Annotated in this window: 50 protein-coding genes and 8 tRNA genes (1 of these 58 cut by a window edge); 43 read left to right on the top strand and 15 right to left on the bottom strand. The window is 57.7% G+C overall.

What is annotated here, in order from left to right:
- From ACESYO_RS09075 to ACESYO_RS09060, 4 genes are all read left to right on the top strand, one after another.
- Positions 1-869, top strand: the 3' portion of a protein-coding gene (locus tag ACESYO_RS09075; RefSeq protein ID WP_373209832.1) for an FGGY-family carbohydrate kinase. It extends 673 nt beyond the left edge of the window; the window shows 869 of its 1,542 coding nt (coding positions 674-1,542); its start codon lies off the left edge, out of view; its stop codon occupies positions 867-869.
- A gap of 299 nt (positions 870-1,168) precedes the next feature.
- Positions 1,169-1,456: a helix-turn-helix domain-containing protein gene (locus tag ACESYO_RS09070; protein ID WP_077138582.1), complete on the top strand. Its 288-nt coding sequence runs from the start codon at positions 1,169-1,171 to the stop codon at positions 1,454-1,456.
- The gene (locus ACESYO_RS09065) at positions 1,416-2,042 is read left to right on the top strand and encodes a LexA family protein (RefSeq protein ID WP_242868429.1); all 627 of its coding nucleotides are present in this window, start codon (positions 1,416-1,418) and stop codon (positions 2,040-2,042) included. Before ACESYO_RS09070 ends, ACESYO_RS09065 begins: the two co-directional genes overlap by 41 nt.
- A 267-nt stretch (positions 2,043-2,309) precedes the next feature.
- Positions 2,310-2,951, top strand: coding sequence for an HAD family hydrolase (locus ACESYO_RS09060; RefSeq protein WP_373209831.1), 642 nt, complete (start codon positions 2,310-2,312; stop codon positions 2,949-2,951).
- An 84-nt stretch (positions 2,952-3,035) separates the two neighbouring features.
- Here ACESYO_RS09060 and ACESYO_RS09055 read toward each other — a convergent pair whose 3' ends face one another.
- From ACESYO_RS09055 to ACESYO_RS09045, 3 genes are all read right to left on the bottom strand, one after another.
- Positions 3,036-3,977 (bottom strand): diguanylate cyclase, encoded by a 942-nt coding sequence (locus ACESYO_RS09055; protein WP_058965555.1) that lies wholly within the window; start codon positions 3,975-3,977, stop codon positions 3,036-3,038.
- Between the two features lie 162 nt (positions 3,978-4,139).
- Entirely contained in the window at positions 4,140-5,249 is a 1,110-nt protein-coding gene (locus ACESYO_RS09050; protein WP_373209830.1) for an adenosylcobinamide amidohydrolase, read from the bottom strand.
- A 64-nt stretch (positions 5,250-5,313) separates the two neighbouring features.
- Positions 5,314-7,188: a DUF4914 family protein gene (locus tag ACESYO_RS09045; RefSeq protein WP_373209829.1), complete on the bottom strand. Its 1,875-nt coding sequence runs from the start codon at positions 7,186-7,188 to the stop codon at positions 5,314-5,316.
- 502 nt (positions 7,189-7,690) lie between these two features.
- Here ACESYO_RS09045 and ACESYO_RS09040 point away from each other — a divergent pair.
- Together ACESYO_RS09040 and ACESYO_RS09035 are read left to right on the top strand one after the other, a co-directional pair.
- Entirely contained in the window at positions 7,691-8,788 is a 1,098-nt protein-coding gene (locus tag ACESYO_RS09040) for a glycerol dehydrogenase (RefSeq protein WP_058965560.1), read from the top strand.
- A gap of 177 nt (positions 8,789-8,965) precedes the next feature.
- A complete protein-coding gene (locus ACESYO_RS09035) occupies positions 8,966-9,760 on the top strand; it encodes a ZIP family metal transporter (RefSeq protein WP_276871378.1) in 795 nt (264 codons plus the stop codon).
- A 36-nt stretch (positions 9,761-9,796) separates the two neighbouring features.
- Here ACESYO_RS09035 and ACESYO_RS09030 read toward each other — a convergent pair whose 3' ends face one another.
- The 5 genes from ACESYO_RS09030 to ACESYO_RS09010 form a co-directional block, all read right to left on the bottom strand.
- Positions 9,797-10,828, bottom strand: a complete 1,032-nt coding sequence (locus ACESYO_RS09030; RefSeq protein WP_373209828.1) for a D-alanyl-D-alanine carboxypeptidase family protein — start codon at positions 10,826-10,828, stop codon at positions 9,797-9,799.
- A 264-nt stretch (positions 10,829-11,092) separates the two neighbouring features.
- Entirely contained in the window at positions 11,093-12,472 is a 1,380-nt protein-coding gene (gene scfB / locus ACESYO_RS09025) for a thioether cross-link-forming SCIFF peptide maturase (RefSeq protein ID WP_373209827.1), read from the bottom strand.
- Positions 12,473-12,616: 144 nt separating this feature from the next.
- Complete coding sequence (gene scfA, locus ACESYO_RS09020) at positions 12,617-12,769, bottom strand: six-cysteine ranthipeptide SCIFF (protein WP_087182329.1); 153 nt, start codon at positions 12,767-12,769, stop codon at positions 12,617-12,619.
- An 87-nt stretch (positions 12,770-12,856) separates the two neighbouring features.
- Positions 12,857-14,638 carry a DUF6020 family protein gene (locus ACESYO_RS09015; protein WP_373209826.1) on the bottom strand — a complete coding sequence of 594 codons (1,782 nt, stop codon included), beginning with the start codon at positions 14,636-14,638 and terminating at the stop codon, positions 12,857-12,859.
- Between the two features lie 4 nt (positions 14,639-14,642).
- A complete protein-coding gene (locus ACESYO_RS09010) occupies positions 14,643-16,112 on the bottom strand; it encodes an aminotransferase class I/II-fold pyridoxal phosphate-dependent enzyme (protein WP_373209825.1) in 1,470 nt (489 codons plus the stop codon).
- Between the two features lie 217 nt (positions 16,113-16,329).
- Here ACESYO_RS09010 and ACESYO_RS09005 point away from each other — a divergent pair, with 217 nt between their 5' ends.
- The 6 genes from ACESYO_RS09005 to ACESYO_RS08980 all read left to right on the top strand — a co-directional run bounded on the left by ACESYO_RS09005 (position 16,330) and on the right by ACESYO_RS08980 (position 21,168).
- Positions 16,330-16,974, top strand: coding sequence for an HdeD family acid-resistance protein (locus ACESYO_RS09005; protein WP_373209824.1), 645 nt, complete (start codon positions 16,330-16,332; stop codon positions 16,972-16,974).
- A gap of 6 nt (positions 16,975-16,980) precedes the next feature.
- Complete coding sequence (locus ACESYO_RS09000; RefSeq protein WP_373209823.1) at positions 16,981-17,838, top strand: CPBP family intramembrane glutamic endopeptidase; 858 nt, start codon at positions 16,981-16,983, stop codon at positions 17,836-17,838.
- 22 nt (positions 17,839-17,860) lie between these two features.
- Entirely contained in the window at positions 17,861-18,331 is a 471-nt protein-coding gene (locus ACESYO_RS08995; RefSeq protein WP_373209822.1) for a nucleoside deaminase, read from the top strand.
- A complete protein-coding gene (ymfI, locus tag ACESYO_RS08990) occupies positions 18,328-19,056 on the top strand; it encodes an elongation factor P 5-aminopentanone reductase (protein WP_276871360.1) in 729 nt (242 codons plus the stop codon). The genes ACESYO_RS08995 and ymfI overlap by 4 nt, the downstream gene beginning before the upstream one ends.
- Positions 19,057-19,103: 47 nt before the next feature.
- A complete protein-coding gene (locus tag ACESYO_RS08985; protein ID WP_276871359.1) occupies positions 19,104-19,835 on the top strand; it encodes a glycoside hydrolase family 25 protein in 732 nt (243 codons plus the stop codon).
- A 127-nt stretch (positions 19,836-19,962) separates the two neighbouring features.
- On the top strand, positions 19,963-21,168 hold the full coding sequence (locus ACESYO_RS08980) for an AI-2E family transporter (RefSeq protein ID WP_283129010.1): 1,206 nt from the start codon (positions 19,963-19,965) through the stop codon (positions 21,166-21,168).
- A 101-nt stretch (positions 21,169-21,269) separates the two neighbouring features.
- On the opposite strand, the gene trxA is transcribed toward ACESYO_RS08980, so the two are convergent.
- From trxA to ACESYO_RS08965, 3 genes are all read right to left on the bottom strand, one after another.
- Entirely contained in the window at positions 21,270-21,581 is a 312-nt protein-coding gene (trxA, locus tag ACESYO_RS08975) for a thioredoxin (protein WP_276871354.1), read from the bottom strand.
- 135 nt (positions 21,582-21,716) lie between these two features.
- Entirely contained in the window at positions 21,717-22,385 is a 669-nt protein-coding gene (locus ACESYO_RS08970) for a Crp/Fnr family transcriptional regulator (RefSeq protein ID WP_058965587.1), read from the bottom strand.
- A 98-nt stretch (positions 22,386-22,483) separates the two neighbouring features.
- On the bottom strand, positions 22,484-23,047 hold the full coding sequence (locus ACESYO_RS08965) for a manganese efflux pump MntP (protein ID WP_058965589.1): 564 nt from the start codon (positions 23,045-23,047) through the stop codon (positions 22,484-22,486).
- 242 nt (positions 23,048-23,289) lie between these two features.
- On the opposite strand from ACESYO_RS08965, the gene ACESYO_RS08960 reads away from it, so the two are divergent.
- The 8 genes from ACESYO_RS08960 (at position 23,290) to ACESYO_RS08925 (ending at position 33,598) form a co-directional block, all read left to right on the top strand.
- Positions 23,290-23,364: transfer RNA gene (locus tag ACESYO_RS08960), tRNA-Gly, on the top strand.
- A gap of 53 nt (positions 23,365-23,417) precedes the next feature.
- Positions 23,418-23,504, top strand: a tRNA-Leu gene (locus tag ACESYO_RS08955).
- 568 nt (positions 23,505-24,072) lie between these two features.
- Complete coding sequence (locus tag ACESYO_RS08950) at positions 24,073-30,882, top strand: exo-alpha-sialidase (protein ID WP_373211252.1); 6,810 nt, start codon at positions 24,073-24,075, stop codon at positions 30,880-30,882.
- Between the two features lie 178 nt (positions 30,883-31,060).
- On the top strand, positions 31,061-31,720 hold the full coding sequence (locus ACESYO_RS08945) for a pentapeptide repeat-containing protein (protein WP_373209820.1): 660 nt from the start codon (positions 31,061-31,063) through the stop codon (positions 31,718-31,720).
- Positions 31,721-31,752: 32 nt separating this feature from the next.
- Positions 31,753-33,120, top strand: coding sequence for an MATE family efflux transporter (locus ACESYO_RS08940; protein WP_276871346.1), 1,368 nt, complete (start codon positions 31,753-31,755; stop codon positions 33,118-33,120).
- Positions 33,121-33,293: 173 nt separating this feature from the next.
- Positions 33,294-33,370, top strand: a tRNA-Arg gene (locus ACESYO_RS08935).
- 8 nt (positions 33,371-33,378) lie between these two features.
- Positions 33,379-33,455 (top strand) — tRNA-His (locus ACESYO_RS08930).
- Positions 33,456-33,523: 68 nt separating this feature from the next.
- Positions 33,524-33,598, top strand: a tRNA-Gln gene (locus ACESYO_RS08925).
- A 43-nt stretch (positions 33,599-33,641) separates the two neighbouring features.
- Here the strand turns inward: ACESYO_RS08925 and ACESYO_RS08920 are convergent.
- On the bottom strand, positions 33,642-33,875 hold the full coding sequence (locus tag ACESYO_RS08920) for a hypothetical protein (protein WP_373209819.1): 234 nt from the start codon (positions 33,873-33,875) through the stop codon (positions 33,642-33,644).
- 32 nt (positions 33,876-33,907) lie between these two features.
- Between ACESYO_RS08920 and ACESYO_RS08915 the strand changes: the two genes are divergently transcribed.
- From ACESYO_RS08915 to ACESYO_RS08905, 3 genes are all read left to right on the top strand, one after another.
- Positions 33,908-33,983 (top strand) — tRNA-Gly (locus tag ACESYO_RS08915).
- A 5-nt stretch (positions 33,984-33,988) separates the two neighbouring features.
- Positions 33,989-34,063: transfer RNA gene (locus ACESYO_RS08910), tRNA-Cys, on the top strand.
- A 3-nt stretch (positions 34,064-34,066) separates the two neighbouring features.
- A tRNA-Ser gene (locus tag ACESYO_RS08905) sits at positions 34,067-34,158 on the top strand.
- 318 nt (positions 34,159-34,476) lie between these two features.
- Here ACESYO_RS08905 and ACESYO_RS08900 read toward each other — a convergent pair.
- Positions 34,477-34,740 (bottom strand): helix-turn-helix domain-containing protein, encoded by a 264-nt coding sequence (locus ACESYO_RS08900; RefSeq protein WP_283129101.1) that lies wholly within the window; start codon positions 34,738-34,740, stop codon positions 34,477-34,479.
- Between the two features lie 476 nt (positions 34,741-35,216).
- Here ACESYO_RS08900 and ACESYO_RS08895 point away from each other — a divergent pair, with 476 nt between their 5' ends.
- The 15 genes from ACESYO_RS08895 to ACESYO_RS08825 all read left to right on the top strand — a co-directional run bounded on the left by ACESYO_RS08895 (position 35,217) and on the right by ACESYO_RS08825 (position 49,841).
- Positions 35,217-36,353 carry a BTAD domain-containing putative transcriptional regulator gene (locus ACESYO_RS08895; protein WP_373209818.1) on the top strand — a complete coding sequence of 379 codons (1,137 nt, stop codon included), beginning with the start codon at positions 35,217-35,219 and terminating at the stop codon, positions 36,351-36,353.
- A 246-nt stretch (positions 36,354-36,599) separates the two neighbouring features.
- Positions 36,600-37,091 carry a hypothetical protein gene (locus ACESYO_RS08890; RefSeq protein ID WP_283129099.1) on the top strand — a complete coding sequence of 164 codons (492 nt, stop codon included), beginning with the start codon at positions 36,600-36,602 and terminating at the stop codon, positions 37,089-37,091.
- Positions 37,092-37,117: 26 nt separating this feature from the next.
- On the top strand, positions 37,118-40,705 hold the full coding sequence (locus tag ACESYO_RS08885) for a DUF7604 domain-containing protein (RefSeq protein WP_373209817.1): 3,588 nt from the start codon (positions 37,118-37,120) through the stop codon (positions 40,703-40,705).
- 15 nt (positions 40,706-40,720) lie between these two features.
- On the top strand, positions 40,721-41,314 hold the full coding sequence (locus tag ACESYO_RS08880; RefSeq protein ID WP_373209816.1) for a hypothetical protein: 594 nt from the start codon (positions 40,721-40,723) through the stop codon (positions 41,312-41,314).
- A 27-nt stretch (positions 41,315-41,341) separates the two neighbouring features.
- On the top strand, positions 41,342-41,884 hold the full coding sequence (locus ACESYO_RS08875) for a signal peptidase I (RefSeq protein WP_058965696.1): 543 nt from the start codon (positions 41,342-41,344) through the stop codon (positions 41,882-41,884).
- 27 nt (positions 41,885-41,911) lie between these two features.
- The gene (locus ACESYO_RS08870) at positions 41,912-42,649 is read left to right on the top strand and encodes a SipW-dependent-type signal peptide-containing protein (protein WP_373209815.1); all 738 of its coding nucleotides are present in this window, start codon (positions 41,912-41,914) and stop codon (positions 42,647-42,649) included.
- A 95-nt stretch (positions 42,650-42,744) separates the two neighbouring features.
- Entirely contained in the window at positions 42,745-43,533 is a 789-nt protein-coding gene (locus tag ACESYO_RS08865) for a hypothetical protein (protein WP_373209814.1), read from the top strand.
- A gap of 34 nt (positions 43,534-43,567) precedes the next feature.
- Positions 43,568-44,242, top strand: coding sequence for a SipW-dependent-type signal peptide-containing protein (locus ACESYO_RS08860; protein WP_058965701.1), 675 nt, complete (start codon positions 43,568-43,570; stop codon positions 44,240-44,242).
- Positions 44,243-44,319: 77 nt separating this feature from the next.
- Entirely contained in the window at positions 44,320-44,817 is a 498-nt protein-coding gene (locus tag ACESYO_RS08855) for a signal peptidase I (protein WP_373209813.1), read from the top strand.
- Complete coding sequence (locus ACESYO_RS08850) at positions 44,814-45,467, top strand: hypothetical protein (RefSeq protein WP_373209812.1); 654 nt, start codon at positions 44,814-44,816, stop codon at positions 45,465-45,467. The genes ACESYO_RS08855 and ACESYO_RS08850 overlap by 4 nt, the downstream gene beginning before the upstream one ends.
- A gap of 19 nt (positions 45,468-45,486) precedes the next feature.
- On the top strand, positions 45,487-46,242 hold the full coding sequence (locus ACESYO_RS08845) for a hypothetical protein (RefSeq protein ID WP_373209811.1): 756 nt from the start codon (positions 45,487-45,489) through the stop codon (positions 46,240-46,242).
- Positions 46,226-47,227: a hypothetical protein gene (locus ACESYO_RS08840; protein ID WP_373209810.1), complete on the top strand. Its 1,002-nt coding sequence runs from the start codon at positions 46,226-46,228 to the stop codon at positions 47,225-47,227. Before ACESYO_RS08845 ends, ACESYO_RS08840 begins: the two co-directional genes overlap by 17 nt.
- A 131-nt stretch (positions 47,228-47,358) precedes the next feature.
- Entirely contained in the window at positions 47,359-48,090 is a 732-nt protein-coding gene (gene srtB / locus ACESYO_RS08835) for a class B sortase (protein WP_283129084.1), read from the top strand.
- Positions 48,091-48,127: 37 nt separating this feature from the next.
- Positions 48,128-49,399, top strand: a complete 1,272-nt coding sequence (locus ACESYO_RS08830; protein ID WP_058965712.1) for an aconitase X — start codon at positions 48,128-48,130, stop codon at positions 49,397-49,399.
- 1 nt (position 49,400) lies between these two features.
- Positions 49,401-49,841: an aconitase X swivel domain-containing protein gene (locus tag ACESYO_RS08825; RefSeq protein ID WP_058965714.1), complete on the top strand. Its 441-nt coding sequence runs from the start codon at positions 49,401-49,403 to the stop codon at positions 49,839-49,841.
- A gap of 171 nt (positions 49,842-50,012) precedes the next feature.
- On the opposite strand, the gene ACESYO_RS08820 is transcribed toward ACESYO_RS08825, so the two are convergent.
- Both ACESYO_RS08820 and ACESYO_RS08815 read right to left on the bottom strand, forming a co-directional pair.
- The gene (locus ACESYO_RS08820) at positions 50,013-50,435 is read right to left on the bottom strand and encodes a flavodoxin (RefSeq protein ID WP_058965984.1); all 423 of its coding nucleotides are present in this window, start codon (positions 50,433-50,435) and stop codon (positions 50,013-50,015) included.
- 36 nt (positions 50,436-50,471) lie between these two features.
- On the bottom strand, positions 50,472-51,026 hold the full coding sequence (locus ACESYO_RS08815; protein WP_058965716.1) for a DUF3793 family protein: 555 nt from the start codon (positions 51,024-51,026) through the stop codon (positions 50,472-50,474).
- Between the two features lie 233 nt (positions 51,027-51,259).
- Between ACESYO_RS08815 and ACESYO_RS08810 the strand changes: the two genes are divergently transcribed.
- From ACESYO_RS08810 to ACESYO_RS08790, 5 genes are all read left to right on the top strand, one after another.
- Positions 51,260-51,925 carry a helix-turn-helix domain-containing protein gene (locus ACESYO_RS08810; protein ID WP_058965718.1) on the top strand — a complete coding sequence of 222 codons (666 nt, stop codon included), beginning with the start codon at positions 51,260-51,262 and terminating at the stop codon, positions 51,923-51,925.
- A 4-nt stretch (positions 51,926-51,929) separates the two neighbouring features.
- Positions 51,930-52,247, top strand: coding sequence for a nitrous oxide-stimulated promoter family protein (locus ACESYO_RS08805; RefSeq protein ID WP_058965719.1), 318 nt, complete (start codon positions 51,930-51,932; stop codon positions 52,245-52,247).
- Positions 52,248-52,444: 197 nt separating this feature from the next.
- The gene (locus ACESYO_RS08800) at positions 52,445-52,930 is read left to right on the top strand and encodes a MarR family winged helix-turn-helix transcriptional regulator (protein WP_346672069.1); all 486 of its coding nucleotides are present in this window, start codon (positions 52,445-52,447) and stop codon (positions 52,928-52,930) included.
- An 82-nt stretch (positions 52,931-53,012) separates the two neighbouring features.
- The gene (locus ACESYO_RS08795) at positions 53,013-55,226 is read left to right on the top strand and encodes an ABC transporter ATP-binding protein (protein ID WP_276872239.1); all 2,214 of its coding nucleotides are present in this window, start codon (positions 53,013-53,015) and stop codon (positions 55,224-55,226) included.
- A complete protein-coding gene (locus tag ACESYO_RS08790) occupies positions 55,226-57,049 on the top strand; it encodes an ABC transporter ATP-binding protein (RefSeq protein ID WP_373209809.1) in 1,824 nt (607 codons plus the stop codon). Before ACESYO_RS08795 ends, ACESYO_RS08790 begins: the two co-directional genes overlap by 1 nt.
- Positions 57,050-57,160: the final 111 nt, after the last annotated feature.

The following is a 57,160-nucleotide window of genomic DNA, read 5'->3' as shown; positions in this document are numbered from 1 at the left end:
AGGCTGCGGCCAAAGAGACAGGCCTGTCCCCGGGAACACCAGTGATCACGGGGACAGATGATTCCGGTGCTGAAGCTATCAGCGCCGGCGTGGTGGAGCCGGGCAAAATGATGATTCAGTTTGGTTCCTCCATCTATATGATTCTGGGTACCAGACACCTGGTGGACGACGAGCGGTTGTGGCGTGAGCAATTCATTGTGCCCGGACTGTGCGATATCTCCGCGGGTACGAACACTGGTGGCAGTTTGACCAAATGGTATAGAGATGAACTGTTCAGTGATGCATTGGAACAGGAGAAAAAGACGGGAATTGATGCCTATCAACTGATGCTGGAGGGAGTGGATCAGGTACCGCCAGGTTCGGACGGATTGATCACGCTACCCTATTTTGCGGGAGAACGCACACCGGTCAATGATCCGCTGGCATGTGGTATCTTGTTTGGACTCACGATCTCCCATACGCGTCGGCATTTATATCGCAGCGCGCTGGAAGGGGTAGCGTATTCCATTCAGCAGCAGCTACGCCTGATGGAAAGTCATGAGGATGTGTCCATCGATCAAATCTTTGCTGTGGGCGGCGGGGTGAACAATGCGCTGTGGATGCAGATTGTGGCGGATGTAACGGGCAGAGAGATCAACACGCCGGACGTCACAGTGGGAGCGAGTTACGGCGATGCCATGATGGCCGCAGTAGGAGTGAGACATCCGGGATTTGAGAATTTTTCTTGCTTGGCTCAGCATATCAAAACGGGAACAGTATATAAGCCTGATTTCAAAAAATATAAAATCTACCAGAAGTATCAGGCAATATATGATAAGCTCTATGACTCCACTTGCGAATTGATGCATATGATGACCCAAGAGCAATAATGAAGCGCTCTTTCTATGGTAATATCAACGCCTTTTTCGAAGGATATCTTGTCTGATGGACACAGAATACACTAACTAGCTTATCTGGGAGGCCAAGTAAATTGAAACATTCGGCGTATACATGCAAGCACTTCAGACCTGAAGCAGCAAGTGTTCCGCTAGTTACGTTTTGGAAGAAAGCTAAAGGCGTAGAGCGTCAAATTTAAAATGCGCACGTTGCTTTATCATCGGCGGATGCGGGGCAATTGATCAAAATTTTGTGCACCTGTGTTCCATTATCGGCGGAAGGAGTGAAAACCATGAGAGTCATGAGCGAAAAAATAATGGGATATATTATGTTATACGTTGATCAATATTTCTGCGATATGCATAGATTTCCCTCAATTGGGGAAATTGCTCAGGGAGTCGGCATTCCGCGAACGACTGCCTATCGCTATCTGGTAGAGATGGATAGACGCGAAATGATTGAATACGATGGAAAGTCTCGTAGGGTTATCGAAACAATACGTATTAATATCGCAGAAAGGAAGCGGAGCCATGCGAGTTATGAGCGAGGAAACGATGGCCGATATCATTTCATTTGTTAACCAATACTTCTGCGACAAACATACCATTCCTTCCGTTGGGAAAATTGCGCAGGGCGTTGGTATTCCTAGATCGACTGCCTACCGCTATCTGGTCGAAATGAACAATCGTGGAATGATTGAATACGATGGAAAAGCGCGAATGATACGTACGCCAATCATCAGGAAATTTGCTCCTGAGTCAGCGCCCTGTCCGTTTGTAGGGGCTATCCCGTGTGGATCTGCACAGATAAAGGAGGAAAATGTCAGAGAATATATTAGACTGCCAGTTTCTCTTTTCGGGAAAGGAAAGTTTTATATTCTGGAGGTTTCCGGTGATTCCATGGTTGATGCGGGCATTGATCCTGGCGATTTGGTTGTGGTCCGAACGGATTGTACCGCTGAGATTGGGGACATTGTTGTTGCTCTTACCGAGGACAATGAAAGTACTCTGAAGGTGTTTGGCGGTGTTGATGAGGAGACTAAGAATGCGATTCTTGAATACCGGAATCAGGCAAAGTATCCGAATCAGAAGATTTTCGCGAGCCAGCGGATTGTTCGGGGCATAGTAAAACATGTGATTAAGGCACTGGAGCAGGAATTGGAATGAGAAACAAAATAGAGCGCGGTTCGCAAAAACAAAAAACGGGATGTTCTCTGTTTTTTCAAAGGCCTGTGGGCTGCGCTCAGAGCAGCACGGGGCTTTGTGCTGCACGGTCCATCTGTCCGGCAGAATTCAGAAAACACATTTTGAGAATTGGTCGTAAACTAGAATTGCGTTTCTGCTGCAGAGATGCCCGGAAACGCCGGTTGCCAATCTGTGGGAAATGGGGTAGAATAAAGGCTGCAAAACAAACACAAGGAAGGAACTTCTTTTATGATAAAAGCAGTCATTTTTGATATGGATGGCCTGATGTTCGACACCGAGCGACTGTGGGATACCCTGTGGGAGCCGGCCTGCCAGGCGCTGAACCTGGCCATGCCGGCAAATCTTGAGGAATTCCTGGCCGGTGGCCGGGGCCTTGCGGGCACCAAGCTGAACGAACATATTCAAAAATATTTCCCCCAGATCGATCCGCAGGTGATTGTGGAGAAGGTGTGGGAGCTGGCGGAGGAACGGTTTGGACAGGGCGTGCCCTGCAAGCCGGGCCTTGAGGAGCTGCTTAAGACACTGGAAGAGAAAAAAATTCCCCGGATTGTGGCCAGCTCCAGCCCCCGGGCGTTGATTCTGAAAAACCTGGAAACCACCGGGATGAGCCGCTATTTCGAGCAGGTAGTCTGCGCTGCGGATGTGCGGTTCAGCAAGCCCGCTCCGGACATTTTTCTGGAAGCGGCCCGCCGCCTGGGCGTGGACATCCACAAATGCCTGGTTCTGGAGGACAGCTTCAACGGTGTGCGTGCCGGTCATGCAGCCGGAGCAGTGACGGTGATGGTGCCGGACATTGCCCAGCCGGATGAGGAGATCCGCGCACTGTACAACCGCTGCTGCCGGGATCTGCACGAGGTGCGCCAGCTGTAAAAAACAAAAAACACCGCCTGATCGGAACAAGCCGGTCGGGCGGTGTTTTTTGCTGTGTTTCAAAAAAATCGGGGAAGCTGCTTTTTAGAGAATGCAGCCCTGATTTTTGCCGGCGGCCTTGGCCTGATAAAGGGCCTGATCCGCCCGCTTGAAGGCAGTTTCCAGGCAGTCGCCGCTGTGGATGGGGCTGGCGCCAATGGAAATTCCGGTCCATGCGGGCTCCTCGCCGGCAACTTCGGCAGCGCGGGCAAGAAGGCGGCGCATCAGATCCTGCGCGTTCTGCTCCGTGCCCAGCCCGCAGCAGAGCAGTACAAATTCATCGCCGCCCATGCGGCAGACCAGATCCTGCGCACGCATGGTGCTGGTGAGAAGGCTGGCCACGCGCTTGAGCACATGGTTGCCCGCCAGATGACCGTGGGTGTCGTTGATGGCTTTGAAATCGTCCATATCCACCACGAAAATCCAGGCGCCGTGCTTGTCCAGATCGGTGTAGAAACTCTGCAGAGTGTTGAAATTGATCAGGCCGGTCAGGCTGTCCCGCTGAGCCAGCCGGGTCAGATACTCAATGGTTTCCCGGGAACGCTCAATCTGCTGGGTGAGCGTGCGGGGATAATATTCGCCGTCCAGCTGCTCCGGGTTAGGCACCGACTGATGCAGATGAATGACCTGCCATTCCTGCCCCACCTTTTTATACAGGAGGGAAAACCGGCTGTCCATATTGATGTGGATTCCGCTGCTTTCGCAGTCGGCGCCAATGTAAAGACCGCCGTACACCAGGCTGCATTGCTCATCCACCACCTGTTCGGTGCACCAGAAATCCCGAAAATGGAACTGCAGATCATTCTGATCTTGCAGATCTCTGCGCATGGCCTGAGAGAACTGCTCCAGATCCCGATAAATTTCGTGTTTGCCGGTGCCGATGATGGAGCAATCCGGGGCAATGCCGGTCAGCTCGTCAAAGGAGCCCGCGTTGCAGTCGGCCAGATAGGCCGCCCAGAGTTCTTTTGTGCGCTGGCAAAGATCCATGAGGTCCTCCTTGTTGATTTTTCAGGCAAATGCAGCTTTTTCGCAAATGGAAAGCGCGGGGAAATCTGACTGATTGCCCAAAAGGATACCATATAAAAAAGCAATGTCAATAAAACCGATAGGGAAAAGTAAGGAAAAAGAAACGCGGCGGAAATTACCGTCTCAGCCTGCGGGATAAAGGCGGTTCTGCTCCTGAAGATGAGCCGCAATCGCCCCGGCCAGGAACGCTTCCAGCCAGCTTTCCGGCGGCTGCTCCGGATCAGGCTGCGGGGTGGGGCAATGAAAGTGTATGGCCAGCTGCTCCAGAAGATGCAGGGCCCAGTCCTCCGCCTGCGGCCGGGTGAGCATTCCGGCGTGCAGCTGATCCACCAGATGAAGATACAGGGCGGTGGCAGCCACTGCAAAGGAATCCCGATCCAGCTTTGCCAGCGCCCGGTTGAAGGCGGTTTCATCTCCGGGCAGTTTGTCCGGGCAGCGGGCGCGCAGGCTTCGGGCGGTAATGCCGAACCGCTGCAGCCGGCGCAGCAGGCTGTGCTGAAATTCCGGGCACAGGCCGGTCTGCCGGAACAGCGCCTCGGCGGTTGCCTGGCTTACTGCCTGCGCCGCCAGCTCCCCAAGCTTGAAATGCTTGCCGCCATTCAGCAGGCAGGAGGTGTCGTCTGAGCCGTCGCAAACAATCACCACGCCGTCGGTGCCGGTGCCGGTGGCCAGCCGGGAGGAAACGCTGCTGCCCTGCATCAGATCCCGCAGCAAAGCGGTTTTCGCTTCGGTGGCGGTGAGTACCAGCTCCACCATGGCCCCGGGGGAAAGCGCCTGCCCGGTGATGAGAAAGATGTTGATGGTTCCCGCCGGCACCGGGCAGGGTTTGCCAGCCGCTTCGGTGAGTGTGGCAGGGTCTCCGGCACACAGGGCGTTCACGTCCGCTCCGGCGGAAACTGCCGCCGTGACCCAGAGCTCCTGCCACCGGCGGGTGACCAGCACCATGTTGTCCAGATTGACTGCGGTATCCAGCCCGGCAGTGTGCTCCGGGTTTAGCCCAAGGCGCAGGGCCACCGCCTTCTGATGCTCCTGCAGGGTGTTTCCCTCCATGGGCTGGCACACCCCGGCGGGGCCGCAGTCGCAGTAGTTGAACACGGACTCCAGATCCCGGCGCAGGCCGCCGCCGTTGGCCGCAGTGGAAAGCACCGCACGGGGGCCGGAAAAGGTGAGGATCGCGGCCTGCTCGGTGCATACAAGCCGGTCACCGTTCAAAAGGGAAAAACAGCGTTTCATGGGTTCCTCCGTGATGGGGTGAAAAAGGCCCCCCGGCTTGACCGGGGGGCCGATGGGAAAACGATTATTTCAGGCCAAGAGGAGTGATGGCGCAGTAATCCTCGATGGTGCCGCGCTTTTTGAAGCACTCCAGAATCTGCTTGCCCACCGGGTGCAGCTCCTCCACGTCGAAGGCCTCCAGTTCCTTGGCAAAGAAGTCGTACAGGATCTGGGCGCCCTTCTCGTAGCCATCCATGCCCATCTGCTCCTGGGTTTCGGGATGCAGGAAGGCGGAACGGATGTCCTGGCCGTCCACCTTCATCTCCTTCATGCAGTAACCCAGCAGGGCGCAGGGAGCGGGAGACAGGCGTTCCATCTTCATGTTCACGCCGCCGCGACGGGCCAGATACTCACGGCTGATCCACTCGGCCGCGAAGCCGATACGGTATACGCCAATGTGCTGGTTGGGGATCAGAACGTACTTGGTGTTGGGGCAGGCCAGAATCTGCTCCAGCAGCAGGTTTGCCTGACGCACCCGCAGACCGGTGGCAAAGGGCCAGTAGGAGCCCACGCCTTCGCTGGCCAGCGGGGCGTTGCCGCTGATGCTGGGGTTCTTGAAGCCGCGGGGGGCCACCAGACGCCACAGCCAGGCCAGAGCGGGCGGGATGATGTGCATCAGGCCCATGATGCCGTAGTCCGGGTGAGCGGCGCTGGAGGGCGGCATGCGCACGCCGAAGCTGCGCACATCCACCTCAACCGGCTTATCCACAATGTTGTCCACCATTTTGCGGGGCACAATCACGCGGGGGTTGGGGCAGGGCTTGCCGGTGGAGTCCATGGTGTGTTCCCACACAAGGCAGGTGGAACCGGGAACGCCCTCGATGTTGAAGAATACCAGCGGTTTTTTGCTGTGGATGGTGATGCGCTCGTACATGGGATCGGAGCCGTATTCGGTGATGCCGTCCACACGCAGGAACCAGCCGTCCTCACCGTCGTACAGGGCCAGCTTGCCGCTGCCGGTCTGGAAGGAGGGATGGCAGATGGCCATATCATCGGTAACCGGATAGATGGTACAGGTATCGCTCATGTGCAGGTAGTCCCGGTCGCCGGTTTCCAGATTGGTGCCCAGCAGCACGCGGCCGTCCGGCACACGGTGCACATCCTGCAGCAGCTCGCTCTTGCCGCCGCCGGAAGCGCCCTCGTGCATCATGACCATCTCATTTTCGTATGGTGTCACGATCTTGGCGGCGGAGGCGTGGGCGGTAACCCAGCCCTCCTGCTCGCCGATGTCCAGCAGAACGCTGTAAATACCCTTCTTGGCGGAGGGGCCGGGATACAGGTTGTAGGCAAAGACCTCGTGGCGGTCGTCCAGCCGGTTGTGTACGCACACCTGCTTGCCGTCGAAGTGAGTGTGACGGAAGGGAGGAGCCACATACACGATGGCACGGGGCTTGAAGTTGTGAATGTCCTTGGCGCAGACGAAGGCCTGCAGCTGAGACAGCGCAAACGCAAAGAAAGCCGCGTTACGGGGGCAGACCAGCAGGGCCTGATAGCCGTATTCATAGCCGCCGGCCATGAAGGGCACCAGGATCAGCTCCTGACGGGCCAGCCACTTGTAAGTATCCACCTTCAGGGTGTTGAAGTCGTAGCCGTAAACGTCCTTGAAGCGGGGCTTGTCGGTGGGCTTGTCGTCACCGATGCGCATGCAGTCCGGGTCGCGGCGGCGCATGTAGTCCTCCACATAGTTGACCACTGCACCGTTCTTGCAGCGAACCACGTCGGCCTCCTTCACAAGAGTGCCGTTTACATCGTAGGAAACGTCGATCTGCTTGGTGCTGCCGTTGCCAAAGATCAGATCATACAGCATCTCCTCCGTTTTGGGGATAATGATGCTGGGGCTGTTGTTCAAAATCATTTCCAAATCGCGCGGAAGCACGAATTCTTCCAGTAATACATTCATGCGAATCTCGAACCCCTCTCTCTTGTTTCGTACCGGTTCGTTAAAAAACCTATATTAATAGGGTAACAAATTAAAATAGATCTTGTCAACCAAAGGAAAAGCCCCGCGCATTGGGGCTGCTTTGCGAAAAAAGCCCGCAAAAGCCCTTGAGGACCGGTTTTTTTGCTGCTTTCCCCTATTATACTATGAAAATGTTGGGTAATATATGAATAAAACTTTAATTTCATAAAAAAGCAGAGCCGGGATCTGCTGCATGGTTAATAAACAAAAGAGGAAATGCGTAAAGACGTACTTTTTGAAACGAAAAGCGCACGCGGAATGATGCTTTTAAAGTGTGACCTTTGACGGAAAAAGCGAAGGGGGGGCTGGTGCAACTTTCATAAAAAACAGACGTTGTTTTTTTAACGATTGCCAGTAGAATTTGTTCGAAAAACAGTGGTATAATGACGCCAGAACGGTTGCGCGGGCCTGACCTGCGCGGATCAAAAAGGAGAGAGTGACTATGGCAAATGTGATTGGCAGCCCCTCCCGCTATGTGCAGGGGCGCGGAGAGCTGGCTCATCTGTATGAGCATTGCGAGAAATACGGCAAAGATCTGTTCGTGCTGGTAAGTGCATCCGGCAAAAAGCGCGTGGAGGGCAAGATCGCCCAGAGCGTGGAAGGCACCGGCGCAAAGGTTGTTTACGAGATCTTCAACGGCGAGTGCAGCCAGAAGGAGATCGACCGGGTGGTCGAGGCCTTTAAGGCTTCCGGTTGCAGCGTGGTGGTTGGCATTGGCGGCGGTAAGATCCACGACACCGCCAAGGCGGCTGCCTACTATGCAGGCGCTCCGGTGGTCATCGTGCCCACCATCGCCTCCACCGACGCACCCTGCAGCGCCCTGTCTGTGATCTACACCGATGAGGGTGTGTTCGACCGGTACCTGTTCCTGCCCGCCAACCCCACCGTGGTTCTGGTGGATACCGACATTGTGGCCGCGGCTCCCGCCCGCCTGCTGGTGTCCGGCATGGGCGACGCACTGGCCACCTACTTTGAGGCCCGGGCCTGCCAGGCCTCCGGTGCATCCAACTGTGTGGGCGGCAAGGTGACGCTGGCTGCCATGAGCCTGGCCCGTCTGTGCTACGAGACCCTGCTGGCCGACGGCCTGAAGGCCAAGCTGGCAGTGGAGCGCCACGTCTGCACCAAGGCGGTGGAGAACGTGATCGAGGCCAACACCTATCTGTCCGGCGTGGGCTTCGAGAGCGGCGGCCTGGCGGGCGCGCATGCCATCCACAACGGCCTGACCGCCATCCCCGAGACCCACAGCCTGTACCACGGCGAGAAGGTGGCCTTCGGCACGCTGGTTCAGCTGGTGCTGGAAAACGCCCCGCTGGAGGAGCTGGAAGAGGTGCTGGAGTTCTGCACCGAAGTGGGCCTGCCCACCACGCTGGCCGATTTGGGTGTGGAGAATCCCACCCAGGAGCAGCTGATGGAGGTTGCAAAGCTGGCCTGCGCCGACGCCGACACCCTGCACAACATGCCCTTCCCGGTGGACGCCGACAGCGTATACGCAGCCATTCTGGCGGCGGACGAGCTGGGCAAATACTACACCGACTGCTGAGCAAAATACGATTTTACGGCGGCTTTCCTGTTTTGGGGAAGCCGCTTTTCGTTTGTTCAGGGCGGAATCCGGAAAGCATTGTGCAACAATGTCACTTGACAAACAGGAATTATTCCTATATACTCCGGGCAAAGGAAGAACACGGCGGGCAAAACGGCCCGCAGAACGGAGGAAACAATGACAAAAGCCTTGCTGTGGGCGGCGCTGGGAACAGGCATAACCTTCGGCATGACCAGCCTGGGGTCGGCCATGGTGTTCCTGATTCGAAAAAAGACGAGCGAGGGGATGCAGCGCATCTTTCTGGGCTTTGCAGCCGGTGTAATGATTGCGGCTTCGGTGTGGAGCCTGCTGATTCCGGCCATTGAACAGGCGGAGGCGGCGGGCCAGATCGGCTGGATTCCGGCGGCAGGCGGCTTTGTGCTGGGCGCGGCCTTTCTGATGCTGATGGACGGGCTGCTGCCCCACCTGCACGCGGGTTCGGCCCAGCCGGAGGGCCTGCACTCCAACTGGCGGCGCACTACTCTGCTGGTGCTGGCGGTGACCCTGCACAACATCCCGGAGGGCATGGCGGTGGGCCTGTCCTTCGCGCTGGCGGCTCAGCAGAGCGGGGCGCAGGCGGCGCTTACCGGAGCCATGGCGCTGGCCATCGGCATCGGCATCCAGAACTTTCCCGAAGGTGCGGCCATCTCGCTGCCCCTGCATCAGGAGGGCATGAGCCGTGGCAGGGCCTTTGTGTACGGCAGCCTTTCCGGAATTGTGGAACCCATCTTCGGCATTCTGGTGGTGCTGCTGGCGGGCTTCATCGGGCCCTTCATGCCCTGGCTGCTGGCCTTTGCAGCAGGCGCCATGATCTATGTGGTGGTGGAGGAGCTGATCCCGCAGGCTCATCTGGGTGAGCACTCCAACGTGGGCACGCTGGGTGTGATGGCCGGTTTTCTGGTGATGATGATTCTGGACGTGGCACTGGGATAAACAAAAACGGAGCGATGGGTTCATCGCTCCGTTTCTTTATGTGTTCAGAATGCCGCTGCGCAGCTGGTCGCAGATCTCCAGTGCGTCCAGCAGATGATAGGGATCTGTGGTGTGGTCACCGGGTGCACCGGTGGTGACCAGAATGTATTCCCGGCCGTCCACCTCCATCAGGCTGGCCAGGCACAGCCCCGCCTGACTGGTATAGCCTGTTTTGCCGCCCAGCAGCTCGCTGCCCTGCCCGGGCAGATTGTCCAGCAGGGCGAACATGGAGCTGTACATGGTGAAGCCCTGGGGATGCTGGGCGGTGGGGGATGTGGTGTAACTGCGGGAGGTGAACACCTGACGGAAGGTTTCATTGTTCAGCGCCGCATCCAGCAGCTGGGCAAGATCTGCCGCCGATGCGTAATGGTCCGGGTCATGCAGGCCGGTGCAGTTTGCAAACCGGGTATTTTCCAGCCCAAGCTCTTTGGCTCGCCGGTTCATCTGCTCCACAAAGGCAGATTCACTGCTGCTGACCTGCCGGGCAAGGGTCAGGCAGCACTCCGCACCGGAGGGCAGCATTGCGCCGTAGAGCAGATCCCGAAGGGGAACGGTTTCGCTTGGGGAAAAACCGGCCAGCGAGGCATTCTCGGCCCAGAGATCATTGAAAATTTCAGCGGGAACGGTCACCATCTGATCCAGATCCGGCAGGCTTTCGATGGCCAGCAGCACCGTCATGATCTTGGTGAGCGAAGCGGGAGGGGCTTGCTCCTGCATGGCCTGCCCGGCAAGAAACCTGCCGCTGGAACGATCCAGCAGGGCGACCCGCGGGCTGAAAAACCCGTTCAAAGAGGGCACGGTGGAGGAAGGGGAAGAGGCAGGAGCAGACGCACCGGATTCGTCGCCGGCAAGAGATTTGAACCCTGCCAGTGCCGCGAAGAGCAGCAGGGCCAGCAGCCACAAAGCCAGCGGGCCGCGGCGGCTGCGGCGCCGGCGCCTTGCCCGGCGGCGGGGAGCAGGGGAAACACGGCGTGCCGCCGCGGGCTGGCATACCGGGCAGCGGGGGCGCATGGTGCGCGGAGTGGTCATAACAAGCATCGGCCTTTCTTTGCCGGGTAGCGGAAAATGCGCTTCGTCGCCCGGCGTGGTATTGGATGCTTCTGTTATAACAAAAAACGGCCGCAGGTGTTTTGCGGCCGGCTTTCAGTTTCCATACAATTTTCTTACGGCAAAAAAATTCCCGAAAAGCGGTGCGATGGACACCGCTTTTCGGGGGTTTGTGAACAGGACAGGTCAGTTTTTCACCGTTCCCATGCGGGAATGTGGAAAACTTCGTGGAAAGGCTGTGGAAAATTACTTTTTCATGCCGGCCTCGGCCACCTTCATCATGATGGCGCATTCCATCCGTTTGCGGAACAGCTCGCAGCCGTACTCGTAAACGCCGGTGATGCTGCCGGTGGCGTGGTAGGCGTTGGCCGCGCAGCCGCCGGAGCAGTACAGCTTTGCCCAGCAGTCCTTGCAGCCGGGGCGGGCGTAGGCGTTGCACAGCTTGAACTCATCCCGCAGGGCGGTGTTGGTCACGCCGTCCCACACGTTGCCCATGCTGTATTTCGGGTCGCCCACGAACTGATGGCAGGGGAACAGCTCGCCCCAGGGGGTCACGGCCAGATACTCGGTGCCGCTGCCGCAGCCGGAGATGCGCTTGTAGATGCAGGGGCCGTGGTTCAGGTCGATCATGTAGTGGTAGAAGGTGAAGCCCTTGCCCTCGCTCTCGCGGCGCAGCATCTCCTTGGCCAGGATCTCATACTGCTCCATGATCTTGGGCAGGTCCTCCTCGGTGAGGGCGTAGGGGTCGCCGGGGGCGCAGACCACCGGCTCCATGCTCAGCTGGTCAAAGCCCAGATCGGCCAGATGGAAGATGTCGTTGGTGAAGTCCACGTTGTTGTGGGTGAAGGTGCCGCGCACATAGTATTCCTTATTGCCGCGGGCCTTGGCGAACTTCTGGAACTTGGGCACGATGGTGTCGTAGCTGCCCTGACCGGCGTAGTTCTTGCGCAGCCGGTCGTGGACTTCCTTTCGGCCGTCGATGCTCATGACCACGTTGTTCATTTCCTTATTGGCGAACTCGATCACCTCGTCGTCCACCAGAACGCCGTTGGTGGTCAGGGTGAAGCGGAACTTCTTGTTGTTGGGCTCCTCCAGACTGCGGCCGTAGGCCACCAGCTGCTTGACCACGTCCCAGTTCATCAGGGGCTCACCGCCGAAGAAGTCCACTTCCAGATTCCGGCGCTTGCCGCTGTTGGCCACCAGGAAGTCCAGCGCCTGCTTGCCCACCTCGAAGCTCATCAGGGCACGCTCGCCGTGGTAGTTGCCCTGGCTGGCGAAGCAGTATTCGCAGTTCAGGTTGCAGGTGTGGGCCACATGCAGGCACATGGCCTTCACTTCGGTCACGCGCTTTTTGAAATCGAAGGCCATGTCGCCGTAGATGTCCTTGGCGAACAGCTTGCCGGCCTTCTCCAGCTCGGCAATATCAGCCAGGCACTGGCGCAGGTCGGCCCCGGTCACGTCCTCGCGGTCGGCGTATTTTTCCAGCATCCTGGCCACGATCTCGTCGGCGGGGGTGGTTTCGTACAGGCCGATCACGTCGTAGGCCACCTCGTCCACCACATGGACGGAGCCGCTGAATACATCCAGCACGATGTTGTATCCGTTGAGTTTATACTGATGGATCATGAAACGAAGGTTCCTTTCTGTAAATGAATCAATCAAAGAATAAGAATCTATTCAAAAATCCGGCGGGCAGCAGGCCCGACTGGATGAAAACGCAAAAAATACCGCCTGCGCAGGATCGGCAGGCGGTATGCTGCAAGGCAAGAATTACTTCTCGTCGTTCTTATGCTCGCACATCTGGTTAGCAACACCGCAGGAGGTTTTGCAGGCAGACTGGCAGGAAGTCTGGCATTCGCCGCAGCCGCCGGTCTGTACGCTCTTGGCCAGGTCGCGGGTCTCGAGAGTCTGAATCCGGTTCATCGATACGTCCCCCTTTCTATACCATAAATTTCCGGGAACCGGGCGGGAATGCCCGGTGCTTAAGAAACCTATAGAAACTTGCGTTTATTATACAATGGAAGCGGCCTTTTCGTCAATACCTACTTTGGCAGCCCCGGCGGGAGCCAGCAGGGTGAACAGGGCGCAGGGGATAAAGTAGGCAAAGGGCAGCAGGTAGCGGATCTGCATATAGCTGGGCGCACCCAGAACCAGCCCGAACCACACCAGATACAGCGGCAGATAGGCCAGCAGCAGCCGGGCGCGGCGGCGCAGCAGCTGCACCACACCGCACAAAAGCAGGCCCCAGGCCATGAGCGCCGGCGGGAAGAACACCGCCCGGGCTTCCAGCTCGTCCCGCAGGCCGGCCCAGCCGGTGAGCCCCAGCACGATGTCCTTGCTGGTGATGCCGAAGGCCCCGTTGCTGCCCTCGTAGGGGAAGGAATAGCTGCCGCCGTCAAACCGGGGGCTCACATAGCCCGCAATCTCGGCCAGCCAGGCCTTCAGGTAGCCCTGCCAGTGGCCGGGCAGCAGCTGCGCCCACACCGAGAGCAGATCCAGCTTGCCCTGCAGAGTGCCAAAATGCTCGGCGTTGAACTCGGAACTGGTTTTCACCGGGTCCACGGTGATGGGGCTGTAATTCTGGGCCATGGCCTCCACCGGGATCACCCGGGCGATGGTCTCGGCCTGCTGAGGGCTGAAGGCCTCCGGCTCGGAGGAGGCTACATAGGCCAGCTGCTGCAGCGGTACGGCCCAGGCCTCGGCGGTCATGGTGCTCTGCAGCCCCAGCGCGGTGTAAACCGGGCCGGTGACCAGCTTCACGGCGATCAGCACCGGCAGCATCACGGTGAGGATGCGGCGGCGGGCCGGGCGCAGCGCACACAGCACAAGGCAGACCACCGCCGCGATGGGCCAGCCGTTGCCCCGCAGAAAGCACAAAAGCAGGGTGAGGACAACAAAATGAATCATCGGGCCCTTTTGCCGCAGATTCTCCGCCCGGCAGCGGGCGGTGTCGAACAGGAACAGGCAGTAGAGCAGCAGCACCCCGTTGAACAGCGGATCCTTCCAGACCACAAGGCTCTGGAAGGCGTACATGGTGCAGCCGCCAAAGAGCGCGAAGCCCAGGCCGACGGCCAGAAGCCCCGCTCCCCGCCGCCGCATCCATACCAGACTGTATGCCAGCATGGCGGCCACGGCGGTCATCTGCAAAAAGCCGAAGAGATAGGCCCCCAGTTCGATCAGCCCCAGCTTGTAAAAGGGCCAGAGAATCAGCCGGAGCAGCAGCGTGTAAAGGATGGGGTGGGCGTCGTTCAGGCCGCCCTCCAGCGCCTGCTCCAGAAGGGAAACGGAGTCCACATCCAGCCGCACCGGGCCCCAGCACAAAAACACCGGCAGCCACAAAAGAAGAATCACGCCGGTGTACAGCGCCAGCTGACGCCACAGCGGCCCGGCGGGCACCGTGGGCACTTCCACCGTAGGCAGATGGGTGAGAAACCGGCACAGCCCCAGCAAGATGGGGAAGAGCAGCGCGCTGAGAATCACCCAGAACAGCAGAAAGGAAAGGTCAAACTGCATGGTGCCGGCCACTGCGTTCTGGCCCAGGGTGAAAAAGCAGAACGCCGCGCCCAAGGCCCCGCAGGCAAGACCTTCCCGCCGGCCGGGCTTCTGGCACAGGCCGCGCACGACGCACACAAAGCAGACGCCCCAGAACAAACAGAAGGCGGGCGGGGCCCACACCTGACAGGCCCAGAGCAGGAACAGTGCACAGAAAAGACCGCTCACCGCCCCGGCGGCAGGTACCAGACGGCGGTGACGGCGCAGAAAGGCTTCCGCGTTGGAAAAGCTGGATAACATTCGATCAGCCTCCTTTGATCAGATTCGGTTCATCCGGCAGCACCCGCAGTACGCGGGGCATGCCGCCGCCGGTACTGTGCAGCCGAACGCCCTGCCGGGTCAGTCGGGCGCAGCAGGAAAGGAATGTGCGATCCACCCGTTCGCCGGGCACGATCAGAGGAATGCCCGGCGGATAAGCCCACACATATTCCGCGCACACCCGGCCTTCGCAATCGGCCAGCGGCGTTTCCTCTCCGGGGCGTTCCAGCGCCACGCTCACCGGAAGGACAGAGGGCGGCAGCGGCAGCGGCTTGGCGGCAGGGGGCATCGGGCAGGCGGCCAGGCTCTGGTCGATGACCATCAGTGCCCGGGCCAGACGCAGCAGGGTTTCCTCGGTATCGCCCAGGCCGGTCATGGCAATGGCCCAGTCGCCGCTGGCCATCTCCAGCTCAATGGCGAATTCCTCCCGCAGCCGGGCCATCAGCCCCGGGCCAGTGAGGGCGGTGCCCCGGGTGGAGATTACCAGCTTGCCCGGGTCGTGGGCATAAAGAGCGGGGTGCTGTTCCGGCGTGTCTGCCCCGTGGCAGAGCACCCGCAGCCGGGTCAGGCCGGCGATGGCCCGGTCAAAGGCGGCCAGCGCCGCCTGCCAGCGGGCAAACAATTCGTCGCCCCGATGTTCCAGAAGATCCACGCAGCCATCCATGCTGGCCATCAGCAGGTAGGAGGGGCTGCTGGTTTCAAAGATGCCCAGCTGGCGTTCCAGCGCCTCGGCCGAAACCAGATTCCCCTGCTGGTGCAGGATGCCGGTCTGGGTCAGGCTGGGCAGGGTTTTGTGCAGGCTCTGCACCACCACATCCGCACCGGAGGCTACCGCTCCGGCGGGCCAGCCGGGGGCAAGGCCCAGATGGGCCCCGTGGGCTTCGTCCACCAGCACCGGCACGCCCGCCCCATGGGCGGCGGCGCAGATGGCGGCAAGATCGCTGATCACGCCCTCATAGGTGGGGCTGGTGAGCACCAGCAGTTTTGCGTCCGGATGGGCGGCCAGCGCTGCGCGTACCTGCTCCGGCGTGATGGAGGCCAGCACCCCGAAGGCTTCGTCCACCGGCGGGGCCATCCAGACCGGCACCGCGCCGCACAGCTCCAGCGCATGGTACACGGACTTGTGGCAGCCGCGGCTCAGAATCACCTTGCCGCCCCGGCCTGCCGCCGCCCGGATACCGGCCAGAATGCCGCAGGTGCTGCCGTTCACCAGATAAAAGCTGTTTGCGGCACCCCACAGCCGGGCGGCCCGGTTCATGGAGTCTTTCAAAATACCCTCGGCTTCGTGCAGATCGTCGAAGCCGTGAATCTCGGTAATATCCCAGGCCGCGCCCAGTGCGGCCAGACAGGGGGCCAGAGCGGTGTTCCGCTTGTGGCCGGGCATGTGCATGGGAGCAGGGCCGTCGGTGCTGTGCCGGGCCAGTGCTTCCAGAAGCGGGGGAAATGAATCAGACATTGGGATTGCTCCTTTAAACTTTAAAGCGGTATCCCGGCGGGAAAGACCGCCACATTTTTTCACTTTATCATACCACACTTACCCCGGCAGCGCAAAAAAAGAAGGGATATGTACGATGCAGCGGGAAACCGCCCGGTTTTATGGTATAATAATCAAAACGAGTATCAAAACGGGGCGTCCTATCATGGGCGCCCCCGGATGAAATGAGGAATTTACAATGAAAAATTTCCGCAAGACCTTTTCCATCTCTTCGGTGGCGTTTATTCTGGTGGGCCTGGCACTGCTGCTCTGGCCGGATATTTCGCTCCGGCTGGTGTGCGGCCTGTTTGGCCTGGTAATCCTGCTGAAGGGCGTGAGCAGCATCTATACCTTCCTGCGGGCAGAGGTGCGGGGCTTCTTCAGCTACTTCGGCTGGCTGTTCGGCGCGGCCGCGGTGGCGTTGGGCATCTTTTTGCTGATCCGGCCCCAGACCGTAGTTTCCGTGCTGCCTATTCTGGTGGGCCTGTTTGTAATCATGGACGGTGTGATGCGGGTGCAGAGTGCCTTTGAGCTGCGGGCTGCAGGTTATGACCGCTGGTGGAGCCTGCTGCTTTTGGCGCTGGTCAGCGTGGTATTGGGCGCGGTAATGCTGTGGAACCCGTTCGGCACCGTGGAAGTGCTGGTCATGGCCATCGGCGTGATCCTGATGGTGGAGGGTGTTTTGAATCTGGCCGGTTCCATCTGGGCGGCAATTCAGCTGAAGGGCCTGAAAAAGGCCGCCCGGGATATGGCGGATCAGATGCAGGAGATGCTCACCGATCCCGCCTTTGACGACGGCGACATCGTGGAGGCCGACTGGCGCGATCTGGACGAAAAACGCTGATCCGGCATGGAACGGATCAATCCGAAACGGGCACAGACCCAGTCGCCGGACATACAGCGGGCCGCCGCCCTGTGCGGGCTGGGGGCGCTGGCTTATCTGGCGGCGGAATCGGCCCTGAGCGGGCTGCTTGGCCCGCCGGTAGAAGGCCTGCCCCCGGCGGCGGGCGAGCTGGTGGCGCTGGGCAAGAATCTGCTGGCATTGGCCGCCCCCTTTCTGCTGGTGCTGGCCTGCCCGCCCGGGGCCCCGGTGCGGCTGCGCCGGCCCCGCAGGGGAATGCTTCCGGTGCTGTTTGTGCTGTTCTGGGGGCTTACCATGGCGGGCAACCTTGCCAGCAGCGGCCTGCGGGCCCTGCTGGGGGAAGCGGGCGGCGCAGAGCTTGCGGACGCGCCCGCGGCTCTGATCTGGCTGCGGCTGGCGCTGGTTCCGGCGGTGGGCGAAGAGCTGCTGTTCCGGGGGCTGATGCAGGGGTATCTGCGCCCCTGGGGCAGCCGGGCGGCGGTGTGGGGCCAGGCGGTGCTGTTCGCGCTGCTGCATGGCGATGCGCCGGCCTGCCTTTCGGCGCTGCTTTCCGGGCTGGCGCTGGGCCTTTGCGCGGAAACCAGCGGCAGCCTTCTGCCCGGCATGGCTTTTCATCTTTACAACAATACACTGGCTCTGCTGAGCCAGACCGGTGCAGGCAGTGCATGGGTTCAGCCGCTGTTGCTGTTCGGCCTGCCCGCCGCCGCGCTGGTGGTATGGGCGATAAAGCCAGGGCGTCCGCCCCGCCTGCAGGGTATCGGGGCAGGTGTTCTGATCCGCTGCCCCGGCTACGGGCTGGCGGTGGTGCTGCTGGCGATGCAGATGCTGCACGCCACATTTGCATGATTTATCACGAAGGAGAAACCCGATGACCGACCAAGAACTGATGGGCCTTGCGCTGGAGGAGGCAAAAAAAGCCGCCGCACTGGGCGAGGTTCCGGTGGGCGCAGTGGTGGCCAAGGACGGCGAACCCGTTGCCATGGCCCACAACACCCGCGAAACCGAGAAAAATGCCCTGCACCATGCCGAGCTGCTGGCCATCGATGCGGCCTGCAAAAAGCTGGGTGGCTGGCGGCTGTGGCAGTGTGAGCTGTTTGTGACGCTGGAGCCCTGCCCCATGTGCAGCGGGGCCATCATCAACAGCCGCATCAAGCGGGTGGTCTACGGTGCAAAGGATACCAAGGCCGGTTGCTGCGGCTCGCTGGTGGATCTGTTCGCCTACCCCTTCAACCATCATCCGGTGATTGAAAGCGGATTGCGGGAGCAGGAGGCGGCGAAGCTGCTGCAGGAGTTTTTTGCCATGCTGCGGCGCAAACGAGAGGAGAAAAAGGGGAAATGAGAGAAAAAACCGTGCTTGTCACCGGGGCCAGCCGGGGCATCGGGGCCGCAGTGGCCCGGGCCTTTGCCGCTGCCGGGTATCGGGTGGCTGCCAACTACAACACCAGCAAAGCCGAGGCTGAGGCACTGGCAGCCCAGTGGCCCGGCCGGGTGCTGCCGGTGCAGGCGGACGTGGCGAACCGGGCCCAGGTGGAGGCCATGTTCCGGCAGGTGGAAGAGATCTTCGGCGGGGTGGATGTGCTGGTGTGCAATGCGGGCATTGCCCGGCAGGAGCTGTTCACCGACGTGACCCCAGAGGCGTGGCAGCGGATGCTGGATGTGCACCTGAGCGGCGCGTTCCACTGCTGCCAGTGTGCGCTGCCCCACATGCTGCATCAGAAATGGGGCCGCATTGTGACCGTGAGCTCCATGTGGGGGCAGGTGGGCGGCAGCTGCGAGGTGGCCTATTCCGCCGCAAAGGCGGGGCTGATCGGCCTGACCCGGGCGTTGGCAAAGGAGGAGGGCCCCAGCGGCATCACCGTGAACTGCGTGGCCCCCGGCGTGATCGAAACCGATATGATGGCATCCTTTTCCGCTGAGGACAAGGCCGCCCTGGCGGAGGAAACGCCGCTGGGCAGTCTGGGCAGCCCGGAGCAGGTGGCAAAGGCCATTCTGTTCCTGGCCAGCGACGACGCGGACTATATCACCGGCCAGGTGCTGGGCGTGAACGGCGGGCTGGTGGTGTAACGCTTTGGCTCCCTGCCGCATACAATGCGGGCAAGGAGGGGAGCATAATGACCGTGTTTCAGGAAGGGATCGATGTATCCCGTTATCAGGGTGTGGTGGACTGGTCCGCCGTGGCCGCGGCGGGCAAGGAGTTCGCCATCGTCCGGGTGGGCTCCAGCAACCAGAGCGGGCCCTATGTGGATCCTTATTTTACCCGCAATGTACAGGGCGCGCACGAAGCCGGGTTGCGGGTGGGGGCATATTTCTACATCTACGCAAAAAGCGAGGACGAGGTCATCCGGGAGCTGGAGGTATTTCTGAAGGCGCTGGAGGGGCACCGACTGGAGTATCCGGTTTATGTGGATGCGGAGGACGCTTCGCTGGCCAGTCTGGGCCGGGAGAAGGTGACCGGTCTGATTCAGTTTTCCATGGACATTCTGGATCAGAAGGGCTGGTTTCCGGGGTATTACAGCTATACGGAATTTCTGCGCCGTTACATCAACACCCGGCAGCTGGAGGATTATCCGCTGTGGGTGGCGGATTACCGGGGCTATGTGGGATATCAGGGGGATTACGGTGTATGGCAGTATTCCTCGGTGGGGCAGGTTGGCGGTGTGAACGGAAACGTGGATCTGAACTACAGCTACAAGGATTATCTGCCCCTGATCCGGGCTGCGGGCAAAAACGGCTACCTGCCGGAGGTGGATCCTGGCCAGCCGGAGAATTCCGATTATTATGCCCTGTGGCGTGCCGCACAGGATAAGCTGGACCGGATCGCCCTGATTCTGGCTGAGGAATAGCGGCGGTTTCAGTTGCATCCGCAGCCGAAACGTGCTATGGTTAAGGCAATACCGCAGCGGGCCTGCCGGAGAGGCGTGAAATACGGCGCGTGGGAAGAGAAAAATACATCCGTTTTAGGAGAATCGTATGGAAAATAAAAAATTTCTACGCAATGTGCTGGGCATTGCCACCTTCTGCATCCTGCTCTACTGGGGCCTGCAGAACATGGATCAGGTGGCGGGCTTTCTGAGCACGGTGGGCGGCCTGCTGCTGCCCTTCCTGCTGGGCGCTGCCATGGCCTTCATTCTGAATGTGCCCATGCGGGCCATCGAGACCCATCTGCCCCAAAAGCTGCAGCGGGCTCACCGGGGAATTTCTCTGGTGGTTACCCTGGCGGCGGTGGTCGGGGTAGTAATGGTGGTGTCGCTTCTGGTTTTGCCCCAGCTGAAAAACACCGTGCAGACCATCGCAGCCCGGATGCCCGCCTTCTGGGCACAGGCGCAGCAGTGGGCCAACGAGCTGATGATCCGTTACCCGGAGCTGGCGGACTGGCTGAGTGAGGCCGGGAATCTGAACCTGCGCAACGTGACCCAGCAGGTGATGGACTGGCTGAAGAATGGCGGACTGGCACTGGTGGGCAACACGGTCACCGCTGCCACCGGTATCATCTCGGGCTTTGTGAATTTCTTTATCGCACTGATCTTTGCCATCTACCTGCTGTTCCAGAAGGAGACGCTGAGCCGTCAGGGCCGGATGCTTCTGTTTGCCTGGATGCGCCCCGAGCACGCGGAAAAGGTGCTGGAGGTGGTTCGCCTGGCCAACAAGACCTTCTCGAACTTTCTGTCCGGCCAGTGCCTGGAGGCCTGCATTCTGGGGGCGCTGTTTGCGGTGGGCATGCTGCTTTTCCGCATGCCCTATGTGCTGCTGGTCAGCGTACTGGTGGCGGTCACCGCACTGATTCCGGTGTTCGGCGCCTTCATCGGCTGTTTTGTGGGCGCGTTCCTGATTCTGATTCAGAACCCCATGCAGGCTGTGGTGTTTGTGATTCTGTTCCTGGTCATCCAGCAGATCGAGGGCAACCTGATCTATCCCCGCGTGGTGGGCGGCTCGGTGGGCCTGCCCTCGGTGTGGGTGCTGGCCGCGGTTACGCTGGGTGGCAGCATGTTCGGTGTGGTGGGCATGCTGGTGATGATTCCTCTGTGCTCGGTTCTGTACAGTCTGCTGCGCACTGCAACCCGGGAGCGGCTGCGCAGCCGGGGTGTGGAAAAGGCAAAGTACATGCTGGATCCGGCCCAGCCGGGGAAAAAGGCTGCTGCACAGCCCGCCAAATCCGCAAAGAACGGCAAAAAATAAATCGACAAGGAAAAGCGTGCCCCCCCGAAAAATTCGGGGGGCCACGCTTTTGCATACAAATGAAAAACCGCCGGTCAAAGCCGGCGGTTTTGAAAATCGAATTACTTCAGCAGCTCTTCCACAGCGGCCTTGGGCTTCAGGCCCACGCTCTTGTTGGCAACAGCGCCGTCCTTGAATACGATCAGGGTGGGGATGCTCATCACACCGAACTGCATGGCCAGCTCAGGGTTCTCGTCGATGTCGATCTTGCACACCTTCACCTGACCGGCCTTCTCCTCGGCCAGCTCATCCACGATGGGGGCCATCATGCGGCAGGGGCCACACCAGGTTGCCCAGAAATCCACCAGAACGGGGAGGTTGCTCTGCAGGACTTCCTGCTCGAAGTTTGCTTTATTTACGGTTACAACGCTCATTTCATAACACTCCTTTTTATTCAGGGCCCCGGCGGGCGGGGCGGTTCATCCATTGGCTTTAGTATACCAGCGGCCGAATGGCTTATCCGTGATAAAATCACGGTAAATATACCGAAATGGTGGAAATTTTCCAGTTCAGCGCAGGCTGTCCTTGGCCACAGCGCGCAGCTTGTCCATGTCCAGCAGGGTGATGCAGCCCCGGGCAATGAGCACCATTTTTTCGGTCTGGAAATACTTGAGCATCCGGGTCACCACCTCCCGTGCGCTGCCCAGATGATGGGCAATCTCCTCGTGGGTCAGGCGAAGCTCGGTTGTGTCGTTCAGCTGGGCCTCGCCCACCAGGAAGGCGGCAAGGCGGCTGTCCAGATGCTTATAGAGGATCTGATCCAGCAGCCACATCACATCGGAAAAGCGGCTGGCAATCAGCTCGGTGGTATAGTTGGCAACCGGGGCGGATTCCTGCATCAGTTTTTTGTAGACCGGGGCGGGGATGCGGTAGAGCACGCAGTCCTTTTCCGCCTGCACCGAAATGTCGAACTGCAGGCTGTTCAGCATGCAGTAGGCCGACAGAATGCACACGTCCCGCTCGAACAGGCGGTAGAGGGTGACCTCGCGCCCTTCATCGGAAAAGGAATAGCCCCGCAGCTGGCCGTGAACAACGATCAGAGGGCCTACACAATCCTCCGAGCCGTTGTGTACCACTTCACCCTTGGTCACATGGTGCAGCGTCACGTTCTGGGCCAGAAACTGCTGCTGCTCACGGGTGAGCTTGGGCCAGAAGGGAAGGTATTCGTAAAATTCCATCAAAAGGCCTCCCGGGGGTTACAAATTTTGGCAAGATGCCAACCAGAATTCCATAAAACGATTATGCCACAAAACAAAGCGGGATGCAACGCTGCCGGTTAAAATGCCAGCAGGCCCAGATGTTCCAGCAGGATCTTGCAGCCCATCAGCACCAGAACGATGCCGCCGGCCAGTTCCGCACGGGATTTGTAGCGGGCGCCGAACCGATGGCCGATGGCAACGCCCACGGCAGAAAGGCAGAAGGTGATCACGCCGATGAAGCTGACGGCGGGCACAATGTCCACTGACAGGAAGGCGAAGGTCACGCCCACGGCCAGCGCGTCGATGCTGGTGGCCACCGCCAGGGGGAGCATGGCGGCGGGGCCAAACTGGCTGTTCAGCTCCTCCGGCTCGGAGCGGGATTCCCGAATCATGTTTCCGCCGATGAATACCAGCAGGGCAAAGGCAATCCAATGATCCACATTGGTGATGAACTGCTGAAACTGGGTGCCCAGCAGATAACCCACCAGAGGCATCAAAGCCTGGAAGCCGCCGAAGTACAGGCCGGTGATGGCCGCATGACGGGGCTTTAATACCGGCAGGCTCAGACCCTTGCAGATGGATACGGCGAAGGCGTCCATGGAAAGGCCCACAGCCAGAATAAACAGTTCGATCAGGCTCATAAAAGAAAAACTCCCTCACAGAAAATTTGCCCGGCCGGGCAGCGCACAGCTGCGCCCTGGCTGGGGAATGTGCAGCTTGCAAAAAGCGCAGTAATATTTATTATAACATATATTTCTATGGAGCTCAGCAGGGACTCGGGAAAAAGAAAAATAATTTTTTGAAAAATATTTTGAAAAAAGGGCTTGCGTTTTGTAAAACACCGTGCTATAATACATTTTGCAGCCGACACAAGAGCTGATGCGCAGGTGTCGTACAACGGCTAGTACATCAGCCTTCCAAGCTGAGGACGTGGGTTCGACTCCCATCACCTGCTCCACAAAGCAGGCAAGGGCCAAGGGCTCCGGCTTGCTGGCTGCAACAACAGTATATGCGGATGTGGCGGAATTGGCAGACGCGCTAGATTCAGGTTCTAGTGGTAGCGATACCGTGGGGGTTCAAGTCCCTTCATCCGCACCAAAGACCCGGTCATTCGACCGGGTCTTTTTCGTTGTGTCGGCAGGGCGGATCGATGTCTCTGCATCTCTGGCTCGGAAGAAATGGATGAGCAGGCCCCGGAAGCGTTTTGCTTCCGGGGCCTGTTTTCTTTTGGCATACAGGCATCTTGACCGGTAACACGAAAAGACAGATGGATGAAAGCGCAAGAAAAATAAAAGGAAAATGCAAAAAGAGAGAAAAATCAACCTGATATTTCAGGGGCAAAAGCGGGCAGAGAAAAAGAAGAAACGGATTACGCAGTTTTTCTTAGAACGTATGTTCGACAAAAAAGCAATATTCATACCAAACAAAAATCTATTAAAAAAATAGGCATTTTGATGAAGGAAAATTTCATGATTTACACAAAAGGATGAAAAATTTTTCCATTAAGCCGAAAAGTGGAAAACGATATATACATATCACTGAAAAATGCTATCATTGACGAGAAAATCTGTGCAATGTGCAAATAGATGAAGCGGAGAGGAGGAAGGCAAAAAAACGCCGTTGCGCAAGGAATGAAACGCAGAACAGCGGAAAGGTTAAGGATAGCATGAAATTGAAGATCAAACGCATGGTGTCGCTGCTGCTGGCAGTTTGTGTGATGGCCAGCACGGCGGCCCCTGTTTTTGCGGCAGAGGAACCGCTGCCGGTGCTGGCAGTATCCGGCGCGGATTTGAGCGAAGAAGCCGCACCCGGTGAACTGCCGGCGTCCACCGAAGCACCAGCACCGGCCGAAACTTCAGTAGCCACCGAAGCACCGGCTTCGGCTGAAACTCCGGCACCGGCCGAAACTCCGGCGCCCACCGAAGCGCCGGCACCGGCTGAAACTTCGGCGCCCACCGAAGTACCGGCTTCGACCGGAACCCCGGTACCCACGGAGACTCCGGTGGACAGTAGTGTGCCCGCGGCAGAGGAAACCCCTGCGGCGGTGCCGGATGAGGTGGACAGAGCGGCCCAGAGCAAAAAGGCCGCGCCTCAGATCCCGGGCTTTGAACAGTACACCGGCGAAGCCATCGACACTGCCGCCCAGTATCTACTGGTGGCTCAGGATCAGCGGGAAGGCAGCAACGATGTATACGCGCTGTATCTGAGCGCGGACGGCGCGTCCACCAGTCCCGGAGCCCTGAAGGCAAAGGGCGCGGTGACTGCCCAGCTGACCCTGACCGACGGCGCGGTGAGCGCTGCCTGGCTCAAAAACGGCGAACAGCTTTCGCTGGATCAGCTGCTGCTGGACGTGAAGCAGAACGAGGAGGGCGGCTATGCCTTCTCCAACGCGGCAACCGGCCAGTGGCTGAAGCTGGACGGCAGCATGACCGCCGGCTCCGAGAACTATCTGGCCGTGGAGAAAAAGGCCGACGGTTCCTATAACCTGTGGAACGCGGCCCATAACCGGGTGCTCAGCTTCAACATCAACGGCGACGGCGGCAAGTTCACCGGCGCTCAGACCGATTTCTGGGGTCCCCAGTCGGAAACGGCGTACAGCGTCTACCTGTATGTTCGTCAGGCGGATGAAAGTGCCCCTCAGATTCCCGGCTTTTCGCTGTATACCAGCAGTCAGCTGGATCTGAGCAAGGAATACCTGATTGTGACCCGGGGCAAGAATGAAGCCTATAAAGACGAGGTGTATGCTCTATACCTGAGCGACGCGGGCAAGAGCCTGAACCCCGGCGCGCTGAACGGTGCGGACGGTACCGTCACCGTAAAGCTGACCCTGACCGACGGCAGTGTGCAGGCCGCCTGGCTGAAGGACGGCAGCACCCTTTCCATGGAGGATCTGACCCTGATGGGCAGCGCCATGGACGACGGCTTCAGCCTGCAGAACGCCAAAAGCGGCAACTATCTGGCGCTGGCGGAAAGCAATATGGTATCGGCTCAGGCGGTAAAGCTGGGCGTGGTCAAGGCGGGAGACGGCTGGCAGATCGAAGGCGGCAGCCGTGTGCTGGATTTTAACCGCAAAGGCGATACCACCCAGTTCCCCAATCATATCACCGATTTCTGGGGTCCCCGCAATCTGGTGGAAGGCAAGAGTTACACCCTCTGGCTCTATGCCCGGGACATCACTCTGAATGAGACGGAACTGAAAATCGACGGCTACACCCGGGCTGAGTCTGATACGCTGACCGATGGTGTATATGCTGTGGTGGGCTACGACAATGGCTTCCGCATTCTTTCCACCAGCGGCGAGAACAACGCCAACGAGGGCCTGCGGGACGACCGGACCGGTAAGCTGACCAATGCCAACGAGGCGCTGGCCGGCGCGGAGCTGTCGCTCACCAGCACAGAGGGCGGGGTGTATCTCACCGCCATGACGCCGGATGGCCCGGTTTATCTGGGTCTGGGCAGTGAGGGCGTATTCCGCAGCGATGCCCCGGTGCTGCTCACCGTGACGAAGAACGACAACAACACCTATACCATCGGCACCGGCGATGGAAAGCTGGCTGTGGAAAACGGCGGCTTTACCACCAGCGAGCAGGGCAGCCCCGTGCAGCTGTTCCTGAAAAAGACCGAGCAGCCCACGCTGGTGCGCACAAAGGCGGTTGTGGAACAGGGCTATGCGGGCACCAGCCAGCTGGCGGTGACCGGTGGTACCGAATGGATCTACACCGACGCAGAGGGCGCACACCCCGCGACTGTGGAGTGGACCCTGACCGCAAATCCCGACGGCGCGTTCCAGTTGAAAGACGGTGTGCTCACCGCACGCAAGGCCAGCGGCACCGCTACGGCCGCCAGTAAAATGGTTTACACCGCTGACAAAACGGTGGAGCTGGGCAGCGTTACCCTGACTGCCTGCGGCCCGCAGAAGGCTATTACCGGCACCACCGAAGGCCAGCCCTTTGTGAATGGTGAACCGGATGGCGGCAACGGCAAGAACTACCGCATCCCCTCCCTGATCACGCTGGACAACGGCTGGCTGGTGGCTGCGGCGGACATGCGCTGGCAGACCACCGCCGACTCCCCCCAGAACCTGGATACCATCGTGAGCGTTTCCAGGGACGGCGGCAAGACCTGGAGCTACGAGATCGTAAACTACTTTGACGATCAGGCCAACAGCGCCACCAGCCAGGCCAGCGCCTCCTTCATCGACCCCTCCATGGTGCAGGGGCCGGACGGCAAGCTGTACATGGTGGTGGATGCCTGCCCCTCCTACACCGGCCTGATGGGCGGCAACCGGATGGGCAATCAGAGCAGCGGCTTTGACGAGCAGGGCCGCATGCTGGTGGCCCTCGCCAGCGAAAACGGCGATGCTCCCAAGGAAAAGAGCGCCTACACCCACCGGGTGGATCTGAATGCAGAGCCTTCCCGGGTCACGGTGCAGGGTACCGAGCTGAAGCTGTACCCCATCACCACCGAGAGCGGCGAAGCCACCGGTTATTGGGTGGATGCGGAGCTGGATCTGTTCCTGTGGGACGGCAAGTCCGATTCAGTGGAAAAGGTCATGCGGGAGCAGCTGGACAGCGGCGAGATGGTGCAGACCAATCTGTTCTACCGCAGCAGCGCCTGGAAGGCCTATCCGGTGTTCTACATCATGCTGCGCAGCGCCGAGATCACGGCGGACGGCCTGGTGTGGAGCGAGCCCACCTTCCTGAACATCAAATACACCGAAAACGAGCCCTTCACCGGTGTGTGCCCCGGCCGCGGCCTGGTGACCACCGTGCAGGGCAAGCAGCGCATCGTGTTCCCCCTGTACGATAACGCCACCGGCAACGAGTATGCCAGCGTGATTTACAGCGATGATAACGGTGCAACCTGGACCCGCGGCGCACGGGTGAACAACCTGGCCAGCGGCGGCAAGACCAGCGAGTCTCAGGTGGTGAACCTGCCGGACGGCGGCATGCGCATTTTCTGCCGCAATCTGGGCGGTCAGATCACCTGCGCGGACAGCTACGACGGCGGCGCAACCTGGGGCCAGGCCGTGGCGGATAACGCGCTGAACTACACCTCCAACTGCATGGTGTCCTTCATCAACGCAGCCGGTTATGTGAAGAGCCCGGAGGGGAAGGTCTACGGCAATCTGGTGCTGGCCTCCTACCCGGCGGGCAACGGCCGCACCGACGGTGTGATCCGCGTTGGCTCTTTGAGCGCGGCCACCGGAACCGTTACCTGGCTGAACGACGCACAGGTGGACTTCGCGGGCCGGTATCAGTATTCCTGCCTGACCCAGAAGGGCGGCGACGCGCTGGGTCTGCTGTTTGAATCCGGCACTGCCGGCCCCGGCAGCACCGAAAACGGCGGTGCAGGCGGCATCTATTACAAGGACCTGACCATCACCGGCATGCTGGGCGAAGGCTGGAGCTATCTGGCCAGCTACGAAGGTCCGGTGGAGGGCGGCCATTCCGGTGTGACCACCGGCCAGCCCTATATCCCGGACGAGACCGGCGTCAGCCGCCGGTTCCGCATTCCGGCGATGATCACGCTGGACAACGGCTGGATTCTGACCGCGGCGGACGCCCGCTGGGGCTCCACCATGGACGCTGCCAACAATCTGGACGGGCTGGTCAGCCTTTCCAGGGACGGCGGCAAGACCTGGGAATGGCAGATGATCAACCATTTTGCCGATTACCCGGACCAGACCCCCGGCGCTTACAAAAAGAGCGCGTCCTTCATTGATCCGGCGCTGATCCAGAGTGAGGACGGCACCATTTACATGGTGGTGGACGCCTGCCCGGCCTATTCCGGCCTGCAGAACGGCGGCACCGCCGGCAAAGAGAGCACCGGCTTTGATGCAAACGGCAATCTGGTGATTGCAAAGGGCGAAGCCGGCAAGATCGCTTCCACCAAAGCGGTAGACTATACCTATTACATCGACGGCAAGGCCCCCCAGACCAAACTCGTGGAAGGCCAGAACCGCACCCTTTATCCCATCAAGGACGCTGCCGGCCAGCTGACCGGCGCATGGGTGGACGCAGAGTACAATCTGTACGAGACCAGCGGTGATGCGGTTGTGAAATCTCTGTGCAAGCAGGAGATCACCGGCAAGACCGTGCAGAACAATGTGTTCTACAGTCAGTCGGAATGGAAAATCTATCCCACCTTCCACATCTGGCTGCGCACCGGTACCGTGACCGAAACCGGCATTCAGTGGAGCGAGCCCCAGATTCTGAACGTAAAGCAGCAGGGCGAAGGCTTTGTGGGCGTGTGCCCCGGCCGCGGCCTGACCGTGGAGCTGGGCGAGAACGGCACCGAGCGGGTGCTGTTCCAGGTCTACGACAATGCCACCGGCCAGGAACGGGCCAGCACCATCTACACCGATGACGGCGGCGCTACCTGGCGTCGGGGCGAGCATGTGACCAACAATGTGGGCAAGACCAGCGAGTCCCAGACCGTGCTTCTGCCGGACGGCGGTATCCGCATGTATTCCCGCAACGACATCGGCTACATCAGCTATGCCGACAGCTACGACGGCGGCGTGACCTGGGGCCCCTCCCACAGGGACGAAGATCTGAGCTATGTGGGCAACTGCATGGTCTCCTTCATCAATGTGGACGGCGCTCTGGTGGATGCGGACAATAACGTGTACACCAATCTGATCGCGGCCTCCTACCCGAAGGGCAGCGGCCGCAACAACGGCGTGCTGCGCATTGGCAGTGTGGATGCGGCCACCAATCAGGTGATCTGGCTGAACCCGGCGGAGATCAAATACCCCGGCAGCTATCTGTATTCCTGCCTGACCCAGCTGGAGGGCGAGAATCTGGGCCTTCTGTATGAAAAGGAGGACACCAGCTACGGTACGGGCTACATCCTGTATGATTCCTTTGCCATGACCAGCCTGCTGGGCGAAGGTTGGGAATATCTGAGTGAGATTCCCTCTCTGAGCCTTGCTTCCGGCGATCTTGCACTGAACGCAGGCGACAGCGTGCAGCTGAACGCCCAGGCGAAGGGCGAGCTGCAGAGCAAACTCCAGTGGAGCATTGCAGCGGACGGCGAAACCCAGGTGGCGAAGCTGGACAAGACCGAAACCGCCGTGGACGAAGCGGTGACCCTGACCGCACAGGCGGCGGGCAAGGCGACCCTGACCGTGACCGCGCAGGCGGTATGCGGGGACCGGGTGCTCACCCTGAGCGACAGCGTGCGGGTGTATGTGTCCGACGAAAACACCGTGACGGTGCCCGACGAGTTTGAAAACAGCGGGGTCATGGAGGGCATTGCCCGCAACGACAACGCCCTGCTGAAGGTGCAGACCCCCATTGAGGATGGCGTATATGCCATCGTCTCCGGCGGAAAGGTTCTGTATTCCGCAAAGAATCTGAATCGTGTGGATCAGCTGGCTGTGACCGATCAGGGCGGCGAACTCAATCCGAACTACGACAAACTCTCCTTTACCATGGACACCCAGACCTGGAAGGTGACCGGAACCGAGCAGGGCTATACTCTGGAGAGCATGGCGTGGCCGGGCCATTATCTGGCGGTACAGGGCTCCAGCGGCGACGACTGGGCGCCGGTATCCGAAACCCCCACCCACTTTGCCATCACCGGCAACGGGGAGGGCGGTTATCAGATCAGCACCGAGCTGGATGGCGCCACCTATTATCTGGTTCAGAACGGCCGGTTCCGCGTCTCTGAAACAAAGGGCGGAGAGATGGCGTTCTATCTGAAGAGCGAGCTGAAGGCAGGCGAGAGCTATTACCGCACCGACGCTTCCGGCCTGAAAAAGCTGCTGGCAGCTGTGGACAAGCTGGACGAGGCCCTCTATACCCCTGCCAGCTGGAGCCTGCTGGAGGAAAAACGTGCTGCCGCCGAACAGGCCGCGGCGCAGGACGGCGTGCTGTTCGTGCAGGCGGTCAGCCGTCTTGCCTCTGCACAGACCCGGGCGGAGCAGGCCCAGAAAGCCATTGATCAGGCTACCGGAGCGCTGTTCCGGGCGATGAGCAGTCTGGAGAAAAAGGCCGACGTGCTTTATACCGTGACCTTCCAGATCACCGGCGAATATTTTGCCAACGAAAGCTTTGCCACCCTTTCCGGCAAGGCGGGCGAGAAGATCACCGCGCCTGCCGCGCCGGAGCATGAGGGCTACACCTTCAGCGGATGGCAGAACCTGCCCCAGACCATGCCCGAGCAGAATCTGGTGGTGACCGGTTCCTATACCCGGAATGAGAGCGGGCCGGAAGAGACTCCCGCCCCGACGCCTGTGCCCACACCGGTTCCCACTCCTGCGCCCACGCCGGATCAGGGTGGCGGCCAGCAGGGCAGTCAGAACGGCGGCAGCAATTCCGCCAGCAGTACGGCACCGGCGGCCACTTCCGCGCCCACCGGTGCGGCGTCCGCTCAGACCGGCGATGCTGTCTGGCCGCTGGCTGCGCTGAGCGGTCTGGCACTGGCCTGTGCGGCGGCACTGGTGCTGCTGCGCCGTAAACAGAGCTGAAGCAATACACCGGCTCCCGACATAATATTCTTTTAAAGCAGCCCGGCGGCTCCTTCCGGTTTCGGAAGGGGCCGCCGGGCCTTGTGATGCAGGCAAAGGTGGCAGGGGGGATTGTGCCGCCCGCTGGAATGGATTATGATAGAACCAGTGCAGAACAGACAAAAAGGAGGAGAAGGCAATGGAACGAAGCAGGCTGCTGGAGCCTGCGCTGCCCGCACGGCTGGAGCTGGCGGAGCGGCCGGAGGAGCTGGTGGATATGGCGCTGGCTCGGGGCGATGCGCTTACCGGCTGGCAGATCGTTGGGGCAGACCTGACCGGTATGGATATGACCGAGCTGGAGGTGCAGGGATGCCTGTTCCAGAACTGCCGGTTCACCGGCGCCAACTGGCACGGAGCACGCTTTTCGGACGTGGTGCTGCGGGGCTGCGACTGCTCGGGCCTTCAGGCGGAGGATGCGGATTTCTGCCGCTGCAGGATCGAAAACACCAAGGCGCTGGGGGCGAGCCTTGCGGGCAGCCGGCTGGCCCATGTGCAGATGACCGGCACCAGTCTGCGGCAGGCCAATCTGACCGGGGCACTGCTGCAGCAGGTACAGCTGCAGGAGGTGGATCTGAGCGAGGCGTTTCTGGCCCAGTGCCGCCACAAGGGACTGGTGTTTCGGGAATGTACCCTGATGGGGACCAGCTTTTTCGGCACGCTTTTAAACGGCCTGGATTTCACCAGCAGCCGCATGGAGGGCATTGCGGTCAGCGATACCGGTAAGGAGCTGCGGGGCGCAATCGTGAACGTGAGCCAGGCTGCGGATCTTGCCCGGGTGCTGGGGCTTGTGATCCGCTGACGGAAAACAGAAAAGAGGAGGAAACAATTACAATGGCAAAGCAGGTGGATCTGCTGCACGGCAGTATCCTGAAAAGCCTTACCGCACTGGCCTTGCCCATCATGGGCTCCCAGCTGGTGCAGATGGCATACAATCTGGTGGATATGATCTGGGTCGGCCGCGTGGGCGCAGGTGCAGTGGCAGCTGTGGGCGCTGCCGGCATGTTCATGTGGCTGTCCAACGGTCTGGCGATTCTGGGCAAGACCGGCGGGCAGGTGCTGGTGGCCCAGCGTCTGGGCGCGGGTGACAAGCAGGCCGCTGCCCGCTATGCGGCTGCGGCCATTCAGTTGGCTACCGTCATTTCTCTGGTCTATACGCTGCTGATGGTGGCGGGGGCCGGGCCACTGATCGGCTTTTTCCAGCTGAACAGCCCGCAGGTAATTGCGCAGGCGCGGGTGTATCTGATCATCGTGGGCCTTGGCATGTTCTTTTCCTTTTTGAACCAGGTACTCATTGCGGTGATCAACGCCACGGGCAACAGTCACACGCCGTTTCTGGCCATGTGCTGCGGTCTGGGGCTGAACTTTGTGCTGGATCCGGTGCTCATCTTCGGCGTGGGGCCGGTTCCCCGTATGGAGGTGGCGGGCGCTGCGCTGGCCACCGTGATGGCGCAGGTGGTGGTGTTTGTGCTGCTGGTGGCTTATGCCCGGCAGGATCGCTGCCTGTTCGATGCGGTGCGCCTGACCCAGCGCACCACCCGGGATGAGCTCTGGGCGCTGGTACGCATCAGTGGCCCTGCCACTGTGATGAATGTGGTGTTCCCGCTGATTTCCATGTACATCGCCCGCATGGTGGCCGCCTTCGGCGATAATGCGGTGGCCGCTCAGAAGGTGGGCAGTCAGATCGAGTCCATCAGCTGGATGACGGCGGACGGCTTTGCCGCTGCGGTGAACAGCTTTATGGGCCAGAACTATGGCGCGGGCAATCTGAAACGTGCGAAGAAGGGCTTTGCCGCCGCCTTCGCCATGATGAGCCTGTGGGGCGTATTCTGCAGCTGCCTGTTGATTTTTGCCGCGGGCCCCATCTTCGGATTCTTCATTCCGGAGGAGGCGGTTCGGCCGCTGGGTGTGGACTATCTGGTGATTCTGGGCTTTTCCGAGCTGTTCATGTGCTGGGAGATTCTGGTGGAGGGAGCTTATGCGGGCCTTGGCCATACCGCGCCGCCCAGTATTCTGAGCATGGTGCTCACCATGGCACGCATCCCGCTGGCCATGGTGCTGACCAGCACCGCACTGGGCCTGAACGGCATCTGGTGGAGCATCTCCATCTCCAGCATCTGTAAGGGTGTGATTCTTGTGATCATGTTTGCGGTGTTCTGGAAAAAACTGCAGCGCAAAATGGAACAGAAAGCAGAGAACTGAATTGACGGAAAAGATGCCCGCGCCGGGCGTGAGAAAATGCTCCGGCGCGGGCGCCTGAAACGGTAAAATTCGGGTCGAAAAAGTTTCTTAAAAAAACTTGAAAAAAGCTATTGACAATACCTGGGGGGAATGGTATTATATTTGAGCAGCGTCTCCCAGGGAAGAACGACTAAGCGCCCGTAGCTCAGGTGGATAGAGCAACTGCCTTCTAAGCAGTGGGCCGGGGGTTCGAGTCCCTCCGGGCGCACCAAACATGTGGTGGCTATGGCGCAGTTGGCTAGCGCGCCAGATTGTGGCTCTGGAGGCCGTGGGTTCGAATCCCACTAGCCACCCCACTAAAAAAGCGAATTCGAAAGAGTTCGCTTTTTTCTATATCATCCCGCCGTAAGCACGGCGTTTTTGCTGGGTTGTCGCCAAGCGGTAAGGCACGGGACTTTGACTCCCGCATCCGTGGGTTCGAATCCCGCCAACCCAACCAAAAAATCGACAGGTGCCCTGTGGTACTTGTCGATTTTTTTGATTCATCGGTCACTTTTGGCCAGATACGCAGGCGATTTGTAAAGCGCAGGAAGATCAGTTGCAGCGGTTTCCGCCTTTTCTTCCGGCTTTGGAGATACGGCAGCCCCAGCCAGGAGCCCGGGCAGCGGGGGCATCTTTTGGCGAGACAGGAAAGATGTGCGGGGGCGAATCGGCATTTTCTCAAAAAGAAACATAAAAAATGAAAAAAGTGGCAGTTTAGGGGTTGCATTTTTCATAAGGCTATGGTATTATAACTGAGCAACAATTTGCGGCTTTAGCTCATCTGGTAGAGCGCCACCTTGCCAAGGTGGAGGTAGCGAGTTCGAGCCTCGTAAGCCGCTCCAAATTTGGTGCTGTGGCCAAGTGGTAAGGCAAAGGTCTGCAAAACCTTCATTCACCAGTTCAAATCTGGTCAGCACCTCCACATGGAAAGATGGCTGAGCTGGTCTAAGGCGCACGACTGGAAATCGTGTGTGGGCCATAAACCCACCGAGGGTTCGAATCCCTCTCTTTCCGCCAGAAAAATCCGTAAGCTGAAAGGCTTGCGGATTTTTTTCGTTCAGAAAAGATTTCACCGGGGATTCGAACCCGAAAGGGTGATCGCCGTGAAGAAAAGCTGCCAGTGGCAGGTTTTCAGGCGATCTGCGCGCCGGGGCTATGCCCCAAGCGCGGGAAGCTTTGCGCAGCAAAGATTTCCAAATCCCTCTCTTTCCGCCAGAGAAATCCGTAAGCTGAGAGGCTTGCGGATTTTTTCGTTCAGAAAAGGTTTTACCGGGCGAAAGGGTGATCGCCGTAAAAACAGCCCGGGAAGTTTTCCTCCTTCCCGGGCTGTTCTGTTCAGCCGGCCTGATGATCCGATTGATCAAGCCAGTTCAGTTGGGCGGGATCCAGACCGACCGTACCGTAAAACAACCGGGCGTCGATCTGAAGAATGGCGCACAGACGCAGCAGCAGGCGGCCGCTGGGCGTGCGTCGCCCGCTCTCAATTTGCTGATACCATCGGGTCGAGATTCCCGCCAGCTCTGCCACGGTCTCTTGCGTAAGACCCATTTGGTGACGGCGGATAAAGATCTCTGATGAAAATGCTCTTCTGAATTTCATGCCGCAAGATTCCCTCCTTTACTTTATATATAGTGTAGTGCGTTTTGAAAGTCTGTGGGGGAAAAAGTGGACTTTGTAGGCAAATTTGGCAAATTTGGCCCGGGTTTGCGCCAAATCTGCCTACAAATTCAATCCGGTTTTCAGAAAAGATAACCGATTATGCAATGTTTCTGCTGGACAAATGCGAAAAAATTCTGTTATGATGAAAACGAAAATTGAAAACCGGGTTTGGGCATTCTGCGCGGAAAGGTAACAGAATCGTATGTTTGATGGTTTTTAACCACAGATTGTGTTATACTAAGAAAAAGTTTGGATTTTGGTTTTGAAGGCGCCGGCGGCGCAAACAAAACCCGGGCGTTGTGCCCAAAGTAAAGTGGGGATTGGCTGTGAGTTTGGAAGTAGCAATGTTTGGCGGGTTTGTGCTCCGCCACAATGGCGAACCGCTGAAATTAGAAAGAAATAACGTCACGCGCTCCATGCAGGTGCTGCAGATGCTGCTGTTCCATGGGGAGGAGGGCGTGCCTAAGGACGTCCTGATGGACCAGCTGTTTGGCTACGAGGATGGTGTGACCAATCCGGCCAACAACCTGAAGGTGACCATCAGCAACCTGCGGCGTATTTTGAAGCAGGTAGGCCTGGAGGATACCACCGTGGTATTCAAGGCGGGCAGTTATTATCTGATCACATCGGAAGAGATCACGGTGGATTCCTTCCAGTTTCACCAGCAGGCGGAGCTGGCGCTGGCCGCTCAGGGGGAAGAGCGGGTGGAGCTTCTGGAAACTGCCTGTAACCTTTATAACGGCGATTTTCTGCCCCATCTGGCCGGATGTGACTGGGCCATGGTGGCAGCGGTTCACTATAAAGAAGAATATGCGGCCTGTGTGCACGCTCTCTGCGAAGAACTTCGCCAGCGGCAGGACTGGCAGCAGATGCTGCGGGTTTCCACCCGGGCATCCGGCCTGTGTCCTCAGGAGGACTGGGACATCCTTCGCATTCAGAGCCTGCTGGCCATGCAGCGCTATCAGGAGGCCAAGGAAGTCTACGAAGAAACTGCCAACCGCATGCTGGATGAATTCGGCGTCAAGCCCAGCGAACGGCTGAACGAGTGCATGCGCCAGCTGGAAACCGTATTGCCCAGCAGCAAGGCTTCACTGGAACAGCTGCAGGAAGTGCTCAAGGAAGAGGATGTATCCCGCGGCGCATATTATTGCCCCTTCCCCAGCTTTATCGATACATACCGCACTGTGAGCCGTATGCTGGAGCGCAGTGGTCAGTCGGCCTACCTGATGATGTGCTGGATTACCGACAAGCAGGGCCACCGCATCGAGCAGCGGAGCCAGGTGGCGCAGGTGATGCCCCAGGTGGGCGAGGCGATTCACTCCGCGCTGCGCCGGGGCGATATCTACACCCGCGCCGAGGATGACCGGTTCCTGATCCTGCTCATGGGCATCAACCGTGAGAATTGCAGTATCGTCATCCAGCGGATCGACGAGTGCTACACTGAGCTGCGCCGCGGCAGCCGCGGCCCCGCCGTGACCCTTCATTATAAGATGGCCCCTGTGGGCGATATGAGCCCACAGCAGTGGAAGAGCGGCAGCGTGAACTGGGGTTAAGCATCCCGCATCAAAAACAAAAGTTAAGAAACAGAAAAGAACCTGTGTGCTAAAACAGCATGCAGGTTCTTTTTTTGTGCTCTTTCGCCTTCAAATTTGGGGATTGGGGCAGTGGGAAAGTCTGTTCCGGTAAAAAAACAGCAGACCGTTACGAAAACCACGCCTGCAAGAGGCTCACTTTAACCGTTCCTTTACTAGCCGATGGTATAGTGATAAGTGTTAAAACAGTGAAAAGGAGGGATCGGCATGGAACAGCAGGCAGCTTGCAATGGTCCGCTGCATTTGATCACCGTCTGTGTGGACAGTGACGCGGGCAGCCGGATGAGCGGGCGGATTTATCACCGCTTCAGCAACCAGCCGATCCCGTTTCTGGGAGCGGAAGGGGTGCTGTTCTCCATCGAGAAGCTGATGGACGAATGGGACTATCCCCAATCCACCTTGAAAATGCGAAGCTTCACAGGAGTTTCACCTCATCAAAGGAGGCAGCCGGGTATGGCAAGAAAGGCAATCAATGATCCACTGGCATATACCGGGCAGGACGCCACCTTCGTGGTCCATGTAAAATACCGGCAGAACGCCACCTGGCAGGGCACGGTAACCTGGGCCGATAAAAACAAACAACAGAATTTCCGCAGTGCGCTGGAGCTGATCAAGCTGATGGACAGCGCAATGGACGAAAGCTTACCACCCGAACAAGAGCAAACGGCCGAGCAGGGCGCGGCGCTCATAAACGGATAACCAAACGAACTTAGGAGGCAGCAGCTATGAAACACAAAATGTGGAGCCGTTTACTCAGCATGGCGCTGGCGGTGATGATGATCACCAGCATCGTGCCCAATAGCGCCTTCGCCGAGGCGGCCAGTGAGATCACCAACAGTACCAGCCAGGTGCAGGTGGAAGAAACCCCGGTTGTGGAGAACGATGTCCCTCAGGACGAAGTAACCGTGCCGGAAGAGGAGACTCCTACTGTTGAGACTCCGGTCGAGAGCGTGGAGCCCACTGCTGAGCCCACCGCGGAACCCACGGCAGAGCCGACCGCTGAGCCCACCCAGGCTCCCGAGGCTACCGCTGTGCCCAGCGAGCAGCCCAGCGCCGAGCCCACCGCGGCTCCGGAAGCCACCGAGACTCCGAACGCCAGCGCTCAGCCCAGCGAGACTCCCGTGCCCAGCGAGAGCCCTGCGCCCAGTGCGACTCCTGCTCCCAGCGCCAGCCCGCTGCCCAGCGAGACTCCGGTTCCCACCGAGACTCCTGCGGCTACTGAGGAGCCTGCCATCGACGGCCAGGCCCTGCTGGATGAGCTGATGGCCATTGAGGACGACGAAGCCTTCATGAAGGCCGTGAACGAGCTGACTGAAGAGCAGGTTGCTGCTCTGGAAGCTTTAGATGAGGGGGTAACTAATGAACTTTACGCTCGTTTGGAGCAAGTGAATGGAACACAAGTAACGGAAGAAAAGATATATACGGTAACAGTGGACGGCATCACTGTAACAGTTGTTGCGCCGGTAAATGCTTTGCCCGAAGATGCCAAACTGATGGTCAATTTGCTGGATGATGCGGAAGCTTATGACATAGACTCACTCATCGACCGGCTGATGGAGTCCTACGATAATTGGGAAATGATGGTGCCATTGGATATTCATTTTGAAAGCAATGGGAAAGAAGTTGAACCAACAGAACCGGTAAGAGTGTCTATTGAGATGGCGAATGAGTATACTTCGGACATCCGTCCGGAAAGTGTAAGTGTTCATCATTTTACAGAAGAAAAAGATGGTTCTGTAGAAGTAGAAATGGTAACCCAGGCCGCTCCACAACAAGCAACTTATAGAATGCTTGGCGAAAAGGAAGAGGAAAATGGTGTTCAGTTACAGAATGATGCTTTAATAGTCGAATTTGATATAGATAGTTTCTCTGTATTTACAATTACATGGGTGACGGAGGATCAGAGGTTTGATGGAGAAAAAACATACTCGATAGAATTTAGTATTATTGATACAGATGGTAATGGTTTGACGATAGACCAGCATGATAACTGGATTTATAATCTTGAGAAAGATAATAATAAGTATGCTTTTAAGGATGTAGTTCCATCAACTATAACTACACAGGATGGAAAAGAGTATATTTTCCAGAGCGCACTGTATTATGAAGCTGATAATACTAGTAGAGCTCATGCTGTGGATAGTTTTCAAAGAGTTCAGGTGAGAGATAATCCACCTATATGGCCTTTCCGTGCTCCACAATTTGCGTTACGCCTATATGATAGCGTATTTGATCCGACGCATGGTTTTTATACGATAGAAGATTCCAATGCTAAGGTAAGTCTTGTCTATCGTGAAAAGGAAATGGGAGATAGTGGTGAGGTGGTAACAGAAACGGAACTACAACGGAATAAGGTTGTTAAAGATAATGGAGATGGAACCTACAATTTGGAATTGAGTATTTCCGGGGCAGTAGGAAGTATTAATCACCCGGCAAAGATGGACGTTGTGTTTATAATCGATAATTCTAATAGTATGGAGGAGTCCATTGGTGGTTGGCAGAATGGTTCTCGGAGAACGGCCGTTCAGGAGGCTGTTCGTCAGCTAGTAACAAACCTGAGTTCCAATGAAATGTTGGATGTGCGATATAGTATGGTGCATTTTGCTTCCAGAATTACCACGACTAATTATTATAAAGATGCGTTCATGACCGAGTATTGGACTCGTAATACTCAAAGTATTATTGAAAATTCTGGAAAATATTTTGAAGAAGTTACAGACGGACCATTTGATCCAGAACAAGGAAAAGGCACCAACTATCAGGCTGGCCTTTTACAGGCTCGATCTCTTTTACTGGATTCCCGTCCTGATGCCCAAAAATATGTGATTTTCCTTTCAGATGGTAAGCCGACATTCCATTATGACTCTGTGGGTAATACAGTTGGAGACGGAAGAGAAACAAGCGAAGAGGATATTGTAGCTGCTGAAACGGAAGCGCAACGCATATCTAATTTAAATGGCTTCTATAGCATTAGAGTCGGAACAGAAGCAGAGGCAGATAAAATATTGCAGCGCATATGTGATGCAGCACAGAAAGGTTCGCATTCTACATTCGAAGATAATTTTAGAAATTTTCCTGCCAATGATATGCAATCTCTTTTAGATGCGTTTGAGAAGATAGAGGGTAGTGTTACCCAATTGCTTTGCACAAACGTACAAGTTCACGATACATTGAGTCAATATGTGGAACCAGTGATGGTGAACGGAGAAGCCAATTTGGAGATTGTAGTAACAAATGCGGAAGGTGAAAAGATTGATACTCCGAAGGGAATAACTGCATCAATCGAAGATAGAAATCTGGTTTTAAGTTTCCCGAAAGACTATAAATTACAGGAGGGATATACTTATACTGTAAAATTGCAGATTGAGGCGACAAACGAGGCTTATAAAGAGTTGTCTGAAAAAGGAGAAGAAGCTTTTTATACAGATATTGGAGATAAAAATACAGGCGATTTTTCTGAGAAAAAAGGCATTTATACAAACGGAACAGCAGAGGTTACTTATTATTACAATAATATAGATCAGTGTAATGAGTTTTCAAAACCTGTTATCAGATTACATCCTGGAAATTTAATAGTTACCAAACAGATTACAGGAGATATCCTTAAAGATGAAGCTAAATTGGAAAATCTGAAAAAATGCTTACAATTTGAAGTATCCCTAAATGGCGGTAGTGCTATTGTTGTTTCGTTAGATAGCCTTCAAGAGCAAGGTGGCGTTTATACCATTACCGATGAACGGTTACAGAACCTCAAGCCGGGCACTAATTACACGATCAAAGAAATTGGTTTTGATGTGGAAGGATATGATTGTGAGACAACAATCAATGGCGAAGAGAACGCAACAATTTCCGGAGTGATTTCTGCATCTACCCAAGACACAGTTAAGTTTGTGAATGATTATACGGCATTGGATGGTAAACTGACCTTCACCAAGACTTTGGAGGGCCTTTGCGACGGCAACACCATGGCGCTGTTCACGGTAGAGATTAAAGATGGTGATGGCAATTCCTACTACAAAACGTTGAAGTTCAACGGGACTGGCGATCAAAGTTTCACCATCACACTTCCGGTGGGCAGCTACCAGATCCGTGAGTTGAGCAACCTGGGGTACACCAACGGAGAGATTAAGCAAGGTGGAGAGACTCTGGAAAAAAATGGCGACTATTATAACTTCACAATTACGCCGGGAGGCAAAACAAATCTAACCGTCACAAACACCGCCAACAATAACAATTTTTCCAAGATAGACAAGGACACCGCTGTGAATCACTTCACAAATGGTGAGAGCGGTTGGACTTGGGAAAGACAGTAAGGGAGGGGACTGATTTTGAAACATCTGAAATACATCAAGCCAGCCCTTATTGTTGGGCTACTGATGCTGGTGGTTGTGGGAACAACCTTTGCGCTTCGTACAACCGGTCTGAAGCAAATCACCAATACCTTTGATGTGGGTGATCTGGATACGTCCATTGTGGAACCGGAAGAACCGAGCGAGCAGACACCGGTTAATAAGAATGTCACCGTGACAAACAACGGCTCGGTTAGCGCATACGTCCGTGCCCGCATCGTTGTAGATGTGGAAAATGGGCTGCTGGAGCCGGGTAAGGTACAGTTCAAGACTGAATCAGAGGCAGGGGTGGCAACTCCGGGAACCGGTGAGATCTGGGTCATTCTGGCGGATCTAGAAGAAGGAAAAGCGAAATGGCAAAAAGATGATGACGGTTACTACTATTACGAGGCGATTCTGGCACCCGAAGGCGAAACTGGACAGCTGATTACAGAAGTGAGAGTCGGCAGCGGTGTTACCAATTCCTTCGATGTAATTGTCCAGTCGGAAAGCGTTCCTGCGTTTGCAAGCAGCTGGAATAAACAGGAGGCAAAAGACGCATTTACGGCAGCGGCCAGCGGTTCGAATTCCTGAAAATAACAACGCGAAGGAGAATTACTGGTGCTTCAAAAAATTTGCAACATTCTCTCCGGAATCATTATGGTGGTGCTGCTGGTGCTGGCAGGTCTGCTGATTGTCCCCTATCTGTTGGGGTATGACGAAATGGCAGTGCTTACCGGCAGCATGCAGCCCACCATCCCGGTGGGAAGCCTGGTTTATGTGCGTGAGGTTCAGCCGGAAACTTTGGAAGCCGGCGATGTGATTACTTATCGGCTGAGCGGTGATACCCGTGTAACTCACCGGGTGATCGAAGTGAAGCCGGAAGAAAACTGTGTGGTAACCCAGGGTGATGCCAACGATTCGCCGGACGGCGATATTGCATTCGACCGGATTGTGGGCAAGATGGATTTTTCGATTCCGTATCTGGGGTTTATTGCCATGAACATTCGCACAAAAACAGGAATCATGGTTATCTGCGGTGTGCTGATTGCAATCATTCTTTTAACTTTTATCCCGGAGATCTTCGCTCCGGAAGAAAAGAAGGAGAAAAAGCAATCAACCGCCACGGAAATAAAAAGCGGGGATGCCCGCCAAAATCCCTAATTGGAAATTCAGGAAAGGAGGAATTGGATGAAAAAAAGCAAAATCGTCCTGTCGCTGGCGTCGCTGTCGCTGGTTGCGGCGGTGGCTGTTGGCGGAACACTGGCCTGGATGACCGATTCAACGCAAATCGCTACGAATACATTCAATATTGGTTCGGGATTTGCAGATGACGGGACACACAAGGGCTTGTGGCTGGACGAAACCAAAATCGGCGGTACAAGTGAAGAGCCGGAAAACCCGGCACATCCGGACCAGAATCCGAACAATCGTACCGAAGAGGATCAGACTTATGAAGGCTTGCGGCCGAACAGCACCTTTGCCAAAGACCCTACTTTCCACATAACAGAAGGTTCGATTCCCTGCTATGTGATTGCACGGATCCAGAACGGCGACAAGGCAACAGCTGCTGGTTACATTTTCAAAGCGGAAGACACCTCCACTGAAACCACTCTCACCGCAAACTGGAAAAAGGTTGCGGGTGACAATGGGAAAGACGATGCTCAGTCGATGCTTGGGCTGGATGGTTACTACATCTATGTGGATAAAACCACTCAGGAGCCGTTGATCCTCGACCCGTCGGAAGCGACGGATGACCTGACCCTGGAACCTTTGTTCCGCTATACCACACTGACCATTGATATCTCTACCGAAGAGGAGCTTGATAAAGCAGACGGGCAGCAGATCAAGATCAGCGGTGCCGCAGTTCAGGCGCAGAATGCAACCTGGGAAGAAGCGGTGAAACAGGCGATCACCACGCTGGGCTGACCCCGAATGGTGAAGAAAACAGTAACATGGCTATCCCGCCCTTGTGTGTGAAAGAGGGCGGATAACAAACAACAACACAGAAAGAGGTAAATGTTATGAACATGAAGAAAATCGCAACGATGGCAACTTGCATGGCTCTGGTGGGCGCAGTAGCAGTAGGCGGTACTCTGGCGTTGCTGACCAAGGAAGATAGCATCACCAACACCTTTGTGGTTGGTAATGGCTTCCCTGTTGATCCGGATAAGCCGACTGATAAGGATCTTCCGTTCTTCTATGTGAACGAGACCGTGGTCAAAATGGAGGAGCGCACCGGTAACTGGGTTGATGATGAAAGAGCTACTCCTGACCGGTCTATTGAGAATCAGACCTATGGCCCTCGTGATGGTAAGCCTGAAACTGATAACTGGAAAGTCACTGCAGGTGTTGAGCTTCTGAAGGATCCCCAGTTCTATGTAAACCATGATAAGGTAGTGCAAGGAAAAAAAGAAGTACCGGAAGTATTTGTGGTTGCAAAGATTGGTACGATTCCGACCGGTTTTGAGGTTTATACTGGAAAAAATGGTGCAAATTGGTATCAGGTAACCACCAGCGATGGTGGCGAAACTTGGACAAAGGTTGAAGAGCAGCTGGAGCCTAACACCAAACTGGACGCGAATACTTACTACATTTATAGCGAGCCTCTGGATGCTAACTCTGCAACCAAAGACGATTGGAATACCACTAAGCTGTTTGAGCTGGTAAAGACCAATGATCAGGTAAGCAATGACAATACCAATGAGATTGAAGTAAGTGGCGTAGCGGTTGAGACTCCGGTTAAAGGTGCCACTTTGGACAAGATCGATCTGAATACGGTTGTTTCTGCTGCCTACAAGGCGATGAACTAAAAAACGAACTCTCCCCAAAAGAGGTATATAAACCATGAACAAGAAAAGAATTCTCACCGCTGCGGTTAGCCTGTCTCTGGTAGCCGTGGTTGGAATCGGCGCCACTCTGGCGTATTTCACCGATAAAACCGAGGTGGCAACCAATGTATTCACCACCGGAAACGTGAATGTGAGTCTGATCGATCAGGCGTTCAAGAACGATTCCGATGCTACCTGGACCTTTGCTGAAAACGGTAGCGGTTATACATACAGCAACATCATGCCCGGTGACAAGCTTGGCAAAAACGTGGCTGTGCAGATCGAAGATGGTTCTCAGGACTGCTATGTGGCCGTTCGTGTGCAGATCAAAAACAACAACGATCCCGAAGGCTTGACCACTGATATGAGCGAACTGTATCAGCAGGTGGTGGATGCCAGTGCAATTCACAATTGGCTGTATGCCGAAACTGGGGATTCTATCGTGTTCTATTACCCCACTGCACTGACCAACACCAGCGCGGAAAATATCGCGCCGCTGTTCAGCTATCTGACCGTTCCCAAGACCTGGAGCAACGAGTACCTGACTGCGGATCTGAACATCAATGTACAGGCAGCTGCTGTGCAGGCAGTAAACCTGGGTGCTCCCACTGCAGTGGCGGAAGGCTCTCGCGTTGCAGATACCACAGGCGAGTGCGTGATCGAGCTGAACAAGCTGCTGTTTGCTGAGTAATCACTCGGTTTGATCTTGATAATATCTTAATCAGGTTAAATGTATTATCAAAGATGAAATGAGAGGGGGCGGCGGCCATGAAAGCAAAGGCGCTGAGTGCCGTGGCTACGGTACTTCTGCTGGCGGTAATGGCCGTCGCCCTTCCTTTCAGCGTACCAAAACTATTCGGATATCAGATTTACAACGTATTGACCCAAAGTATGGAACAGGCAATGCCGGTGGGCAGCGCAATCTATGTGAAGCGCTGCGACCCCCAGGCCCTCAGGCAGGGCGAGATCATCACCTGCCGGCTCAGCGAGGCAACGGGCCTTGTGCAGACGCATCGGGTGGTGGAAAACGACACGCAGGCGAAGCAGCTGATCACAAAGGGCGACGCAAACGCCCTGCCGGATGTGGATCCGGTGAGCTACGAGCGTGTGGTCGGAAAAGTGGTCATATGCATCCCGGTGCTGGGCACAGTGTCGGAGATGCTCCATTCCGGGCCAGGCGTCACGGCCTGTGTGGCGATTTTTGCCCTGGCGATCATCCTATGGACACTTGCAGACAAAACAAAGAAAAGGGAGCGTTCCAAGTGAAGAAAAAAGTTTTGCTGATGGGTCTGGCAGCAGTCATGGTCATGGGCGCAGTCGTGGGCGGCTCCCTGGCGGCAGGCCAGGCGAGTGCGGAGAACCCGGTCACGGCGCCTCTGGCGGCGGCCACCCTGAACATTGAATGGAACGGCGGCGAAAGCAAGTCGGTTGGTTTCACGGTGACCGACAAAGCACTGATGCCGGCGGACAACATCGAAGTTAATAACGGCTATGAAGTAGACAATACCGGCAGCGTGGATGCCTACATCCGCGTAACCGTAACCAAATACTGGGCGGATGGGAAAGGCAAAACCACCGATCTCGCCGCCGAAAACATCGAGCTGGGCCTGAACAGTGAGGACTGGCTGCAGGCGGAAAGCCTGTTCGAGGGCAACTCGAACGAGACCGAGGTATACTACTACAAGTACCCGGTTCCGGCGGGCCAGAGCACCAGCGAGCTGCTGGAGACCATCGGCATTCCGGCTGACCTGACCAACGACTACGCGGACAAGACCGTGAAGCTGGAGGCCGTGGCGGACGGCGTGCAGTTCGCCGGCGCGGACGCAGCCGACCTGAACGCCAGCGGCATTCTGGCCAGCTGGGGCGTTGTGGCCGAGCTGGACGCCAACGGCAATCTGGTCAGCGTGACCGAGTAAGCGGGAGGAGGCAGTGAAGATGAAGAAAAAACTGATCGCGAGCCTTTTCTCGCTGGCTCTGAGCGCGGTGTTTGCGCTGGGCTGCTTTGCCGCCACCGACAAGGTGGTCTATGACGGCGCCAACCTGACCTACACCGGCGGCGCCGAGATGAGCGGCTTTACCCAGATGATTCCGGGCAAGACCTACACTGGCACCATCACGCTGGAGAACACCGGCGAAAAGGCCGCCTATTTCTACATGGACACCAGCGTTGTGAGCACCCTGATCGGTGCTTCCAGCGAAAAGGACACCGGCTACACCGTGAGCCTGACCTGCGGCGGCAACACCCTGTACGGCTACGATCCCGCCACCGGCAAGGCCACCGGCACGCTGGTGGGCGGCGATACCACCGCCGGTCTGGAAGAGCTGAACAAGCAGCTGGAGGAGTATCCGCTGGTTGCCACGCTGGAGCCCGGTCAGACCGCGGACGTGGTGCTGAGCATCACCCCGGACGCCACCGCCACCAATGTGAGCTACATGGGCGCGGAAGGCAAGATTGAGTTCCGGTTCCAGGCGGCGGACGTGCCCGACGTGAAAACCGTTGTGACCACCGAGAAGGTGCAGGGCGAGCCCGACGTGGTGACCCAGGTGCGCACCATTGTGGTATCCGCCAAGACCGGCGACTTCAACACCATTGCGGTGTGCGCGGTGGTGGTTGTGCTGGCGGCGATTGTGCTGCTGGTGCTGACCAAAAAGAAAAAGAAGGAGGAAGCAAGCGATGCGCAAGACGAATAAGCTGTTGGCCGGGCTGATCAGCCTGAGCCTGGCGGTGAGCGTCAGTGCCATGCCCGCTCTGGCGGCAGAAGGCGACACTTCCTCCACCGAACCCACCACTTATGTGGTGACCTTCCGCCCCGGTGAGCACGGCCGGTTCACCGATTCCTTCATCGATGGCCTGAAGGCCTGCGGTGAGGTGCGCACCAGTGAAGCCACCGGCGCGGTGGCGGTGCAGCTGGACGAGGGCGATCCCCTTCCCAACGCGCCTCAGCTGACCGACATTGTGATGAACGAGGACGCATCCCGTTACTTTGTGACCGATGCGGCCCAGGGCTACACCGGCGGTACCGCCGGCGGCGACCTGGATGCGGTGGCCCAGTACACCCTGCGCGCCAGCACCGAGGATGCGATCTTTACGGTGCAGTATCTGGACCGTGAGACCGGCGCGGAGGTGGCTCCCACCCTGCAGGGCTCCGCTCCTGTGGGCCAGAACCTGACCTTCTACGCGCTGAACAACATCGAGAACTACACCGCCGAGGTGGCCAGCCAGCAGCTGACCGTTTCCGCCAACGCGGACGAGAACGTGGTGACCTTCTACTACACCGCGGGCGTGAACAACGTGACCGAGACCGTGACCGTGCCGGGTGGCACCATCACCGAGTATGAGGACCAGACCGTTGTGGGCGGCGCGGCTGTTGCAGGCGGCGGCGCGGGCGGTGCCGGCGGAGCCGGTGGCGCAGGCGCTGGCGGTGCAGGCGCCGGTGACGGCGGCGATACCGTGACCATCCCGGAAACCGAGACTCCCCAGGCGGGCGGCGATAACACCCCCGGTGGTGAGGACGTGGAGATCCCGGACGAGAGCACCCCGCAGGCAAACCTGCCCGGCGAGAACGCAAACGGCAGCATGATGCCCATGGTACTGGGCGGCGCGGCGCTGGCCATTGTGGTGATCGCGGCCATCGTGTGGGCGATCAACCGCCGCAAGAACGTTGACGGCGAGTGATTCAAGCAGTAAAATAAAACAGAGCCGGCTGTGAAGGCAAAAACGCCTGTTCACAGCCGGCTTTTTTATTGATCAGAAAGGGGGAGTGGCCCATGCCCGCACCCGCAAAGCAAACAAAGAGAAGGTTCGGTTTGCTGGATTTTATACGGATTCTTCTGGTGCTGGTGATTTTGTGTGCCCTTGGTGTGATTGCCTACCGTCTGTGGGACTACAAGACAGGCACCGACCGCTACGACCAGTTACAGCAGCAGGCGGTGCAGCCTGTGGAGGAAACACAGGAAGAAGGCTTTGTTCCGCTGGACATCGATTTTGACGCGCTGAGGGAGGAAGGCCCGGACATCATTGGCTGGATTGATTTTGATTCGGTGGAAATCAGCTACCCCATTGTGTACAGCGGCGACAACAGCTATTATCTGCGTCGTCTGTGGGATGGCAGCTATAACCAGGCAGGCACCCTGTTTCTGGAGGGCAACAACCAGAGCCTGGACGATCTGCACGCCATTGTATACGGCCACAACATGCGCAACGGCACCATGTTTGCGCCTTTGAAGGAATATCTGGACCCGGACTTTTTTGCGGAAAACGGCGGCTGGTTTACCCTGTACACGCCGGAAGGGGCCTGGCGCTACCAGCTGTTCTCCATCCATGAAGCGGAGCCGGACGATCCTCTTTACACGGTGGGCTTTGTGGTGGGGGATGAATACACCGCGTTTTTAAAAACCTTGCGGGAGGCACGCCTGTACGATACTGGCGTGACGGTGTATTCTGATGACCATGTACTTACCCTGAGCACCTGTACCGACGACGGCAACGACCGGATTGTGGCACATGCCCGCCGGGCCGAAGCGGTGGAGTTGCCCTGAGGGGAAGAAAATAAAGGGAGCGTGAGGAGCAATGGCAATGCGTTTGACCCCGTACCAGCAGGCCATGCTGGACGGCGCAAAGGGTGAAATTCTGGCCAAGGTAATGAAAACGCTGGTGATGTACGGCGAGGCCTTTGGCGCCGAGGAGATGATCCCGGTGACGGCGGAGAAAGGGCATCTGGTGACCAGCTTTGGCCTTTCCATGATGAAGCCGGTGTATGACCTGATGGATCAGCTGATTGAAGGCGGCGCAGTGAACGGCCAGAAATTCAGCGTGGATCCCCGACCGCTGGATCCGGCTGTGCCGGTAAACCTGCTGCAGAAGCTGGTGTTCAAATTCATGTATTCCAAGCAGTCGGACTACGAGGCGCAGCTGCGGCAGCTGGGCCTTGTGGAAAACGATGCCTTCACCTGCACCTGCTATCTGCCCCAGGTGGGAAATGAGCCAAAGCAGGGGGAAATCCTGAGCTGGGCGGAATCCAGCGCGGTGGTCTATGCCAACAGCGTGCTGGGCGCCCGCTGCAACCGAAATTCCGGCATTCTGGAGCTGTTCGGCTCCATTGCCGGGTGCGTGCCCAAGTTTGGACTGCTCACCGATGAAGGCCGCATGGCCAGCTGGGTGGTGGAGGTGAAAACCAGCCGCCGACCGGAGGCTCAGATTCTGGGCAGCGCCATCGGCATGAAGGTGATGGAGGATGTGCCCTACATCCGCGGGCTGGATCAGTGGCTGGGCGGCCAGCTGGATGACGCAGCGAAAGCCTACCTGAAGGACATGGGCGCGGCCAGCGCCAGCAACGGCGCGGTGGGCCTGTACCATGTGGAGGGCATCACCCCGGAGGCCTGCCAGCAGGGCAGGGCGCTCGTCCGGCCGGATGCGAAGGTCTATGTGATCGACGATGCGGAACTGGAGCGGGTACGGGCAGGCTATCCCTGCATCTGGAAGGATCCGAACGCCAAGCCGAAGCTCTGCTTTGTGGGTTGCCCCCATCTTTCGCTGGAGCAGCTGAACCAGTGGGCCGATGACTTGTGCGCCGCGCTGGAGCAGGCGGGCCGGAAAACCGTTGCGGTGCCCACCGTGTTCACCGCAGCACCCGCGGTGGCCAAAGCCTTTGAGCAAACACCTGCGGCCGGTCGTCTGAAAGGCACGGGCGTGGTGCTTTCCTCCATCTGCCCGCTGATGTACATGAACAATCCGCTGTGTGGCAAGATGCCGGTGGCTACCAGCTCCAACAAGCTGCGCACCTATTCCTCGGCCCGTTATTACACCGACGCCGAGATGCTGCGGATCATGGTGAAAGGGGAGTGCTGAGATGAAACAGTTCAAGGGCCGCCCGGTGGTGCCGGGCAAGGCAAAGGCGGAGGCTCTGGTTTCCCACGGGGGCTTCAACACCCTGGCCAGCTTCCAGAAAAGCCTGATGTTCGGGGATAAAAACGCCACCTGTTCCGATCAGAACAACCCGGATCTGTACCAGAAGCCCATGGCGGGTAAGGCGCTGTGCCTGCCCATGACCATCGGCTCCACCACCGGCGGCATGGTGCTGTACACCGCCGCCTGTATGGGCCGTCAGCCCGCCTGCCTGCTGTTCAGCCAGCCCATCGACAGCCTGGCCGCGGCCGGTGCAATTCTGGCGGGCGTCTGGAGCGAGAACCCCATGCCCACGGTGGACAGCCTGGGCGAGGAGTTTTTGCAGGCGGTGAAAACCGGCGACCCCATCACCGTGGAAGAGGACGGAACCGTGACTGTGGGCTGATGCTCCGGTATTGCCAATAAACAGAAGATAAGAGAAAGACCGCCGGGTGGTTTGCAGGCACCCGGCGGTCTTTCTCTGCTTGAGAGCTGAAAAAGGAAGAATACATATGGTATTGGGAAATGTCAAATTTACAAATGGGAGCAATTGCGGTGCGGCTGCCCCCGGGCCGAATCAGGCCAGCTGAGCGCCCAGCCCACGGCAGGCAGCTTCCGCTTCGGCATCCGGCGCATCGTTGCAGATCACGCCTTCTGCCACAAGGTTGGCACCGGCATCCGCGCAGCGGGCCTGCCAGATGCGCATCCACTCGCCGTCGCCCCAGCCGTAGGAGCCGAACAGGCCCAGCTTTTTGCCGTTCAGTTCAGGCTCACAGGCAGTGAACATGGGTTCGAACTCGCCCTCCTCCAGCTGCTCCGCACCCATGGAGGGGCAGCCGAAGGCCACGGCGTCATATTCAGCCAGCTGATCCGGGCCGAATTCTACGGCGGTGAGCAGAACGGCCTCGCCGCCTGCGTTACGCACGCCTTCGGCCACCTGAGCGGCCATCTGTTCGGTGTTTCCGGTTCCGCTCCAATATACAACTGCAACTTTGCTCATCATGATACACATCCTTTCGGGAAAATGAAAAATGCTTCAGGCGGCTACGGTGAGCTGCAGAATGCTGCGCCCGCCGCTGAACAGCCGCCAGTAAACACCCCGGCATTTCTGGTATTTGGCAAAGAGCTTGGCGGTCTCGCATTCGTTGCAATAGACCTTCCAACAGCCGGAGCACTTGTAGTGAGCGCCGCCATTGTCAATAAAGCCCTGCACGTCTCCCAGCGGGTAGCTGAGAAACAGGCCAATCTCATGGGGAAAAGCGTCCTGAGTACAAAGGCGCTGGCTCAGATGCTCCAGCGCGGCGTCAGGGCTCAGGTTGGTATAGCCCTCGCGGGCCAGAAATTCCGGAACCCCCGGTTTGCACAGATCACAGGCCAGCCGCTGCGGGCGGTAGACATAGATCAGTGCGCAGCCGTTTTTGGCACGCAGCAGCCGCAGGCAAACGCCCTTGGGCTCCAGCGCCCGGTGCCAGCCGAGAACCTGAGCGGCCAGCTGTTCCTGACTGCTGTAACGGCAGGAAAACAGATTGGCGGTTTTCAGATTGGCCAGTGTGGGGGAACAATGGTCGATGAGGTAACGGTCCAGTGGCATGGCGGGCGGCTCCTTTCCGGGGATTGATGACGGTTAGCTTCAGCTAACTTGACTGCATTATAGCACGTTCCTGATGCGGACGCCTTCAAAATCGTGGCTGGTTCTTTCAAAAAATCGCACGAGGGGCGGTTGACATTCCACTCCGGTTAGTTTATACTAATCACAAAGTTAGAAGCGACTAACTAATGAAGCGAAGGGCGCACATCGCCTTCCATATAAAAGGAGAGAGAACCATGAACCGGGAATTGCTTCAGGCTATTTACGATCATCGTGCCATTTGCACGGCAGTGGAGCAGCGGCAGGAGGAACGTGCGCTGGAGCTGTGGGCGGAAAAGGCCCGGCTGCTGCGCGAGGAGGAAGCTGCCGAGCGCAGTGCCATGCTGGAGGCGTTGAGCCAGAGCCTTTACGACCATATTTTACGGGTGCAGGGGAACGCTCCGGCGGAGTTCCGCCATGCCAGCCGGGAAATGTATACCCGCACGCTGCCCCAGAAGGCGCTGGAAGGGCATGGGGCCGAGATGATCCGCCAGTACATCCGCCGCATGAATGAGGATGGCCGGCAGGATGACCACATCCGCATGGCCTGCTGTTACATTGCCACCCATCTGAGCGAGCCGTTCACACTGGAAACAGTGGCAAAGCATGTGTTTGTGAGCAAATGCTATCTGTGCAGGATGTTCCGCAGCCAGACCGGTCAGAGCTTTTCCCAGTATGTGACCGCTCAACGGCTGGAACGGGCGGAGCATCTGCTGCGCCACAGCGGTCTTTCCATCGACCGGATTGCCGAGCAGTGCGGCTTTGGCAGTGCGGCCTACTTTGCCACAACCTTCCGGCGGCACAACGGCGTAGCACCCAGCACCTGGCGCCGCCAGCTGCGCACCCGGCAGAAAGCGGGGTGAGGGGATGGAACTGGAACGAAAACGCCGCTCCGAGCAGGAAATAGTGCGCAAAATGATCGAGATCTACTGCAGGGGACAGCATAAAAGCAAAAAAGGCTGCCTGTGCCCGGAGTGTGAGGCCCTGGCCGCTTATGCGCACGCCCGCACCGAGCATTGCCCCCGCATGGCGGAAAAAACCTTTTGCAGCGCCTGCCCCCGGCCCTGCTACAAACCCCAGCTGCGGGAGCAGATGAAGCAGGTGATGCGCTACGCAGGCCCCCGGATGCTGCTGCACGATCCGGTGGCGGCGGTGCGCCATCTGGTACTGACCCGGTCGCTTTGAAACCTGACAGTCGAACCCCCCGGTCCGCATGGATCGGGGGGTTTTTTGCCCCAAAACCGGCAAAATGTAAAAATATTATGAAAAGAGATTGGACATATTGACAGAATGGTCCGGGATGAATAAAATACTTAAGTAACATAATTAATATAGATAACAACTGACGAAGTCAGTCGAGAATGGGGGATAAAATGAAGGAAATGGAAAACAGCAACGCGCTGCAGATGCTGCGTGCCATGGACCGCATCCGGCGGGCCTGGAAGAACGCCAGCCCCAGCGAAACGCTGAACAAATCGCAGTTTTTCACCCTGATGACGCTGCACAACAAGGGGGCGGATGCGTTTGGCGGGAAATGCCCGCACGTTGACCCTTATGAACCCATGACCCTGTCGGCACTGGCAAAGGCGATGAACCAGAGCATGCCGGCGGTGAGCCAGAGGATTCGGCGGCTGGAGGAGCTGGGCTATGTGTGCCGTACGCCGGACGAAAGCGACCGGCGCACGATGTGGATTGCCCTTACCGGGCAGGGCAACGCGCTGCTGCAGGAAAACTGCCGGGACATGTTCCGGCGGCTGGAGCGGATGATGACCCGGCTGGAGCGGCAGGGAGAACGAACACCCGCACAGGTGATCGAAGCCTTTAACTATCTGGCGGATGCCATGGAGGAGGAATTCGGCACACCATAAACCCGGCGTGTTCACCGAGACAAAGCAAATTTAACAGCTGCCGCCCGATTGCGGACGGCGCTGGCAGTAAGGAGAAACGAGTATGCTGAAACTGAAGCGATATTTAAAGCCCTATCTGGGCCTGTTGCTTGTGGGTGTGGCGCTGCTGTTCGGCCAGGCAATGCTGGAGCTGACGCTGCCCAACTACATGAGCGACATCGTGAACGTGGGCCTGCAGCAGGGCGGCATCACACAGGCTGCGCCTGAGGTGATTGACAGCGATGCCATGGCCATGATGCAGATGTTCATGTCCGAGGAGGACAAGGCTCTGGTAAACGCGGCCTATGAGCCCCTGAGCGAGCGGGAGGATGCGGCAGACCTGAAGGAAACCTATCCGAATGCAGGGGATGAGGATCTGGCTCTGGCTGCTGACCCGGAAAACGGGGTGAACGAGGCCTTTAACCGGGCCGCCTATGCGCTGGTAAGCATGATGGAGGAGCTGGCTCCGGCCGATTCCGCCACCCAGAGCGAGGAGCAGGCCAGTGGAACCCTGGATGCGGAGGCCATGGTTCAGCTCACCGCCATGCTGCAAAGCGGCGCGCTGGATGAGCAGCTGAACGAGGCCATTGCCACCGCGGCGGTAACCCCCGAAAGCATGCTGGATCAGACCGGCGTGGTGCTGACCAAGAGTTTTTACACCCAGTTGGGTGCAGACACCGACGCCATCCAGACTTCTTACATCCTGAAGGTTGGCCTGCGCATGGCGGGTCTTGCCATTCTGCTTACCGTGTGCGCCATTTCGGCAGGCTTCTGCATGGCGCGCCTGGGCGCAGGTGTGGGCCGTGATCTGCGGCGGGATGTGTTCCGCAAGGTGAGCTACTTCAACAACAACGAGATGGATCAGTTTTCCGGCGCCAGCCTGATTACCCGTTCCACCAACGACATTACTCAGGTGCAGAACTTTTTGAGCATCGGCCTGCGCATGATGTGCTTTGCCCCCATCATGGGCATTGGCGGCCTGATTATGGGTCTGTCCAAATGCCTGAATCTGGCCTGGGTACTGGCGCTGGCCCTGATCGTGATGCTGGGCCTGATTCTCACCCTGTTTGCGGTGGCCATGCCCCGCTTCAAGAAGATGCAGACCCTGATCGACCGGCTGAATCTGGTGAGCCGGGAGGAGCTGAGCGGCCTGATGGTGGTGCGCGCCTTCTCCAACCAGCCCTTCATGCAGAACCGGTTTGAAAAGGCCAACAAGGATCTGACCGGCAACACCCTGTTCGTGAACCGGGCCATGGCTACCATGATGCCCTTCATGATGCTGGTGATGAACGGCCTGTCGCTGTTGATCGTCTGGTTCGGCGGCAAGCAGATCGCTGCCAGCAACCTGCAGGTGGGCGATATGATGGCCTTCATTCAGTACGCCATGCAGGTGATCATGAGTTTCCTGTTCATCAGTATGATGTTCATCATGGTGCCTCGCGCCTCGGTTTCTGCCGAGCGTATCAACGAGGTGCTCACCTGCGAGAGCACCGTGGCCGACCCCGCGCAGCCCACCGAGATGAATCATCCGGTAAAGGGTGTGGTGGAATTCAAGGATGTGTCCTTCCGCTATGAGGGCGCGGATGCCAACGTGCTGGAGCATGTGAGCTTTACCGCCCGCCCGGGCGAGACGGTGGCCTTCATCGGCGCCACCGGCTCCGGCAAATCCACCCTGGTAAACCTGATTCCCCGTTTCTACGATGCCACCGAGGGCAGCATCACCGTGGACGGTGTGGATGTGCGCCAGCTGCGCCAGAAAGACCTGCGCGATGCCATCGGTTATGTGCCCCAGAAGGGCCTGCTGTTCAGCGGCACCGTGGCCACCAACCTGCGCTACGGTCGGGCCGATGCTTCGGATGAGCTGCTGAAGGAAAGCGCGGACATCGCCCAGGCCACCGAGTTTATCCAGACGCTGGAAAACGGCATGGACACCGCCATCAGTCAGGGAGGCACCAACGTATCCGGCGGTCAGCGCCAGCGGCTTTCCATCGCCCGTGCGCTGGTAAAACAGGCTCCCATCTATATTTTTGACGACACCTTCTCTGCCCTGGACTTCAAGACCGACGCAAAGCTCCGTGCGGCGCTGAAGGGCTACACCGAAAAGTCCACGGTATTCATCGTGGCGCAGCGTGTGTCCACCATCATGCACGCGGATCAGATCCTTGTGCTGGACGAAGGCCGCGTAGTGGGCAAGGGCACCCATGAGGAGCTGCTGAAAAACTGCGAGACTTACCGCGAGATTGCGGAAAGCCAGCTTTCGAAGGAGGAATTGGCATAATGGCAGGACCGATGAGACATGGCCCCGGCGCAATGGCCGTGGGCGAAAAAGCCAAGGACTTCAAGGGCACCATGAAAAAGCTGCTGGCTTATATGCGGCGTTATCTGCCCAGCATCGTGATCGCACTGCTGTGCGCTGTGGGCGGCACGGTGTTCTCCATCTTCGGGCCCAAGATTCTGGGCCAGGCCACCACCAAGCTGTTTGAGGGCGTGATCGCCATGCTCACCGGCACCGGTGGCATCGACTTTGCAGCCATTGGTCAGATTCTGCTGTTTCTGGCAGGGCTGTATGTGCTCAGCGCGCTGCTTTCGTATGTGCAGGGCTGGGTGATGGCCGGCATCGCCACCAAGGTGAGCTACGCCATGCGCACCGATATCAGCCGTAAGATCGACCGGCTGCCCATGTCCTATTTTGACCGGGTACCCCACGGCGAGGTGCTCAGCCGCATCACCAACGATGTGGATATGGTCACCCAGACGCTGAACCAGAGCCTTTCTCAGGTGGTCACTCAGCTGACCATGATTGTGGGCGTACTGTGCATGATGCTTTCCATCAGCCCGCTGATGACGCTGGTGGCCATCTGCATTCTGCCGGTGTGTCTGGTCATTGTGATGAATGTGGTGCGCCACAGCCAGAAGTTCTTCCGCCGCCAGCAGGAATACCTGGGCCATGTGAACGGCCATGTGGAGGAGATGTACGGCGCCCATGTGGTGGTCACCGCCTTCAACGGCCAGGAGGAGAGCATCGAGACCTTCAACGGTCTGAACGAAAAGCTGTACCAGAGCGCTTGGAAGAGCCAGTTTTTGAGCGGCATGATGATGCCTCTGATGAACTTTGTGAGCAATCTGGGCTATGTGGCCATCTGTGTGCTGGGCGGCTTCCTTTCGCTGAGCGGCACCATCACTGTGGGTGATATTCAGGCCTTCACCCAGTATGTGCGCCAGTTCACCCAGCCCATCACCCAGCTGGCGAACATTTCCAATCAGCTGCAGATGACCGCTGCGGCCGCCGAGCGTGTGTTCCTGTTCCTGGAAGAGCCGGAAGAAGTGCCAGACACCAAGGAGCCGGTGCCCAGCAGCGAAATCAACGGTTCGGTCTACTTCGCCCACGTACACTTTGGCTATGTGCCGGAAAAGACCATCATCAACGACTTCTCCGCCATTGTGCAGCCGGGCACCAAGGTGGCCATCGTGGGCCCCACCGGCGCAGGCAAGACCACCATGGTCAAGCTGCTCATGCGCTTCTACGATGTGAGCGACGGCGCCATTCTGCTGGATGGCTACGACGTGCGTCAGTTTGAGCGGGGCGATATGCGCAGCGCCTTCGGCATGGTGCTGCAGGACACCTGGCTGTACAACGATACCATTCGGGAGAACATCCGCTTCGGCCGGCTGGACGCTTCCGATGAGGATGTGCTGGCCGCGGCCAAAGCTGCTCAGGTGGATCATTTTGTGCGCACCCTGCCTCAGGGCTACGACACCATTCTGAACGAGGATGCCAGCAACATCAGTCAGGGCCAGAAGCAGCTGCTGACCATCGCCCGCACCATCATCTCGGATCCCAAGATCCTGATTCTGGACGAAGCCACCTCCAGCGTGGATACCCGCACCGAGCTGGCCATTCAGAAGGCCATGGACGAACTGACCAGAGGCCGGACCAGCTTCATTATTGCCCACCGCCTGTCCACCATCCGCGATGCGGACATGATTCTGGTGATGAAGGATGGCGACATCGTGGAGACCGGCAACCACAATGAGCTGCTTGCCAAGGGCGGCTTCTACGCAAATCTGTATAACAGCCAGTTCGCAAACGGCGAGGAATAAGACCTTTCCGGTCTTAGCATGGCAAATCAAAAAGGGGGCTGTTGCAAAATAGCCTAAAATGAAAAAAATGAGATAGACTTCCCCGAAAGGGTTGCCTATCTCATTTTTTGT

Origin of the sequence: Allofournierella massiliensis, from assembly GCF_964241245.1 — a bacterium.
Lineage (GTDB): Bacteria > Bacillota > Clostridia > Oscillospirales > Ruminococcaceae > Allofournierella > Allofournierella massiliensis.
Note: the sequence above shows the minus strand (reverse complement) of the source record. Positions and strands in the feature narration are given on the sequence as shown.

What these genes read in the sequence shown, in the direction of transcription:
- ACESYO_RS09070 (WP_077138582.1), top strand. Translation starts at nt 1,169, where the DNA reads ATGAGAGTCATGAGCGAAAAAATAATGGGATATATTATGTTATACGTT.
- ACESYO_RS09065 (WP_242868429.1), top strand. Translation starts at nt 1,416, where the DNA reads ATGAGCGAGGAAACGATGGCCGATATCATTTCATTTGTTAACCAATAC.
- ACESYO_RS09060 (WP_373209831.1), top strand. Translation starts at nt 2,310, where the DNA reads ATGATAAAAGCAGTCATTTTTGATATGGATGGCCTGATGTTCGACACC.
- ACESYO_RS09055 (WP_058965555.1), bottom strand. Translation starts at nt 3,977, where the DNA reads ATGGATCTTTGCCAGCGCACAAAAGAACTCTGGGCGGCCTATCTGGCC.
- ACESYO_RS09050 (WP_373209830.1), bottom strand. Translation starts at nt 5,249, where the DNA reads ATGAAACGCTGTTTTTCCCTTTTGAACGGTGACCGGCTTGTATGCACC.
- ACESYO_RS09045 (WP_373209829.1), bottom strand. Translation starts at nt 7,188, where the DNA reads ATGAATGTATTACTGGAAGAATTCGTGCTTCCGCGCGATTTGGAAATG.
- ACESYO_RS09040 (WP_058965560.1), top strand. Translation starts at nt 7,691, where the DNA reads ATGGCAAATGTGATTGGCAGCCCCTCCCGCTATGTGCAGGGGCGCGGA.
- ACESYO_RS09035 (WP_276871378.1), top strand. Translation starts at nt 8,966, where the DNA reads ATGACAAAAGCCTTGCTGTGGGCGGCGCTGGGAACAGGCATAACCTTC.
- ACESYO_RS09030 (WP_373209828.1), bottom strand. Translation starts at nt 10,828, where the DNA reads ATGACCACTCCGCGCACCATGCGCCCCCGCTGCCCGGTATGCCAGCCC.
- scfB (WP_373209827.1), bottom strand. Translation starts at nt 12,472, where the DNA reads ATGATCCATCAGTATAAACTCAACGGATACAACATCGTGCTGGATGTA.
- scfA (WP_087182329.1), bottom strand. Translation starts at nt 12,769, where the DNA reads ATGAACCGGATTCAGACTCTCGAGACCCGCGACCTGGCCAAGAGCGTA.
- ACESYO_RS09015 (WP_373209826.1), bottom strand. Translation starts at nt 14,638, where the DNA reads ATGTTATCCAGCTTTTCCAACGCGGAAGCCTTTCTGCGCCGTCACCGC.
- ACESYO_RS09010 (WP_373209825.1), bottom strand. Translation starts at nt 16,112, where the DNA reads ATGTCTGATTCATTTCCCCCGCTTCTGGAAGCACTGGCCCGGCACAGC.
- ACESYO_RS09005 (WP_373209824.1), top strand. Translation starts at nt 16,330, where the DNA reads ATGAAAAATTTCCGCAAGACCTTTTCCATCTCTTCGGTGGCGTTTATT.
- ACESYO_RS09000 (WP_373209823.1), top strand. Translation starts at nt 16,981, where the DNA reads ATGGAACGGATCAATCCGAAACGGGCACAGACCCAGTCGCCGGACATA.
- ACESYO_RS08995 (WP_373209822.1), top strand. Translation starts at nt 17,861, where the DNA reads ATGACCGACCAAGAACTGATGGGCCTTGCGCTGGAGGAGGCAAAAAAA.
- ymfI (WP_276871360.1), top strand. Translation starts at nt 18,328, where the DNA reads ATGAGAGAAAAAACCGTGCTTGTCACCGGGGCCAGCCGGGGCATCGGG.
- ACESYO_RS08985 (WP_276871359.1), top strand. Translation starts at nt 19,104, where the DNA reads ATGACCGTGTTTCAGGAAGGGATCGATGTATCCCGTTATCAGGGTGTG.
- ACESYO_RS08980 (WP_283129010.1), top strand. Translation starts at nt 19,963, where the DNA reads ATGGAAAATAAAAAATTTCTACGCAATGTGCTGGGCATTGCCACCTTC.
- trxA (WP_276871354.1), bottom strand. Translation starts at nt 21,581, where the DNA reads ATGAGCGTTGTAACCGTAAATAAAGCAAACTTCGAGCAGGAAGTCCTG.
- ACESYO_RS08970 (WP_058965587.1), bottom strand. Translation starts at nt 22,385, where the DNA reads ATGGAATTTTACGAATACCTTCCCTTCTGGCCCAAGCTCACCCGTGAG.
- ACESYO_RS08965 (WP_058965589.1), bottom strand. Translation starts at nt 23,047, where the DNA reads ATGAGCCTGATCGAACTGTTTATTCTGGCTGTGGGCCTTTCCATGGAC.
- ACESYO_RS08950 (WP_373211252.1), top strand. Translation starts at nt 24,073, where the DNA reads ATGAAATTGAAGATCAAACGCATGGTGTCGCTGCTGCTGGCAGTTTGT.
- ACESYO_RS08945 (WP_373209820.1), top strand. Translation starts at nt 31,061, where the DNA reads ATGGAACGAAGCAGGCTGCTGGAGCCTGCGCTGCCCGCACGGCTGGAG.
- ACESYO_RS08940 (WP_276871346.1), top strand. Translation starts at nt 31,753, where the DNA reads ATGGCAAAGCAGGTGGATCTGCTGCACGGCAGTATCCTGAAAAGCCTT.
- ACESYO_RS08920 (WP_373209819.1), bottom strand. Translation starts at nt 33,875, where the DNA reads ATGAAAAATGCAACCCCTAAACTGCCACTTTTTTCATTTTTTATGTTT.
- ACESYO_RS08900 (WP_283129101.1), bottom strand. Translation starts at nt 34,740, where the DNA reads ATGAAATTCAGAAGAGCATTTTCATCAGAGATCTTTATCCGCCGTCAC.
- ACESYO_RS08895 (WP_373209818.1), top strand. Translation starts at nt 35,217, where the DNA reads ATGCAGGTGCTGCAGATGCTGCTGTTCCATGGGGAGGAGGGCGTGCCT.
- ACESYO_RS08890 (WP_283129099.1), top strand. Translation starts at nt 36,600, where the DNA reads ATGGAACAGCAGGCAGCTTGCAATGGTCCGCTGCATTTGATCACCGTC.
- ACESYO_RS08885 (WP_373209817.1), top strand. Translation starts at nt 37,118, where the DNA reads ATGAAACACAAAATGTGGAGCCGTTTACTCAGCATGGCGCTGGCGGTG.
- ACESYO_RS08870 (WP_373209815.1), top strand. Translation starts at nt 41,912, where the DNA reads ATGAAAAAAAGCAAAATCGTCCTGTCGCTGGCGTCGCTGTCGCTGGTT.
- ACESYO_RS08865 (WP_373209814.1), top strand. Translation starts at nt 42,745, where the DNA reads ATGAACATGAAGAAAATCGCAACGATGGCAACTTGCATGGCTCTGGTG.
- ACESYO_RS08860 (WP_058965701.1), top strand. Translation starts at nt 43,568, where the DNA reads ATGAACAAGAAAAGAATTCTCACCGCTGCGGTTAGCCTGTCTCTGGTA.
- ACESYO_RS08855 (WP_373209813.1), top strand. Translation starts at nt 44,320, where the DNA reads ATGAAAGCAAAGGCGCTGAGTGCCGTGGCTACGGTACTTCTGCTGGCG.
- ACESYO_RS08845 (WP_373209811.1), top strand. Translation starts at nt 45,487, where the DNA reads ATGAAGAAAAAACTGATCGCGAGCCTTTTCTCGCTGGCTCTGAGCGCG.
- ACESYO_RS08840 (WP_373209810.1), top strand. Translation starts at nt 46,226, where the DNA reads ATGCGCAAGACGAATAAGCTGTTGGCCGGGCTGATCAGCCTGAGCCTG.
- ACESYO_RS08830 (WP_058965712.1), top strand. Translation starts at nt 48,128, where the DNA reads ATGCGTTTGACCCCGTACCAGCAGGCCATGCTGGACGGCGCAAAGGGT.
- ACESYO_RS08825 (WP_058965714.1), top strand. Translation starts at nt 49,401, where the DNA reads ATGAAACAGTTCAAGGGCCGCCCGGTGGTGCCGGGCAAGGCAAAGGCG.
- ACESYO_RS08820 (WP_058965984.1), bottom strand. Translation starts at nt 50,435, where the DNA reads ATGAGCAAAGTTGCAGTTGTATATTGGAGCGGAACCGGAAACACCGAA.
- ACESYO_RS08815 (WP_058965716.1), bottom strand. Translation starts at nt 51,026, where the DNA reads ATGCCACTGGACCGTTACCTCATCGACCATTGTTCCCCCACACTGGCC.
- ACESYO_RS08810 (WP_058965718.1), top strand. Translation starts at nt 51,260, where the DNA reads ATGAACCGGGAATTGCTTCAGGCTATTTACGATCATCGTGCCATTTGC.
- ACESYO_RS08805 (WP_058965719.1), top strand. Translation starts at nt 51,930, where the DNA reads ATGGAACTGGAACGAAAACGCCGCTCCGAGCAGGAAATAGTGCGCAAA.
- ACESYO_RS08800 (WP_346672069.1), top strand. Translation starts at nt 52,445, where the DNA reads ATGGAAAACAGCAACGCGCTGCAGATGCTGCGTGCCATGGACCGCATC.
- ACESYO_RS08795 (WP_276872239.1), top strand. Translation starts at nt 53,013, where the DNA reads ATGCTGAAACTGAAGCGATATTTAAAGCCCTATCTGGGCCTGTTGCTT.
- ACESYO_RS08790 (WP_373209809.1), top strand. Translation starts at nt 55,226, where the DNA reads ATGGCAGGACCGATGAGACATGGCCCCGGCGCAATGGCCGTGGGCGAA.